At 67.4% G+C, this 57,228-nt stretch carries 57 protein-coding genes and 1 tRNA gene (2 of these 58 running past the window's edge); 29 read left to right on the forward strand and 29 right to left on the reverse strand.

Translation table 11 applies throughout. The features are described 5' to 3' along the window. On the forward strand, positions 1-381 hold the 3' end of the coding sequence (locus tag NV1_RS26520; RefSeq protein WP_067896943.1) for a LysR family transcriptional regulator. Its footprint begins 552 nt before the window's first position; the window shows 381 of its 933 coding nt (coding positions 553-933); its start codon lies beyond the left edge, outside the window; its stop codon occupies positions 379-381. Positions 382-394: 13 nt separating this feature from the next. Here the strand turns inward: NV1_RS26520 and NV1_RS26525 are convergent, their stop codons facing one another. The 10 genes from NV1_RS26525 to NV1_RS26565 form a co-directional block, all read right to left on the reverse strand. Continuing rightward, positions 395-985: a DUF4232 domain-containing protein gene (locus NV1_RS26525; RefSeq protein WP_169813401.1), complete on the reverse strand. Its 591-nt coding sequence runs from the start codon at positions 983-985 to the stop codon at positions 395-397. Between the two features lie 306 nt (positions 986-1,291). Next, complete coding sequence (locus NV1_RS26530; protein ID WP_067896945.1) at positions 1,292-1,534, reverse strand: WLR motif membrane protein; 243 nt, start codon at positions 1,532-1,534, stop codon at positions 1,292-1,294. 86 nt (positions 1,535-1,620) lie between these two features. Continuing rightward, positions 1,621-1,854, reverse strand: coding sequence for a WLR motif membrane protein (locus tag NV1_RS26535; protein ID WP_067896947.1), 234 nt, complete (start codon positions 1,852-1,854; stop codon positions 1,621-1,623). A 53-nt stretch (positions 1,855-1,907) separates the two neighbouring features. Then, positions 1,908-4,016 carry a DNA helicase RecQ gene (gene recQ / locus NV1_RS26540; RefSeq protein ID WP_067896949.1) on the reverse strand — a complete coding sequence of 703 codons (2,109 nt, stop codon included), beginning with the start codon at positions 4,014-4,016 and terminating at the stop codon, positions 1,908-1,910. 369 nt (positions 4,017-4,385) lie between these two features. After that, complete coding sequence (gene ftsX / locus NV1_RS26545; protein WP_067896951.1) at positions 4,386-5,291, reverse strand: permease-like cell division protein FtsX; 906 nt, start codon at positions 5,289-5,291, stop codon at positions 4,386-4,388. Beyond that, positions 5,291-5,980 (reverse strand): cell division ATP-binding protein FtsE, encoded by a 690-nt coding sequence (gene ftsE, locus NV1_RS26550; RefSeq protein WP_067897096.1) that lies wholly within the window; start codon positions 5,978-5,980, stop codon positions 5,291-5,293. The genes ftsX and ftsE overlap by 1 nt, the downstream gene beginning before the upstream one ends. 75 nt (positions 5,981-6,055) lie before the next feature. Then, positions 6,056-6,214, reverse strand: a complete 159-nt coding sequence (locus tag NV1_RS43835; RefSeq protein ID WP_157117378.1) for an Rv3103c transmembrane domain-containing protein — start codon at positions 6,212-6,214, stop codon at positions 6,056-6,058. Further along, the gene (locus tag NV1_RS26555) at positions 6,201-7,061 is read right to left on the reverse strand and encodes a mechanosensitive ion channel family protein (protein ID WP_067896961.1); all 861 of its coding nucleotides are present in this window, start codon (positions 7,059-7,061) and stop codon (positions 6,201-6,203) included. Before NV1_RS26555 ends, NV1_RS43835 begins: the two co-directional genes overlap by 14 nt. Before the next feature lie 143 nt (positions 7,062-7,204). Next, positions 7,205-8,323, reverse strand: coding sequence for a peptide chain release factor 2 (gene prfB / locus NV1_RS26560; protein WP_067896963.1), 1,119 nt, complete (start codon positions 8,321-8,323; stop codon positions 7,205-7,207). A 118-nt stretch (positions 8,324-8,441) separates the two neighbouring features. Continuing rightward, complete coding sequence (locus tag NV1_RS26565) at positions 8,442-9,299, reverse strand: helix-turn-helix domain-containing protein (protein WP_067896965.1); 858 nt, start codon at positions 9,297-9,299, stop codon at positions 8,442-8,444. Between the two features lie 132 nt (positions 9,300-9,431). On the opposite strand from NV1_RS26565, the gene NV1_RS26570 reads away from it, so the two are divergent. From NV1_RS26570 to NV1_RS26590, 5 genes are all read left to right on the forward strand, one after another. Then, on the forward strand, positions 9,432-10,019 hold the full coding sequence (locus tag NV1_RS26570; RefSeq protein ID WP_067896968.1) for an NADPH-dependent FMN reductase: 588 nt from the start codon (positions 9,432-9,434) through the stop codon (positions 10,017-10,019). A 112-nt stretch (positions 10,020-10,131) separates the two neighbouring features. After that, positions 10,132-10,935 carry an SDR family oxidoreductase gene (locus NV1_RS26575; protein WP_067896970.1) on the forward strand — a complete coding sequence of 268 codons (804 nt, stop codon included), beginning with the start codon at positions 10,132-10,134 and terminating at the stop codon, positions 10,933-10,935. A gap of 30 nt (positions 10,936-10,965) precedes the next feature. Beyond that, on the forward strand, positions 10,966-11,751 hold the full coding sequence (gene hisN, locus NV1_RS26580) for a histidinol-phosphatase (protein WP_067896972.1): 786 nt from the start codon (positions 10,966-10,968) through the stop codon (positions 11,749-11,751). A gap of 528 nt (positions 11,752-12,279) precedes the next feature. Then, positions 12,280-13,671, forward strand: coding sequence for an acyl-CoA dehydrogenase family protein (locus tag NV1_RS26585; RefSeq protein WP_373864656.1), 1,392 nt, complete (start codon positions 12,280-12,282; stop codon positions 13,669-13,671). A gap of 232 nt (positions 13,672-13,903) precedes the next feature. Next, positions 13,904-15,142 (forward strand): acyl-CoA dehydrogenase family protein, encoded by a 1,239-nt coding sequence (locus NV1_RS26590; RefSeq protein ID WP_067896978.1) that lies wholly within the window; start codon positions 13,904-13,906, stop codon positions 15,140-15,142. 200 nt (positions 15,143-15,342) lie between these two features. On the opposite strand, the gene NV1_RS26595 is transcribed toward NV1_RS26590, so the two are convergent. Beyond that, on the reverse strand, positions 15,343-15,879 hold the full coding sequence (locus NV1_RS26595; protein WP_067896981.1) for a TetR/AcrR family transcriptional regulator: 537 nt from the start codon (positions 15,877-15,879) through the stop codon (positions 15,343-15,345). Positions 15,880-16,015: 136 nt separating this feature from the next. On the opposite strand from NV1_RS26595, the gene NV1_RS26600 reads away from it, so the two are divergent. Further along, positions 16,016-16,984, forward strand: coding sequence for a quinone oxidoreductase family protein (locus tag NV1_RS26600; protein ID WP_067896984.1), 969 nt, complete (start codon positions 16,016-16,018; stop codon positions 16,982-16,984). Between the two features lie 35 nt (positions 16,985-17,019). Here the strand turns inward: NV1_RS26600 and NV1_RS26605 are convergent, their stop codons facing one another. Continuing rightward, positions 17,020-17,700, reverse strand: coding sequence for a hypothetical protein (locus tag NV1_RS26605; RefSeq protein WP_067896987.1), 681 nt, complete (start codon positions 17,698-17,700; stop codon positions 17,020-17,022). Between the two features lie 215 nt (positions 17,701-17,915). Between NV1_RS26605 and NV1_RS26610 the strand changes: the two genes are divergently transcribed. From NV1_RS26610 to NV1_RS26640, 7 genes are all read left to right on the forward strand, one after another. After that, positions 17,916-18,485 carry a dihydrofolate reductase family protein gene (locus tag NV1_RS26610; RefSeq protein ID WP_067896990.1) on the forward strand — a complete coding sequence of 190 codons (570 nt, stop codon included), beginning with the start codon at positions 17,916-17,918 and terminating at the stop codon, positions 18,483-18,485. Positions 18,486-18,513: 28 nt separating this feature from the next. Next, positions 18,514-18,867 carry a YciI family protein gene (locus NV1_RS26615; protein WP_067896992.1) on the forward strand — a complete coding sequence of 118 codons (354 nt, stop codon included), beginning with the start codon at positions 18,514-18,516 and terminating at the stop codon, positions 18,865-18,867. Positions 18,868-18,880: 13 nt separating this feature from the next. Next, the gene (locus tag NV1_RS26620; RefSeq protein ID WP_067896994.1) at positions 18,881-20,161 is read left to right on the forward strand and encodes an RNA polymerase sigma factor; all 1,281 of its coding nucleotides are present in this window, start codon (positions 18,881-18,883) and stop codon (positions 20,159-20,161) included. Positions 20,162-20,299: 138 nt separating this feature from the next. Further along, positions 20,300-21,952 (forward strand): acyl-CoA synthetase, encoded by a 1,653-nt coding sequence (locus NV1_RS26625; protein WP_067896997.1) that lies wholly within the window; start codon positions 20,300-20,302, stop codon positions 21,950-21,952. A 147-nt stretch (positions 21,953-22,099) separates the two neighbouring features. Beyond that, positions 22,100-23,758, forward strand: coding sequence for an acyl-CoA synthetase (locus tag NV1_RS26630; RefSeq protein ID WP_067896999.1), 1,659 nt, complete (start codon positions 22,100-22,102; stop codon positions 23,756-23,758). 57 nt (positions 23,759-23,815) lie between these two features. Next, a complete protein-coding gene (locus NV1_RS26635) occupies positions 23,816-24,391 on the forward strand; it encodes a hypothetical protein (protein ID WP_067897002.1) in 576 nt (191 codons plus the stop codon). Positions 24,392-25,272: 881 nt separating this feature from the next. Beyond that, complete coding sequence (locus NV1_RS26640) at positions 25,273-26,649, forward strand: PepSY-associated TM helix domain-containing protein (protein ID WP_067897099.1); 1,377 nt, start codon at positions 25,273-25,275, stop codon at positions 26,647-26,649. A 122-nt stretch (positions 26,650-26,771) separates the two neighbouring features. Here NV1_RS26640 and NV1_RS26645 read toward each other — a convergent pair whose 3' ends face one another. The 3 genes from NV1_RS26645 to NV1_RS26655 are packed head-to-tail and all read right to left on the reverse strand — an operon-like array spanning position 26,772 to position 28,218. Then, entirely contained in the window at positions 26,772-27,380 is a 609-nt protein-coding gene (locus NV1_RS26645; RefSeq protein ID WP_067897101.1) for a maleylpyruvate isomerase family mycothiol-dependent enzyme, read from the reverse strand. Positions 27,381-27,385: 5 nt separating this feature from the next. Continuing rightward, the gene (locus NV1_RS26650; RefSeq protein ID WP_067897005.1) at positions 27,386-27,886 is read right to left on the reverse strand and encodes an SRPBCC family protein; all 501 of its coding nucleotides are present in this window, start codon (positions 27,884-27,886) and stop codon (positions 27,386-27,388) included. Beyond that, a complete protein-coding gene (locus NV1_RS26655; protein WP_084525797.1) occupies positions 27,883-28,218 on the reverse strand; it encodes an ArsR/SmtB family transcription factor in 336 nt (111 codons plus the stop codon). The genes NV1_RS26650 and NV1_RS26655 overlap by 4 nt, the downstream gene beginning before the upstream one ends. 243 nt (positions 28,219-28,461) lie before the next feature. Here NV1_RS26655 and NV1_RS26660 point away from each other — a divergent pair, with 243 nt between their 5' ends. Next, positions 28,462-29,139, forward strand: a complete 678-nt coding sequence (locus NV1_RS26660) for a TIGR03086 family metal-binding protein (protein WP_067897008.1) — start codon at positions 28,462-28,464, stop codon at positions 29,137-29,139. Here NV1_RS26660 and NV1_RS26665 read toward each other — a convergent pair. Beyond that, on the reverse strand, positions 29,078-29,674 hold the full coding sequence (locus tag NV1_RS26665) for a TetR/AcrR family transcriptional regulator (RefSeq protein ID WP_067897010.1): 597 nt from the start codon (positions 29,672-29,674) through the stop codon (positions 29,078-29,080). The genes NV1_RS26660 and NV1_RS26665 overlap by 62 nt on opposite strands. Positions 29,675-29,719: 45 nt before the next feature. Between NV1_RS26665 and NV1_RS26670 the strand changes: the two genes are divergently transcribed. After that, complete coding sequence (locus NV1_RS26670) at positions 29,720-30,679, forward strand: NADP-dependent oxidoreductase (RefSeq protein WP_067897012.1); 960 nt, start codon at positions 29,720-29,722, stop codon at positions 30,677-30,679. Between the two features lie 86 nt (positions 30,680-30,765). Here the strand turns inward: NV1_RS26670 and NV1_RS26675 are convergent, their stop codons facing one another. The 4 genes from NV1_RS26675 to NV1_RS26690 all read right to left on the reverse strand — a co-directional run bounded on the left by NV1_RS26675 (position 30,766) and on the right by NV1_RS26690 (position 34,642). Then, positions 30,766-31,983, reverse strand: a complete 1,218-nt coding sequence (locus NV1_RS26675; protein ID WP_067897014.1) for a globin domain-containing protein — start codon at positions 31,981-31,983, stop codon at positions 30,766-30,768. A 14-nt stretch (positions 31,984-31,997) separates the two neighbouring features. Continuing rightward, a complete protein-coding gene (locus NV1_RS26680) occupies positions 31,998-32,459 on the reverse strand; it encodes an RrF2 family transcriptional regulator (RefSeq protein WP_067897017.1) in 462 nt (153 codons plus the stop codon). A gap of 188 nt (positions 32,460-32,647) precedes the next feature. After that, positions 32,648-32,884 (reverse strand): hypothetical protein, encoded by a 237-nt coding sequence (locus NV1_RS26685; RefSeq protein ID WP_067897019.1) that lies wholly within the window; start codon positions 32,882-32,884, stop codon positions 32,648-32,650. Between the two features lie 12 nt (positions 32,885-32,896). Beyond that, positions 32,897-34,642: a sodium:solute symporter family protein gene (locus NV1_RS26690; RefSeq protein ID WP_084525799.1), complete on the reverse strand. Its 1,746-nt coding sequence runs from the start codon at positions 34,640-34,642 to the stop codon at positions 32,897-32,899. 226 nt (positions 34,643-34,868) lie between these two features. Here NV1_RS26690 and NV1_RS26695 point away from each other — a divergent pair, with 226 nt between their 5' ends. From NV1_RS26695 to NV1_RS26710, 4 genes are all read left to right on the forward strand, one after another. Then, entirely contained in the window at positions 34,869-35,417 is a 549-nt protein-coding gene (locus NV1_RS26695; protein ID WP_157117381.1) for a pyruvoyl-dependent arginine decarboxylase, read from the forward strand. Next, complete coding sequence (locus NV1_RS26700) at positions 35,414-36,034, forward strand: hypothetical protein (protein WP_245713936.1); 621 nt, start codon at positions 35,414-35,416, stop codon at positions 36,032-36,034. Before NV1_RS26695 ends, NV1_RS26700 begins: the two co-directional genes overlap by 4 nt. Beyond that, a complete protein-coding gene (locus tag NV1_RS26705; RefSeq protein WP_067897021.1) occupies positions 36,034-37,728 on the forward strand; it encodes a GGDEF domain-containing protein in 1,695 nt (564 codons plus the stop codon). Before NV1_RS26700 ends, NV1_RS26705 begins: the two co-directional genes overlap by 1 nt. Before the next feature lie 324 nt (positions 37,729-38,052). Further along, positions 38,053-38,709 (forward strand): PRC and DUF2382 domain-containing protein, encoded by a 657-nt coding sequence (locus tag NV1_RS26710; RefSeq protein WP_067897026.1) that lies wholly within the window; start codon positions 38,053-38,055, stop codon positions 38,707-38,709. 99 nt (positions 38,710-38,808) lie between these two features. Here the strand turns inward: NV1_RS26710 and NV1_RS26715 are convergent, their stop codons facing one another. Next, positions 38,809-39,567, reverse strand: a complete 759-nt coding sequence (locus NV1_RS26715; protein WP_245713937.1) for a DUF6319 family protein — start codon at positions 39,565-39,567, stop codon at positions 38,809-38,811. A gap of 377 nt (positions 39,568-39,944) precedes the next feature. Between NV1_RS26715 and NV1_RS26720 the strand changes: the two genes are divergently transcribed. The 4 genes from NV1_RS26720 (at position 39,945) to NV1_RS26735 (ending at position 43,847) form a co-directional block, all read left to right on the forward strand. Continuing rightward, complete coding sequence (locus tag NV1_RS26720) at positions 39,945-40,730, forward strand: maleylpyruvate isomerase N-terminal domain-containing protein (RefSeq protein ID WP_067897035.1); 786 nt, start codon at positions 39,945-39,947, stop codon at positions 40,728-40,730. A 137-nt stretch (positions 40,731-40,867) separates the two neighbouring features. Further along, positions 40,868-41,677: an SAM-dependent methyltransferase gene (locus tag NV1_RS26725; protein ID WP_084525801.1), complete on the forward strand. Its 810-nt coding sequence runs from the start codon at positions 40,868-40,870 to the stop codon at positions 41,675-41,677. Between the two features lie 31 nt (positions 41,678-41,708). After that, positions 41,709-43,022, forward strand: coding sequence for a sensor domain-containing diguanylate cyclase (locus NV1_RS26730; protein ID WP_067897038.1), 1,314 nt, complete (start codon positions 41,709-41,711; stop codon positions 43,020-43,022). Between the two features lie 258 nt (positions 43,023-43,280). Continuing rightward, on the forward strand, positions 43,281-43,847 hold the full coding sequence (locus tag NV1_RS26735; protein ID WP_067897112.1) for a TetR/AcrR family transcriptional regulator: 567 nt from the start codon (positions 43,281-43,283) through the stop codon (positions 43,845-43,847). Between the two features lie 64 nt (positions 43,848-43,911). Here the strand turns inward: NV1_RS26735 and NV1_RS26740 are convergent, their stop codons facing one another. After that, a complete protein-coding gene (locus NV1_RS26740) occupies positions 43,912-44,760 on the reverse strand; it encodes a hypothetical protein (RefSeq protein WP_067897040.1) in 849 nt (282 codons plus the stop codon). A 212-nt stretch (positions 44,761-44,972) separates the two neighbouring features. On the opposite strand from NV1_RS26740, the gene NV1_RS26745 reads away from it, so the two are divergent. Together NV1_RS26745 and NV1_RS26750 are read left to right on the forward strand one after the other, a co-directional pair. After that, positions 44,973-45,509 carry a hypothetical protein gene (locus NV1_RS26745; RefSeq protein ID WP_067897043.1) on the forward strand — a complete coding sequence of 179 codons (537 nt, stop codon included), beginning with the start codon at positions 44,973-44,975 and terminating at the stop codon, positions 45,507-45,509. 99 nt (positions 45,510-45,608) lie between these two features. Continuing rightward, positions 45,609-46,964, forward strand: a complete 1,356-nt coding sequence (locus NV1_RS26750) for a hypothetical protein (protein WP_067897045.1) — start codon at positions 45,609-45,611, stop codon at positions 46,962-46,964. Here NV1_RS26750 and xdhC read toward each other — a convergent pair. From xdhC to NV1_RS26765, 3 genes are read right to left on the reverse strand one after another with little or no spacing between them, the layout of a single operon-like run. Then, positions 46,955-47,836: a xanthine dehydrogenase accessory protein XdhC gene (gene xdhC / locus NV1_RS26755; protein ID WP_084525802.1), complete on the reverse strand. Its 882-nt coding sequence runs from the start codon at positions 47,834-47,836 to the stop codon at positions 46,955-46,957. The two genes, NV1_RS26750 and xdhC, sit on opposite strands and share 10 nt — an antisense overlap. Then, a complete protein-coding gene (gene xdhB / locus NV1_RS26760) occupies positions 47,829-50,300 on the reverse strand; it encodes a xanthine dehydrogenase molybdopterin binding subunit (protein WP_245713938.1) in 2,472 nt (823 codons plus the stop codon). The genes xdhC and xdhB overlap by 8 nt, the downstream gene beginning before the upstream one ends. Continuing rightward, positions 50,297-51,733, reverse strand: coding sequence for a xanthine dehydrogenase small subunit (locus NV1_RS26765; RefSeq protein ID WP_067897047.1), 1,437 nt, complete (start codon positions 51,731-51,733; stop codon positions 50,297-50,299). The genes xdhB and NV1_RS26765 overlap by 4 nt, the downstream gene beginning before the upstream one ends. Positions 51,734-52,088: 355 nt before the next feature. On the opposite strand from NV1_RS26765, the gene NV1_RS26770 reads away from it, so the two are divergent. Together NV1_RS26770 and NV1_RS26775 are read left to right on the forward strand one after the other, a co-directional pair. Continuing rightward, complete coding sequence (locus NV1_RS26770) at positions 52,089-53,459, forward strand: nucleobase:cation symporter-2 family protein (protein WP_067897051.1); 1,371 nt, start codon at positions 52,089-52,091, stop codon at positions 53,457-53,459. Positions 53,460-53,594: 135 nt separating this feature from the next. Further along, a complete protein-coding gene (locus NV1_RS26775; RefSeq protein ID WP_067897054.1) occupies positions 53,595-54,479 on the forward strand; it encodes a sterol desaturase family protein in 885 nt (294 codons plus the stop codon). A gap of 15 nt (positions 54,480-54,494) precedes the next feature. Here NV1_RS26775 and NV1_RS43840 read toward each other — a convergent pair whose 3' ends face one another. The 3 genes from NV1_RS43840 to NV1_RS26785 form a co-directional block, all read right to left on the reverse strand. Then, positions 54,495-54,716, reverse strand: a complete 222-nt coding sequence (locus tag NV1_RS43840; protein ID WP_157117382.1) for a hypothetical protein — start codon at positions 54,714-54,716, stop codon at positions 54,495-54,497. Positions 54,717-54,736: 20 nt separating this feature from the next. After that, positions 54,737-55,201, reverse strand: a complete 465-nt coding sequence (locus tag NV1_RS26780; protein WP_067897056.1) for a CinA family protein — start codon at positions 55,199-55,201, stop codon at positions 54,737-54,739. A gap of 157 nt (positions 55,202-55,358) precedes the next feature. Beyond that, a tRNA-Met gene (locus NV1_RS26785) sits at positions 55,359-55,432 on the reverse strand. Positions 55,433-55,969: 537 nt separating this feature from the next. Between NV1_RS26785 and NV1_RS26790 the strand changes: the two genes are divergently transcribed. Then, positions 55,970-56,515, forward strand: a complete 546-nt coding sequence (locus NV1_RS26790) for a transglycosylase family protein (protein ID WP_067897058.1) — start codon at positions 55,970-55,972, stop codon at positions 56,513-56,515. Between the two features lie 91 nt (positions 56,516-56,606). Here NV1_RS26790 and NV1_RS26795 read toward each other — a convergent pair whose 3' ends face one another. Then, positions 56,607-57,228: the end of a UPF0182 family protein gene (locus tag NV1_RS26795; RefSeq protein ID WP_174557487.1), read on the reverse strand. 2,381 nt of this gene lie beyond the right edge of the window; 622 of the gene's 3,003 nt are visible here — the last part of the coding sequence; the start codon falls outside the window, past its right edge — the gene reads right to left on this strand; the stop codon is at positions 56,607-56,609.

Genomic DNA, 57,228 nt, shown 5'->3' on the forward strand with positions numbered 1-57,228 from the left:
AAGCCGATTCCGATTGCCGAATTGGCTGCGACGCCGCTGGTGGTTCGAGAACCCGGATCGGGTATGCGGAATACACTGGACATGGCGCTGCAAGAATACGACCGGGCGGAGCCGCTGCTGGAATTGGGCAGCGCCGCGGCTATCCGCACCAGCGTATTGGAGGGGGTCGGTCCCGCTGTGCTGAGCACCTTGGCGGTCGGCGATCATCTGAGTTCGGGCGCATTGCGAACCATCGAGGTCGAGGGCCTGGACCTGTCCAGGCTGCTTCGAGCGGTGTGGCGCTCCCCCCGCCGCCTCGCGGGCCCCGCGGGCGAACTCGTCGACCTGGCCTGTCGAGGTGCTCAGGACGGCGGCGGCCTGGAATGGAACTCCGACCGATAACCGATTCCGGATATCAGGCTCCAGCCTGAATCGGCTGGATATGGGCGGCAGTGGCGCCGGACGCTTTGTCCTCATTGTCGACCGGATTTCCGACGCTCCACGGCACCGAGAGTTGCGTGGTTTCGTTCGGCGGGGTGACCGACACCTTCGTCGGGGTCCACAGCGTCGAACTCTCGCCCGGCGGGACGCTGCCCGAGGGGTCGATGTAATAGATGACGCTGTGCGCGCTGGCCCCCGGGGCGAGGGTCACGGGCGACGAGTCGCCGACTCGCGGCAGGGAGTAGGTCGAACCCGGACCGACCAGATCGACCCCCGGGAAGCCGGACATGACGCAGGCATGTGACGAGTGATTGGTGAAGATGAGCGGCAGATTGTAGTGCGTACCAGCGGCTCCCAGCTGACCCTGGACGTTCGCCGCGACCTTCGCCTGCGAGCCGAGCCGGGCCGACAGGTCCGCGGTGTGGCAGGGCGGAGCCGTATCCGCGGGGGACGCGGCCTGCTGCGCGAACGATGCCTGCGCAGTCGTTCCCGGAGCGGCCGAGTTGCTCCCCTGGCAGCCCGAGACCGACAGCGCGAACCCTGCCACGGCGACAGCGATTCCCACCGAATTCCTGTATTTCACGCCCGCTCCCATCGATGTACGAAAGAGGTTTCGCCAACCCCACACAATGTCCTGAATCCGGAGCAGACTTTACCGCCTTGCCGCCGCACCCGCGGCACGACCAACTGTCCGGGACGAGCATTCTGATATGCGCGATCTTTCCCAGAGCCGATCTGTGCGCGCTTTGCCGCGGCAATGCGTTATTTATCGGACCGCTGTGAGGAATTGTCGATATCCGGGGCAATTTCGACGGTTCGCCCGTTGCCGAGATGTGCGCGGACGCGCTGTCCGCCGGCGGCGCCCGACCGGTCAGACGGGATGGACCTCGAGGTACAGGACGAACAGCGCGATCCACGCGAGCAGCAGGAGGATCGTCGAAACCCGCGGATGCCCCAGATGACGGTAGGTGTGCGGGCGCAACCAACCGGTGTCGACGGTTCCTTCGAGAACCCGAGCGCGAAGGCCGACCGGCTCCGGGGCGTCCGGCTGATCCCGATCGGAACCACCGGACTGCGAGTCGCCGCCATCGGAGTGATGGTTGTGGTGGACCATGCCGGAACGCTATCCGGGTACGCCCGCGCGTGGGGGAAACTTGCCCGAATCGAAATGGGTTCGTGCGGCGGTGGGCCCGTACGGACTCATGCCGGACGGATCTCCAGATACAGGGCCAGCACCGCGATCCAGACCGACATGAGCACGAGGGTGGATACCCGAGGCCGGCCCAGCTGTTGCCGACGAGGCCACAGCCGGTGTCGGCGGGTATGTCCCACGGCGTCCTGATGCGCTTGGGGATCGGGCCCTGTCACCGTGAGGGTCGGCACCTCGGTGGGGCCTGCGCCGCCACCGGTGACATCATCGTTACCGAGCGTCATATCGAAAAGTTACCCACGTTTCGGGTTGTGATAAACGGATCGTCCTGGCACGTTCAGTACATATCGTCCGGGGGCGGTTCGAAATCCCAGTCCGGCGGCGGTTCGTGATCCCAGGCCTGCGAAACCGGTTCCGGGCGGGCGGCGGCCCGAGTGCGCGAGGACGTCGGAGCCGTGCGGGCGGGCGAAGCGGAAGCGGCCGGGCGGGCGGGCGCATCACCCCGGGGCCGAGCCGGGGGCCGATTCGACGCCGCGGCGGATTCGCCCGACTCCGGCTCCCCCGCCACCGCCTCCAGCACGCCCGCACCGTATTTGGTGAGCTTGTTCTCCCCGATACCGCTGATCTCCCCGAGCTGAGCCAGGCTCGCGGGTCGGCGGCCGGCGATCTCCCGCAACGTCGCGTCGTGGAAGACCACATACGCCGGAACACCCTGCTCCTTGGCGGTGGCCGCACGCCAGGCCCGCAGCCGCTCGAACAGCCCGGCATCGGCCGGAGCCAGATCGGCCGCGGCGAGACGAGATGCCTTGGCGCGCGGCGCTTTCGCCGCCTTGGCGCGTTCGGGCTCACGCCGCAGCGCGACTTGACGCCCCTTGAACAGCACTTCCTCGCTGGCCTCGGTGAGCACGAGCACGCCGTAGTCCCCGTGCACGGCCAGCAGCCCCTGCGCCAGCAGTTGCCGAACCACACCGCGCCATTCGACATCGCGCAACTCCGCGCCGACCCCGAAGACCTTGAGCTCGTTGTGCTTGTGCTGCATCACTTTCGGATTGGACTTGCCGACCAGGACATCAACGATGTGCCCCGCCCCGAAACGCTGCCCGCGCTCGCGGTCGAGCCGCAGCACCGCCGAGAGCACCTTCTGCGCGGGCACCGTGCCGTCCCAGGATTCGGGCGGATTCAGGCACGTGTCGCAGTTGCCGCAGGGTTCACCGCGCTGGCCGAAATAGGCCAGCAGCTGGGTGCGGCGGCACTGTACGGTCTCGCAGAGCGCGAGCATCGCGTCCAGATGCAGTTGCAACTGACGTCGATGCGCGGCATCGCCTTCCGAGGAGTCGATCATCTTGCGCTGCTGGACGACGTCGTTGAGGCCGTACACCATCCAGGCGGTGGAAGGCAGGCCGTCGCGACCGGCGCGACCGGTCTCCTGGTAGTAGCCCTCCACCGATTTGGGCAGATCGAGGTGCGCGACGAACCGCACATCGGGTTTGTCGATGCCCATGCCGAACGCGATGGTCGCCACCACGACCAACCCGTCCTCACGCAGGAAACGCGACTGGTTGGCCGCACGGGTGCGGGCGTCCAGGCCCGCGTGATACGGCACCGCCTCGATACCGTTGCGGGTGAGGAATTCGGCGGTCTTCTCGACCGAATTGCGCGAGAGGCAGTAGACGATGCCCGCATCACCGGCGTGCTCGGAGCTGATGAAGCTCAGCAGTTGCTGATCGGCCCGGTTCTTCGGCTCGATCCGGTACTGGATATTGGGGCGGTCGAAGCCCGCGACGAAATGCTTCGCCCCGGTCAGATCCAGGCGCTCGGCGATCTCGCGGCGGGTGGCCTCGGTGGCGGTGGCGGTCAGCGCGATACGCGGCACATCGGGCCAGCGCTCGTGCAGCACCGACAACTCCAGATAGTCGGGCCGGAAATCGTGGCCCCACTGCGAGACACAGTGTGCCTCGTCGATGGCGAACACCGATACCTCGGCCTTGTCCAGCAGTTGCAGCGTGGACTCCAGCCGCAACCGCTCGGGGGCGAGATAGAGCACATCGAGTTCGCCGGCGAGAAACCGCTGCTCCATCGTGCGGCGCTCATCGGGGAACTGAGTGGAATTCAGGAAACCCGCGCGCACGCCGAGGGCATTGAGCGCGTCGACCTGATCCTGCATCAGGGCGATGAGCGGCGAGATCACCACGCCGACCCCCGGACGCACCAGCGCGGGAATCTGATAGCACAGCGATTTGCCACCACCGGTGGGCATCAGGACCAGCGCGTCGCCGCCCTCGATGACCTGCCGGACGATGTCGTGCTGTAATCCGCGGAAACTGTCGTACCCGAATACCCGCCGCAGAACCTGTTGCGCCGCATCGGGTTCGGCCCCCACGCCGGACTGATCGATCAGCGAATCGGCCACCGTCTCGAGCGTCTCCTGCGAACTCACCCCCGACATGCTAGCGCCAGCCCGGCTCCCCGGGGCTTCAGGCGGTCGTCAGTGCCACGAGATTCGGGCTTCGGGCCGGCCGTCGGGACGTCTCCAGTTCTGGACGTACCCGGGGAGTTACCCATGTACATGCGAAATCAGTTGTTGCGCAGGGAGAATCGGTTGATCCGTGCGTGCGCGGGATCGCCTGGGATGGGAGCCGGCCGTCAGTCGCCGCACACATTCCGCATGACAAACGCACCCATTGCACATGGCAAACGCATCTTCTCCGTGGAACAACTGCACCCTTTCGGAGACCGCAACCGCACTCTTACCGCATACAGCCGCACCCGCTCCCTCGACGGGAACGGGTGCGGCTGTTCGTCGGTGCCGCGAACTTCACTCCCGAACGTAGTAGCGCAACGTCCCATAGGCCGTCACGGCGGCGAATACGATGCCGACCGGAATGATCGTCATCGCGACCAACGTGACGTCGTCACCGGTGATGCGCGGGAACACCTTCGATTCGAACAGCGAACCCAGCGCCCGATCGATCACCAGTGGCCGGGCCGCGATCAACCCGAACACCGCCAGGACCGAGCCGACGATCGCCGCGGCCACCGCCTCGAGCAGGAACGGCAACTGCGTATACCAGCGGCTCGCACCGACCAGTCGCATGATGCCGACCTCCTCCCGCCGGGTGAACGCCGCGATCTGCACCATGTTCGCGATCAACAGCACCGCCGCGAACGCCTGGAGCACCGCCAGACCGAACGCCGCGTTACGCAGACCGTCGAAGAGACTGACCAGCCGGTCGACCACGTCCTTGTCGTTGCGCACGAACTTCACCCCGGGCCGGGCCTGGAATTTCTGCAGGATGCTCGGATACGTGCCGGCGTCGGTCATCTTGACCCGCAGCGAGGCCGGAAGCGGCGACTGCGCGACGTAGGCGGCCAGTTCCGGCTGATCCTTGAACGTCTTCTCCTTCGCCTCGCGGATCGCATCCGCGCGATTGAGGTACTGCACCGACACCACACCCGAGGTGTTCTTCAGATCCGACAGCAGCGTCTTGCACGGATCCTTCGAGCAGTCCACATCGGTGGCGGACACGGTGTCGTCCAGGTACAGCCGCACCTCGAGCCGGTCCAGGAAGTACTGCTCGGTCTTGTCGGCCATCGTCACCGCGAGCAGACCGCCGCCGAGCATGGTCAGCGAGACCGCGGTGGTCAGAATCATCGCGATCGTCATGGTGACGTTGCGGCGCAGGCCGTTGAGGACCTCGCTCAGCAGGAACGCTCCGCGCATTACCGGCCCACCCCGTACACGCCGGTCGCCTCGTCGCGGACCAGGCGGCCACGGTCGAGTTCCACCACGCGCCGGCGCATCGCGTCGACGATGTGGTTGTCGTGGGTCGCCATCAGCACCGTGGTGCCGACGCGGTTGATCCGTTCGAGCAGGGTCATGATGTCCTGACTGGTATCGGGGTCGAGGTTGCCGGTGGGCTCGTCGGCGAGCAGTACCAGCGGCCGGTTCACGAACGCCCGCGCGATCGCGACACGCTGCTGCTCACCACCGGACAGCTCACTGGGCAGCCGGTCGGCCTTACCGGACAGGCCCACCAGATCCAGCGCCTCCGGCACCGCGCGGTTGATGAACTTGCGGTTCTTGCCGATCACCTCGAGTGCGAAGGCGACGTTCTGCTCGACGGTCTTCTGCTGCAACAGCCGGAAGTCCTGGAATACGCAGCCGATCCGCTGCCGCAACTTGGGCACCTTGCGCCCGGCCAGGCGGTCCACCCGGAAATCCGCGACGTGGATCTCACCGGCGGTGGGACGCTCCTCCTTGAGCAGCAGGCGCATGAACGTCGACTTACCCGAACCGGACGGCCCGATGATGAACAGGAACTCGCCCTTTTCCACCTCGACCGAAACATTGTCCAACGCGGGACGCGTCGAGGTTTTGTATGACTTGGTGACGTTCCGCAGGGTGATCACGAGGTGCCAGTGTAGCCAGCAATGCAAGTGCACTCTCCGGCACACACCCGGTAATTGCCTCGTGTCACATTCGGGTCACTTGGTCTGCGTGGACGAAATCACTGATTTCGGAATCGTATTGGCAATCGGTGAGAAGCCACTGTGATCGGGGGTAGCCGGCTTGACGAATACGTACAAAACGAACGTCGCGACCCAGGCGGCGATCAGGGCCGCGGTGGATTTACGCAGTTTCACTCATGCCCTCCCGGCGTAATGCCGCGGCAACCCGCACCCGGAGCTCGCGGCCGACTTCGAACTGTTTGCCCGGCAGCGTCCGGGCAACCATGCGGATGTTCATCTGATCGACGGTGAGGTCCTCGAGTCCCATCACCGTGGGCTCGTCCAGCAGAAGCGATTTCAGTTTCCGATCGGCGAACGCCTTCGCGCCGACATCGTGCAGGATCTCGTTGACCTTGGTGATGTCGGCGGTCGCGGGAACCGGCACGTCGATCGCCGCGCGCGCCCAGTCCTTGGACAGATTCGTGACTTTCACGATCTGGCCGTTGGGCACGGTGATCACCTCGCCGTCCGGATTGCGCAAGGTGGTGATCCGCAAGGTGATGTCCTCGACGGTGCCGTCGGCCGGGTAGGTCTGGCCGGTGACCGCGATACTCACCACATCGCCGAATCCGTACTGCCGCTCGGTGATCAGGAAGAATCCGGCGAGCAGATCCTGCACGATGCGCTGCGCGCCGAAACCGAGCGCGGCACCGATCACCGCCGCCGGGGCCACCAGACCGCCGAGCGGAAAGCCCAAGCGCTGCAACACTTCCAGCGCCACCAGGAAATAGACGATGGACAGCAGCACCCAGGTGACCACCTGCGCCAGCGCGTGCCGGTGCTTGGCCGCCTCCGAGCGGACCAGCGAATCACTGCCCTGGAAGCCCGCATCGATCCGGCGGATGATCCGGTCCCGGACGAACTGGGCGAACCGGCTGAACAGCATCGCGCCGATCACGAACAGCACGATCTCCAGGCCGCCCGAACGCGCCCAGGCGCCGACCCCGGCCAGGGTCGAGCCGTCGGCCAGATTCGCGGTCATTCCCTCACCTCTGCCGACTTCGGCCCGTCAGAATCTGCCATGCTGCCACCCGAACACACGCCCAACAGGCTACTACGGTGCTCGGCGCGGATCGAAACGCCGTGATAGTGCCGTGATTGGCACGAGCACGAGCAAACCGCGGATTACTCCTCCGCGCCCTGGCGCATCCGCCAGCGGATTCCCTCTTCGATGAAGCCGTCGATCTCGCCGTCGAGTACTGCTGTCGGATTGTTCACCTCGTAATTGGTGCGCAGATCCTTGACCATCTGATAGGGGTGCAACACATAGGAACGCATCTGATTGCCCCAGGACGCACCTTCGGTGGTCTTGAGCGCATCCATCTGGGCGCGCTCCTCCTGCCGCTTGCGCTCGAGCAGTTTGGCCTGCAGCACGCGCATCGCGGAAATCTTGTTCTGCAACTGCGATTTCTCGTTCTGGCAGGTCACCACGATACCGGTCGGGAGGTGCGTGATGCGCACCGCCGAGTCGGTGGTGTTGACGCTCTGGCCGCCGGGTCCCGAGGAGCGGTACACGTCGACGCGGATATCGCCCTCGGGCACATCGATGTGGTCGGTGGTCTCGACCACGGGCAGCACCTCGACCTCGGCGAAAGAGGTCTGGCGGCGGCCCTGATTGTCGAACGGACTGATCCGCACCAGCCGGTGCGTGCCCATCTCCACCGACAGCGTGCCGTAGGCATAGGGCGTCTTGACCGCGAAGGTCGCGCTCTTGATCCCGGCCTCTTCCGCGTAAGAGGTGTCGTAGATCTCCACGCCGTACTTGTGCCGCTCCGCCCACCGGACGTACATGCGCATCAGCATCTGGGCCCAGTCCGCGGCGTCCACGCCACCGGCGCCCGAGCGGATGTTCACCAGCGCCTCACGCTTGTCGTACTCGCCCGACAGCAGCGTGCGCACCTCCATCGCCTCCACGTCGGCGTGCAGCGCGACGCGCTCGGCGTCGGCGTCGGCGAGGGCCTCGGTGGCCGCCTCGCCCTCCTCGGCCTCGGCGAGTTCGTACAGCACCGGCAGATCGTCCAGGCGCTGCCGCAGATCGCTGACGCGGCGCAACTCGCCCTGGGCATGGGAGAGTTCGCTGGTGACCTGCTGTGCGTGCTCCTGGTCGTTCCACAGGTCCGGATCGGCGGCCTGATGTTCGAGCTCATCGATGCGACGGCGCAGTTCGTCGATGTCGAGCACGGACTCGACCGTCTTGAGAGTCGTGTCGAGTTCGGCGAGATCAGCGGTGACGTCAGGGTGCACGGTTGTCCAATCTACCGGTCGCGCGTAAGGCGGTGAAATGCGGCGAGCCGCGCTCCGGCGCGAGCCGGTGTCGGCAACCGCCCATCGGCATCGCGAGTGTCGCGGCGGGCCGGTCGGTTCAGCTCGGTACCGCGCGCAACCCACCCGGCCGACGGCCCAGCAGCGCGTCGAGTGCCGCGGCGGTCGCCTCGTCGGCGGGCAGCTGGATCTGGATGTACTCATCGTCGTCGGCGGACAGCTCCAGCCTTTCGTAGGCCAGGCGCAATACCCCCGCCTCCGGATGATCCATCCGGCCGATCCCGTTCGTATCAGGCAGGCCGGCGATCTCGGCGACGCGGCGGGTGAATTGCTCGCCCACGAGTAATGCCAACTCGTCGGCGAGGGCGGCGATCGTCGGGTCGGATCGGAAGGGGCCTGCCTTGAGAGTGGCCACCGCGAGATCGGCTCGACGTTCCCAATCGGGGTGGACGATGCGGGCGCGCGGATCGGTGAACAGCCAGCGCGGGTAACCCGCGGGCAGGCCGTGGTCGAGCAGGCCCGTCCCGCCGACCAGTGCACGGTAGCCATCGGTGCAGCTCAGAACCTCGCCGAGGCGATTGAACACGGCGGCGGGCGTGGGCGCCAAGCGGTCGAGGATCGCTTGCACCGCGGGACGCACCAGCCGGTTGGGCAGCGCGCCGCCGGTACAGCTGAAGCCGGGATCGGCCGCCTTGACCAGACGATGCAGTTGGACGCGCTCGCTCGGGCTCAGCCGGAGAGCATCGGCCAGCGCCGACAGCACCACCGTCGACGGGTGTCGATCGCGACCCTGCTCCAGCCGGATCAGATATTCGACGCTGACGCCGGCGAGAGTCGCGAGTTCGGCCCGGCGCAGCCCGGGCGTGCGGCGACGTGGGCCGGCGGGCAACCCGACCTCGGCGGGGGTAACCGCCTCGCGCCGAGTGCGCAGGAACAACCCCAGCTCGTTATCGCTCACGAACCGAAGGTAACAGCGCCGACCGCCGCGAGGGTGTCCCTCTCGCTACCACTCTCGCAGCAGGCTCCCTCACCTCTCGGCCGGGCGGCAGAGTCGACAACAGCGACCGACGCGTTCCGAAGGAGATTCGAAATGTCCAGCAGCACAATGCAGCTCGCCGTTGTCATCGCCAGCGTCCGGGAGGGCCGCTTCGGGCCGGTGGTCGGTGAGTGGTTCGCCGAACAGGCACGGCGGCACGAGGGGTTCGAAGTCGACCTGATCGATCTGGCAGAGGCCGATCTGCCCGTCGCCCTTCCGGCGGTTCCGCCGCGCGTGGAGCCGAACCCGCCGCGACCCGCCGGAATGGCCGACCTGACGCGGCGTCTCGAGGCCGCGGACGCGATCGTCATCGTCACGCCCGATATCAACAGCAGCTATCCGGCCTCCATCAAGACCGCGATCGACTGGCACTACACCCAATGGGACCGCAAGGCGGTCGGTTTCGTGGGCTACAGCGGTGCGAGCGGCGGCCTCAATGCCATCGCGCATCTGCGACAGGTGTTCGCCGAGCTCAACGCGCACACGATCCGCGATTACGTGTCCTTCCCGCGCTATTACCAGCTGTTCGACGCCGAGGGACAGTGGACGGCTCCGGCCGAACAGGAAGCGGCGGCAGTGGTCGTGCTCGACCGATTGCACTGGTGGGCTTCGGCGTTGGCCGCAGCACGGCTCGCGTCCTGAGCACAGGCGCACGCACAGCCGTCCGCTCAGTGGAACGGGACCGCGAACCGGGCCGGTGGGCGGCTAACCTCGGTCCGATTCGTGGTTTCATCCAGCCGAAACAGGAGGGTCGATGGGGACCATCGCCGTGACCGGGAGCGCGTCGGGGATCGGGGCGGCCGTCGCCGCACACCTCGAGCGAGAAGGGCACCGGGTGATCGGTGTCGACCTGCGCAATGCCGAGGTGACCGCTGACCTGGGCATGCCGGACGGCCGGGCCCATGCCGTCGCCGAAATCACTCGGATCAGCGCGGGCCGGCTCGACGGTTTCCTGCCCTTCGCCGGTGTCGCCGCGGCCACCGGGCGGCCCGGCGACCTGGTCGTCTCGGTCAACTACTTCGGGGCGATCACCGTACTCGAGGGCGTGCTGCCGCTGCTGCGCGAGTCGGACTCCGCAGCGGTGGTGCTGGTGTCCTCGAATTCCACGACGACGCAACCGAATTGGCCGGTCGATCTGGCCGAGGCGTGTCTGGCCGGGGAGGAGGACCGCGCCCGGGAGATCGCGAACTCCTTCGGCGAATGGGGCGCCATCCAGGCGTATCCGGCCACCAAGGCCGCCCTGGCCTGGTACGCGCGCACTCGCTCGGCGGATCTGATCAAGGACGGCATCCGCATCAACGCCATCGCCCCCGGCATCATCGATACCCCGATGACTCAGGAGGGCACCACCGATCCGCTGGTCGGCGAGGGGATGAAGGGGTTCCTGGGGGCCACCCCGATCGGCCGGGCCGGGCGGCCGGAGGAGATCGCCGAACTGGCCGCATACCTCGTCTCGGATCGGGCCTCGTTCTTCGTCGGATCGGTGGTCTTCTGCGACGGTGGTATCGATGCGGCGTTCCGCGGTAAGGACTGGCCCGCCCGGTGGAGCTTCGAGTAGTCCCGAACAGGCCCGGTAACCTGTGAGGCCGTGACCGACCACACCGCCGATCTCGACCTCGCCCTGCGTCTCGCCGAGGAGGCCGACGCGATCACCCGCGCCCGCTTCGGGGCGCTGGATCTGAAGGTCGACAGCAAGCCCGATCTGACGCCGGTCTCCGACGCCGACCTGGCCGTGGAGAAGGCGTTGCGGGCGACGCTGGGCCGGCACTGTCCGACCGATGCGGTGCTGGGCGAGGAGTTCGGCGGCCATGCCGAGTTCTCCGGGCGCCAGTGGGTGATCGACCCGATCGACGGCACGAAGAATTTCGTGCGCGGCGTTCCGGTGTGGGCGACGCTGATCGCGCTGCTGTGGGACGGTGTTCCGGTGGTGGGTGTCATCAGCGCACCCGCGCTGTTCCGGCGCTGGTGGGCGGCCACCGGCTCCGGCGCCTGGTCGAGCGTGAACGCCGCTGAGCCACAAGCTATCTCGGTCTCCGCGGTCGCCGAACTGGGTTCTGCCAGCCTGGCCATCTCGAGCCTGTCCGGCTGGCGCGACCTGGGTCTGCGGGACCAGCTCGTCGGTCTCACCGACGAGGTTTGGCGCACCCGCGGCTACGGCGATTTCTACAGCTACTGCCTGCTCGCCGAGGGCGCGGTCGACATCGCCACCGAACCCGAGGTCTCCCTGTGGGATCTGGCCCCGCTGGACGTGCTGGTCCGCGAAGCCGGTGGAGCGTTCACGGCGTTGGACGGCGCCCCCGGCCCGCACGGCGGCAGCGCGGTGGCCACCAACGGACTGCTGCACGACCAGGTTCTCGCCCGCCTGGAGAGGTGATCGCCCGAGCCGACGGCCCACCGACCATCCGGCCATCCGCACGTTACGTCAGGATCCTTGCGCCGCAACGGATCCCGTGATCGTGCCGGGCTTGCGCTCGGGTCGACGAAAATGTGCGGCCGACCCGCGACGGCGTCCACCTGCATCGGCGAATCCGGCGCGGTCCGGTCGCCGCGGCGATACTGCCGACGCCCGGCCCGCGGCGACAGCGCTGAAGCCCGAGGGTCCGGACCCGGGCTGCGGATTGCGCCGAAGTGTCTGTGCCATCACCCCCCCTCGCCCGAGTGCGGTGGGCGGCCTGCCGCGATCACGGCGAGTTCCGGCCGGCCGGGACGTTCCGCGCAGCCGTTCGGTGGGTATCGACGGGCAGGGGAAGCACCGACGCGCAACGGCGACGAACAGGGTAGCTGTGGTCGAGATCGCGGTGAACGCGCTAGCGGTTGGCGGCGTTCTTACTCTGGAGTAAGATAGACTTACTCTCAAGTAAGAAGCTGGGAACACCCGATCACCCCCACCACGAGAAGACTGGTGATTATGAGCACTCGAGACACCGCAACCGAGCGACGCCCGGATTCCGCCGTCGGGCTGAACCCGGTCAAACGCGACTGGATGGGCGCGGCCATGCGAGTCATGACGACCATCACGGGTTCGGAGCTGGCCGAGAAGTACAACTTGCGCAAGCCCATCGAACGATGGACCTACGAGAGCACCAAGACCGGCTTCCGCACACTCGGCGCGGCAACTCGCGCATTCGGCAAGGTATCGGGCGGTGGTAAGCCGAAGCGGCTGCCCACCAACGAATCTCGCGGGAAGGACTACTTCGACCTCACCCCGTCCGATGAGCAGCAGATGATCGTCGAGACGGTGCGGGACTTCGCCGGAGAGATCCTGCGCCCGGCCGCCCACGACGCCGACGCCGCCACTCGGGCCCCGCGCGATCTGCTGGAGCGCGCCGCCGAGCTCGGCATCACCCTGATCAACGTGCCCGAGGAGCTCGACGGCGCGGCCACCGAACGCGGCGCGGTCACGAATTCCCTTGTCGCCGAGGCGCTCGCACACGGCGATATGGGTCTGGCGCTGCCGATCCTTGCGCCCTCGGGCGTCGCGGTCGCCCTGTCCCAGTGGGGCACCGACGCGCAGCAGAAGACCTATCTGGGCGCGTTCACCGGTGAGAACGTCCCGCAGTCCTCGGTCGTGATCAGCGAGCCGCGCCCGCTGTTCGATCCGTTCGCGTTGTCCACCAAGGCCACTCGCTCGCCCAGCGGCTACCGGCTCAACGGCGTCAAGAGCCTCGTACCGGCCGCGGCCGATGCGGAGCTGTTCATAGTCGGCGCCGAACTCGACGGCCGCCCAGCGCTTTTCGTCGTCGAATCGGATACTCCCGGGCTGGTGATCGAGGCCGATCCGAGCATGGGTCTACGCGCCGCGGGCCTTGGGCGATTGATCCTGGACAACGTCCCGGTCGCCACCGACGCGCTGCTGGGTGACGGCGATGCCGCACAGCACGCCGAGGACTACGCCGACGCGGTGCGGCTGGCCCGGCTGGGCTGGGCGTCGCTTGCGGCCGGTACCGGCGGGGCCGTACTGGACTACGTCAAGCCGTATGTGAAGGAGCGCGAGGCGTTCGGCGAGCCGATCGCGCATCGCCAGGCGGTGGCCTTCATGGTCGCCAACATCGCCATCGAACTGGACGGCATCCGCCTGGTCACCCTGCGTGGCGCGTCCCGCGCGGAGCAGGGCCTGCCCTTCGCCCGCGAGGCGGCCCTGGCCAAGAAGCTGGCCACCGACAAGGGCATGCAGATCGGCCTGGACGGCGTGCAGTTGCTCGGCGGCCACGGCTACACCAAGGAGCACCCGGTCGAGCGCTGGTACCGCGATCTGCGAGCCGTCGGCGTTGCCGAGGGCGTCGTGCTCTGCTGATGGCCTCCGCTTCGCTTCGGCAGGGCCGGGGCCCCCGAAGGGCCGATTCTTCCCTCCCTCCGCTCCCCCGCTTCGCTCCTCCGCTCCGGTCAGTCCAGAATCGACCCGGGCCCCGGCCTCGGAGTGGGCGTTGTCCGGAGTCGGCGGGCCGGGTGAGCCGAGAAGCCGCACCATTCAGAACTTGCCGCGCGGGTAGTCCCGCGACCCCCATCCAGTTGATGGAGCCGAATCCATGATCAATCTCGAACTACCCAAGAAATTGCGGGCCAGCGCCAATCAGGCCCATCAGGTCGCCGCGCAGATCTTCCGCCCGGTCTCGCGCAAATACGACCTGTCCGAACACGATTACCCGGTCGAGCTGGACACCATGGCCGCCATGGTGGAGGGCCTGGCCGATTCCGGCACCCAGGACATCTCCGGGGCCACCGGCGGCCGCAAATCCGAGAAGGGCGACGGCGAGGAGACCTCGCACGCCACCGAACTGCTCGGAAACTCCAACGGCGGCAACATGTCCGCGCTCCTGAACGCCTTGGAGACCTCCTGGGGCGATGTGGGCCTGATGCTCTCGATCCCCTATCAGGGCCTGGGCAACGCCGCCATCGCCGCGGTCGCCACCGACGAACAGCTCGAGCGCTTCGGCAAGGTGTGGGCCGCGATGGCCATCACCGAACCGTCGTTCGGCTCGGACTCGGCCGCGGTGACCACCACCGCCACCCTCGACGGTGACGAATGGGTTCTCAACGGCACCAAGATCTTCGTCACCGCCGGTTCGCGCGCCACCCACATCGTGGTGTGGGCCTCGGTCGACCGCAGCAAGGGCCGGGCGGCCATCAAATCCTTCGTGGTGCCGCGAGATGCCCCGGGCCTGTCCGTGGCCCGGCTCGAGCACAAGCTCGGCATCAAGGCCTCCGACACCGCCGAACTGCGGCTCGAGGACTGCCGGATCCCGAAGGACAACATCCTGGGCAGCCCGGAAGTCAACGTGGAGAAGGGTTTTGCCGGGGTCATGCAGACCTTCGACAACACCCGGCCACTGGTCGCCGCGATGGCCATCGGCGTCGGCCGCGCCGCGCTCGAGGAGCTGCGCCGCATCCTGACCGAGGCCGGGGTGGAGATCTCCTACGACATCCCCGCGATGAACCAGCACGCCGCCGCCGCGGAGTTCCTTCGCCTGGAAGCGGATTGGGAGGCCGCGTACCTGCTGGCCCTGCGCGCGGGCTGGATGGCCGACAACAAGAAGCCCAACTCGCTCGAGGCATCCATGTCCAAGGCCAAGGCGGGCCGGATGGGCACCGACGTCACCCTCAAGGCCGTCGAACTGGCAGGCGCCCTGGGCTATTCCCAGCGCACCCTCCTGGAGAAGTGGAGCCGCGACTCCAAGATCCTGGACATCTTCGAGGGCACCCAGCAGATCCAGCAACTCATCGTCGCCCGCCGGGTACTGGAGCTCACCAGCACCGAGCTGAAGTAGCCTGGCGCACAACGAGAACCGGTGCGGAACCCCGACATGGGCCCGCACCGGTTTTTTCGTCTTCGACCACGCGAGGCGGGCCCCAGCGCGCTGTTTCGGCAACATCGACTCGAGACAGGCTGTCGCCGGCCATCCCGTCGGTCATGCCCGCGCTCGCGATCGGGGCGGCCGGTCTCCAGGTATTCCGGGCCGGCACGGTTTCAGTGAGCGGCCTCGCCGAGCACTGCGCCGACGAGGCGGGCGGACTCGTCGGCGATCTGCTCGGGTGGGCAGGGGCGGTCGTGTTCGAGCCACCAGACGATCGATTGGACGAACATCGCGGAGATGACGCTGGGGACGAGCGCGTCCGGTTGCCGATCCGGGAGGTGCGCGGTGGACATGGCGGCCAGGGCCGAGCGCATGCGGTCGGCGAACCAGGGGCTGCCCCTGCGGCCGAGCAGCGCGCCGTAGAGCCGGTGATACGCATCGATGTGCCGGAAGAAGCCGATCCAACGTTCCCGCGACGTGCGGGTATCTTCGCCACCGGCGGTCATCTCGGCCATGGCCTCGTCGAAGATCTGCTCGACCAGCTCGTACTTGTCCCGGTAGTTCCGGTAGAACGCGGCGCGGCTGATCATGGCGCGGGAGGTCAGCTCCGCCACGGTCACGCGATCGAATCCGCGATCCTCGATCAGATCCACCAACGCCTCCCGCAGCAGCGCGCGAGTGCGGCGTACCCGCACATCGGGTCGAGACAATTTTCGCTCTCCGTCTCGTTCGCGACAGTGTCCGCGATGTGGTTCTTGTGGCCCCATCCCGCGCAATCGGACACTGCATTGGTCGTTTCGAACGAGACAACCTGTCTCGTTCCGTACCGAGTGTAGGAGTAACACCATGCGGGCTGTGCAGGTCACCCGATTCGGCGGACCGGAGGTGCTGGTCATCGATGACGTCGCGGATCCGGTGCCGGATGCCGGGCAGGTTCTGGTGGAGGTCGAGGTGGCGGGGGTCGCCTACGGTGATGTGATCGTGCGTTCGGGCCGGTACCCGCTGCCGCTGCCGTGGACGCCCGGACTGGAGGTCGGCGGCCGGGTGATCGCGGTCGGCTCCGAGGCGGATCGCGGCCTGATCGGCAGGACCGTCGTCGCGACCACGGTCGGTCAGCGCGGCGGATACGCCGAACGCGCGGTGGTCTCGGCCGGCTACACGTTTCCGCTACCGGAGGGTCTGGCGCTCGATACCGCGTTGACGGTGTTCCAGGCAGGCGCCGTGGCGGGTGGTCTGCTGACCGAGATGCGGGTCAGCGGTGCGGACACCGTGCTGATCACCGCCGCTGCGGGCCGGATCGGTTCACTGCTGGTCCAGTCGGCGAAGTCGGCCGGAGCCACCGTCATCGGGGTCGCGAGCGGCGAGAAGTGCGGTGCCGTACTGGATTTCGGTGCGGATCACGCGCTCGACCACGGTATCGACGAATGGCCCGAGCGAGTGCGGGAGCTGACCGGGGGCCGCGGTGCGGACGTGGCGCTCGACGCGGTCGGCGGCGAGACCGCCGAGCGGGCGCTCGCGGCCGTCGCGGACGGCGGCGGCCGAATCGGCTTGTACGGCTTCGCATCCGGCCGTTGGCCCGATCTGGACGCCCGTACGCTCGCGAGCCGGGGGGTGACCGTATCTGGGCCGCTGGGCGCGGTCATCCGCAAGTCCGATGCCGAGCAGCGGGACGATGCCGCTCGAGCGCTCGCGGCGGCGGCTCGCGGAGAGCTGATTCCACGGATCCACGCTCGATACCCGCTCGCCCGGGCCGCTGCCGCGCATCGCGAACTCGAACAGCGTCACTCCATCGGGGCGGTGCTTCTCACCAGATAGATGCCGTTGTCCCGCAGGGTATTCGGTGCCGGTACTCAGCAGCCGTAGAGTTCGCCGATGCCCTCGGTGGGGGTCTTCTCACTCAGACAGCCGTAGGGCAGGATGCCCGCATCGCTGATGCGGATGGCGGATTCGGCGGATTTGTCCTCGCAGATCAGTCCGCTGGAATCCATCCGGCAGGTGTAATCGCCTGCGGCGATGCGTGATCCGTAGGGGAGCTTGTTGCCGTAGCCGCGCACGAAGGGACCCGGGTCGCCGTGCATGGAGCCCACCGATGCCTTCGTTCCGGTGAAGTCGATCCAATTGGCCACGTACTCGCCCTCGCCGCTGTGGGCCGGTTGGGCGGGCGGATTCCGCAGGTCCACCAGACAGGAAAGACCCGGCATGCCCTCCTCGGCATCGCTGGTGCACTTGATCTTTCCGGTGGGGCTGGTGAACGCGACGTCACCGTGCTTCAGCGGGATGGTCGTACCGTCCTGGGTCGTCGCGGTGGCGTAATGCGCCGCCTCGACCTCGCTACCGGCCCGAACCCAGGTGTCGACCGTGGCGAACGACGCCCCGCGGCCCGGCGCGCCACCGGACGCGGCGGTGGTCGAGGCAGTCGTCGAGGCGGAAGTGGCCGGCCCGCTCGGCGGAACGGTGTGCGCGTGCTGATCGGTTGGGGTCGAACAGCCCGCCACCACGAGTACGAGCACTGCCAATGCCGCGATACGCATGCGACCCACCCTAGGGGCACGGCGCCGTACCCGCGAAACGCCGCGCGGCGAACCTGTCGTACCCACCTGCCATGCTGGGGCGATCGAGGGGCGGCGGATCGGAGAACATCCGACGCACACGGGTTCGAATGCCGTCGGTGTCGATTCCGGGGTCGTTCGTTCGACGGGTAGGTGAAGGGGCCGCAAGGCGGCCGCACAACCGGAAGGATCGAAGAATGCGCAAGATCGTAGCGTTCGAACACCTCACCCTCGACGGTTTCGCCTCCTCGGGGCAAGGTTCGGGATTCGAATGGACCCACCGCGCCTACAGCGAGGAGCTCGCGGAGTACACGACGCACATCCAGGCCGATTTCGACACCGCCGTGTACGGACGCGAAACCTATCTCGGGATGTACGGATACTGGAGCAACCAGCCCACCGAGGAAAGCTCGGCGCACGAACGCGCGCATGCGGAATGGGTGAACGCCGTCGACAAGATCGTCTGCTCGACCACACTGAAGTCGGCCGAATGGAACAACACGCGACTGATCACCGGCAAGCTGGCCGAGGAGTTCTCGAAACTCAAATCCGAACCGGGCGATACGATCGCGATCTACGCCAGCCCGAAGCTGGTGCACTCGTTCCTCGAGCTGGGTCTGATCGATGAGTTCCGGCTCGTCGTGCACCCGGTGGTCATCGGTTCGGGAACTCCGCTTTTCCCGGAGAAGACGGCGCTCGACCTGCAGCTGACCGAATCGAAGTCGTTCGACTCCGGCGCGGTGTACCTCCGCTACCGGACCGCCTGAGCACGGGCCGCCCGAGAAAGGACATCGGATGCGTCACCTACTCCTGATCCGCCTCGATCCGTCGGCCCAGCCGGTCGCCGGCCCGGATCCCGCGCTCGCCGAGGATATGGACAAGCTGATCGAGGAAATGACCAAGGCGGGGGTCTTGCTGGACACCGCCGGCCTGTGGCCGCTCGACGAGGCGGCCCGGATTCGGCTCTCGAACGGCGAACTCACCGTCCTGGACGGACCGTTCACCGAATCCAAGGAGATCATCGGCGGCTACTGCCTGCTGCAGACCCGCTCTCGGGACGAGGCAGTGGAGTGGGCGTCCCGATTCCTGCGGGTGCACGGACCCGAGTGGACGATGGAGATCGAGGTCAGACAGCTGGATCAGCCGTGAGCCCACACCGCCGATGAGCAAGGAGCCGGCGCAGCGGGCGGTCGAGGCTGCCTGGCGGATCGAATGGCCGCAACTGGTGGCCGGATTGACCCGCGTCGTCGGCGATATCGACACCGCCGAGGAACTCGCCCAGGACGCACACGTGGCGGCGCTGGAACAGTGGCCGCGCGAGGGCGTGCCCGCCAATCCGGGCGGCTGGCTGATGTCCGTGGCGAAACGTCGTGCGATCGACCGGTTCCGGCGCGATGCGACCTTCGCTCGCAAGCTGGCTCTGCTCGGCCGAGATCTCCTGGACGAGCAGAGGTCGGGGTTTCCCGGTGCCGATTCGAATATCGACATCGGGATCTCCGACGACATGCTGCGGATGATCTTCACGACCTGCCATCCCGCACTCCCCCGCCAGGCTCGCGTGGCGTTGACCCTGCGGATGGTCGGCGGCTTGACGACCGAGGAGATCGCCCGCGCCTACGTGGTCACCAAATCGACTGCGGCGCAGCGGATCGTGCGCGCGAAACGGATCATCAAGACACTCCGCATCCCGTATGCGGTCCCGGATGAGAGCGAGCTCGCGGCGCGGGTGGACGCCGTGCTCGAGGTGATCTACCTGATCTTCAACGAGGGATACGCCGCCACCTCCGGCGAGCAGTGGATGCGCGGCGAACTCTGCGACGACGCTCTGCGCCTGGCGCGCATCCTGACCGCATTGTTGCCGGCCGAACCGGAAGTGCACGGTCTCGCCGCGCTGCTCGAATTGCAGGCATCCCGGCTCGACGCGCGCAGTGATATCGCGCAGCGCCTGGTGCCGCTGTCCGATCAGGATCGCTCGCGCTGGGACCGACTGCTGATTCGCCGCGGTTTCGCCGCACTCGCCCGAGCACACGCGACCGCCCGGCAACGCGCGGCGCCACCCGGCCCGTACGCGCTGCAAGCCGCCATCGCCGCCGTGCACGCCTCGGCCCGCACACCCGCCGACACCGATTGGCAACGCGTAGCCGGACTGTATGCCATTCTGGCCCAACGTCTTCCGTCTCCCGTCGTGGAACTCAACCGCGCCGTGGCCATCACCATGGTGCACGGCCCCGCGGCCGGGCTCGAACTCGTCGATGCCGTCGAACAGACCGGCATGCTCGACAGTTACCACCTGCTGCACGCGGTCCGCGGCGATCTGCTCGCCCGGCTCGAACGCCACAGCGAGGCACGCGATGAATTCCTCCGGGCCATCGAACTCACCGCGAACACCGCCGAACAGTCGTACCTGCGGGCACGCGCCGCCGATTGCGCGGAGCCGGGTTAGTACCAAGTCCGTACGGTGCACCTTGGTCACAGTTGGCCGAATTTCTGTATCCCGCGTCACACCGGGCTGCTACCGTCCACAGCACTCGGTCGGTAGGCGTGCGAGTTGCGCACGGTAGTCGTGTGGAGGTGTTCGCAGGTGACGTCGGTTCTGAAACAGTTGCAGCGCAGGGTGCTTCACACGGTCGAGGCGATCCGGGGTGTCAACGTGCTGCGGGAGCGCGGCATCATCGATCCGCGCAATCTGCAGGAAACGCTGCGAACCGCGAAGGAGGGCGCGGTCCTCGGGTCGCAGGCGACCGCGGTGCGGCGTGCGACGCGGCTGTGGCCCGACCGCACGGCGGTCGTGGACGAGCGCGGCTCGCTGACCTACCGCCAGCTCGACGAGCAGTCCACCGCACTGGCTCGCGGCCTGCAGGATATCGGCATCACACCGGGCACGGTGATCGCCATCCTGGCCCGGGACCACCACGGCCTGCTGCTGGCGATGGCCGCGGCGGGCAAGGCCGGCGCGCGGGTGGCACTGATGAACACCGGCTTCGCCAAACCACAGTTCGCGCAGGTGTGCGAGCGGGAGAAGGTCAAGGCCGTACTACACGACAGTGAATTCGTCGACCTGCTCGACGCCCTGCCCCCGGACCTGCCGCGGGTACTCACCTGGGTGGATGACGGCCACGAAATCCCTTCCGGCGCAACCACGATCGAACAACTCATCGCGGGGAACCCGACCGCCGAACTGCCGTTCCCGCAGACGGTCGGCGGCTTCGTCATCCTCACCAGCGGCACCACCGGCCTGCCCAAGGGCGCGCCGCGCGGCAAGATCTCGCCGATGGCGACGGTCCAGGTGGTCGACCGGATCCCGTTCCCCCGCCAGGGCACCGTGATGATCGTCTCGCCGATCTTCCACAGCACCGGCCAGGCCACCTGGCTGGTCGCGGTGGCACTGGGCAACACCGTCGTGACCACGCGCCGATTCGACGCCGAGGACACGTTGCGCAAGATCGCCGAACATCGCGTGGAGATGCTCGTCGCGGTGCCGACGATGTTGCACCGCATGGTGGAACTGGGGCCGGAAGTCCGTGCGAAGTACGACCTGACCTCGCTGGAATCGATCGTGCTCGCGGGTTCGGCGCTCTCGCCCGAGCTGACCGTGCGGGCCACCGAGGCGTTCGGCCATGTCCTGCACAACCTCTACGGCTCCACCGAATGCGCCGTCGCGACCGTGGCCCAGCCGCAGGATCTGGCGATCGCACCCGGAACCGCGGGCCGCGCACCGGTCACCTGTGAGGTGGCGCTGTTCGACGACGACGGCCATCGCATCCACGACAAGCACGTCACCGGCCGCATCTTCATCCGCTCGGGCTCGCCCTTCGAGGGTTATACCGACGGGCGGCACAAGCAGATCATCGACGGCTACATGTCCTCCGGCGATGTCGGGCATTTCGACGAGCACGGCCTGCTGTTCGTGGACGGCCGCGACGACGACATGATCGTCTCCGGCGGCGAGAACGTCTTCCCGCAGGAGGTGGAGAACCTGCTGCTGGAACGTCCCGATGTCTTCGACGCCGCGGTGGTCGGGGTGGACGATGTGGAATTCGGTAAGCGACTGCGCGCCTTCGTGGTTGCCGAGCCGGGCGCCACACCCGACGCCGAAGAGATCAAGGCATATGTGAAGGGCACCCTCGCGCGCTACAAGGTGCCGCGCGAGGTGATCTTCCTCGAGGAACTCCCTCGTAACACAACCGGCAAACTTCTGCGTCGTGAACTGGTCGAGTATCGGATCACGGAGTAGGCCTGACCAGACCCTTTGAGGGTACCGTCGGTAACAGAGACGCTAACCACATACGAGCAGGTCTGCTTGCTAGTGTTAGCACGCACTGGATCTCGATGTTGCGGTCAGCCCGGCCCAGGTCAGGCGGGATCGCGGAAGGTTGTACCTATGTCAGCTGTCCTTCCGTCGGCAAGCAGCACCCTGCGCAAGGTCGGGGATTTGGCTCTGGGGGCCAATACGATGCGCAGACGCGGGTTGTTCAATCCGCTGCGACTCGATCATGCCGTGCGGTCGGTCGTCGCGATCGGCAAGTACGGCCCGTTCGCCGGCGTGGTCGTACATTCCGCGCAGACCCGGCCGGACTCCCCGGCCATCGTCGACGAACGCGGTGAGCTGACCTTCGGCGAACTGGATCGGCAGTCGAACGCGCTGGCCCGCGCGCTGGGCGCACAGGGTATCGGCGAGGGTGACGTGATCGCGGTGCTGGCCCGCGATCACCGCGGCCTGGTGCTGACGCTGCTGGCCACCGGCAAGCTCGGCGTGCGTGCGGTGCTGATGAACACCGGATTCGCCAAACCGCAGTTCGCCGATGTCGCCGCCCGCGAGAAGGTCAAGGCGATCCTGCACGACAGCGAATTCGTCGAGCTGATGAGCGCGATCCCGGACTCCGTTCCGCGCATCCTGACCTGGTCCGATGAGAAGGACGGCATCGATCCCTCGGTGCCGACGCTGGATTCGCTGATGGCCGGTCAGTCCACGGACCCGGTGAAGCTTCCGGCGAAGCCGGGCGGCATGGTGATCCTGACCAGCGGGACCACCGGCACCCCGAAGGGCGCGCCGCGAGACAAGGTGAGCCCGTTCATCTCCGCGCAGCTGGTCGATCGGATTCCGGTGCCGCGCGACGGCACGATTCTGATGGCCGCGCCGATCTTCCACGCCACCGGACTGTCGCAGTTCACCATCGGTCTGGCGCTGGGCAACCGAATCGTGTTCCAGCAGAGGCGATTCGACCCCGAGGCGACGCTGGCCAATATCGAGAAGTACCGGGCCGAGGAACTGGTCGTGGTGCCGACGATGTTGCAGCGCATGCTCGATCTGCCCGCCGACGTGCTGGGCAAGTACGACATGTCCTCGCTCAAAGTCATTTTCGCGGCCGGGTCGGCGATCCCGCCGGATGTGGTGACCCGGAGCCTGGACTACTTCGGCGATTCCCTCTACAACGTGTACGGCTCCACCGAATGCGCGGTGATCACCGTGGCCACCCCGCCGGAGCTGCGCCGCGCGCCCAATACCGCGGGCAAATCGCCGGTGGGCATCCGCGTCGCGCTGTACGACGAGCACCGCAAGCGGATCACCGAGCCGAACGTGACCGGCACGATCTTCATCGAGAACCCGCACTCGTTCAAGGCGTACACCGACGGCCGCACCAAGGAAACCGTGGACGGCATGATGTCCAGCGGTGACGTCGGCCACTTCGACGAGAGCGGCCTGCTGTTCATCGATGGCCGCGACGACGACATGATCGTCTCGGGCGGTGAGAATGTCTTCCCGCAGGAGGTCGAGCATCTGCTCGCCGACCGGGCCGACGTGCTCGAGGCGGCGGTGATCGGCGTGGACGACCGCGAATTCGGAAAACGCTTGCGCGCCTTCGTCGTTCCCGGCCCGGACTCCAAGCGCGATGTGCAGGAGATCAAGGATTACGTCAAGGCGAACCTGGCCCGGTACAAGGTGCCGCGCGAGGTGATATTCCTGGACGAACTCCCGCGCAACGCCACCGGAAAGCTGCTGCGCAAACCGCTGACGGAAATGGACGTCCCCGCCGAATAACCCGTGCGGCACTGCCTCACCGATGGTTCGGCAGTGCCGTCTCGGTATCATCCTCGGGTGTTCTTCGACCCCGGCCGGTCCCCGGCCCGCGATTCGGCTACGACGCAACGGCGTCGAAGCACGGTCGCGCGGCTGCGCGGGGGATCGGCCGGAGCCGTCTCCGGCGCACTGGCCATCGAGGCACACGGCTGGGCCGCCGGAGCCATGCCGCCGCAGTCCAGGACGCTGCCGCTGCTCGTCGCCGCCTGCGCGGTGGTCGGCGCCCTGGTGACAACTCTGCGCCCGCTGCGCACCACCCGAACCGGCCTGGTCACGGCCCTGATCGGCGGACAACTGCTGGGTCACGCGGCGATGTCCCTGGAGATGCCGGACATGGCGCATCCGGACTCGTTGTGGAGTCCGGCGATGGCGGCTGCGCACGTCGCGGCCGCAGGCGCCGCATCCGTGGTGATCCGCGGCGCGGAGGCCGCCTGCCGAATCCTGATCGCGGCGCTGTCCCGGGCACTGCCGATGCTGGTTCGCGCGACCGTCGCTCCGCCCTCGCCGCCGCGGATCACACACCGCGACCACGTCATTCATCGAATCCTCGCCGCGAACCCCTGCCGGACTCGCGGCCCGCCGCTCCCGGCCTGATTCCCCATTAATCCGTACACCCGTGCGCACGAACATCTTTCGCGCGCTCTGTAGCACAGCGTCGATCGTCCAGCCGCCTGTCGACGGCCGCGATCATCGTGCCGCCGGGTGAATCCTCGCATCACACACTCGGATCGAACGTACGTCACACCGGATTCGGTGGGAGACGGCGCTCACGCCTGCGCTCCCGTATGCCGACAGGAGAACCGAACTCGCCGGCGGTGCGATGAAGCCGGCCGAACGCCTTGGAGCGCAACGTCGGTAGCCGTGCCGGTCGGCGACGGAAAGCCCTGCCGAGGTGAGATCCGCCCGACGCGGCACAGCATGTTTCGGCGGGTTCGACACGACCGTGAGCCACCGGAACTTCCCGCACGGGATCGGCGCGATCCGACCGGGAGTCCTGCCGGATGCCACGTCGATCCGACCGGGCCACTGCCGGGCCCCGTCGATCCGGCGGCTCCTCCGGGTGGTGCGACCGTGAGCGTGCCTGCCGGAACGCCCACTACGCCGAAGACGTCCGCATATGAGGGGCGGACGTCCTCGCTGCCGAGGATTCACCCGGGCACAGCGCTCGCACGGGTGGCAACCAGCCAGGAGCAAACGCCGTGAACATCACCGATCTGCCGATCCCCGACAGCACCCCCGAACCACCCACCGGGCGCGCACCCGCCCCGCTGGGCGACGCGTACGCGGGAACGAACACCGAGGTCGATGTCGATTCGCCAGCTGATTCGGACGCCGATTCGGCTACCGCACAAAACCCGATATCAACTGCTTCACCGAACCGACCAACCGATGCCGGACCAACCGACCGAAGCCGTACTCGAGCAGAACCATCCACCGCGCGGGCGGATTCGCGTGGTGCGCTCGCCGCGCTGGCGATGCGATTGCACTTCTATGCCGGGGTGTTCGTCGGGCCGTTCATCCTGATCGCGGCGTTCACAGGTGCGTTGTATTCGATATCACCGACCATCGAGTCGGTCGTGAATCGCGATCTTTTGCACGTCGATTCGACCGGACCGGCACGGCCGCTGGCGGATCAGGTGGCCGCCGCCGTGGCGGTCGAGCCGAAACTCGTTCCGGCGGCGGTTGATCCGGCACCGCATCCCGGAGATACGACTCGGGTGTTGTTCACCGATCCGTTGTTGGGTGAATCCGAGCAGCGTGCCGTATTCGTGGATCCGGCGACCGCGAAATCGGTCGGCGTGAGTGTGGTGTACGGCAGCACGGGAGCGTTGCCGACGCGGACGTGGATCGATCAGCTGCACCGGAATCTGCATCTGGGACAACCGGGTCGGCTGTACAGCGAGACCGCCGCATCCTGGTTGTGGGTGGTCGCGCTCGCCGGGCTGGCGGTGTGGCTGCGACGGGCGGGCTCGCGATCCCGAAATCTGCGGCGGCTGGTGTGGCCGGACCGCGGTCCCAAAGGACGGCCGCGGACGGTGAACTGGCACGGGGCCGTGGGCCTGTGGGTGCTGGCACCGCTGCTGTTCCTGTCCGCGACCGGTATGACCTGGTCGACCTATGCGGGTGCGCACGTCGATGCGCTCAGGGCACAGTTGAATTGGACGACGCCGTCGGTGAGCAGCGCGCTCCCGGGAGCGGGCACCCGGCCGGACGGCTCGCCGACCATGCCCGGGATGGATATGCCCGGTATGGACATGCCCCCGGACATGCCGGGCGGACCGCGACCACTGTCCACCGACCGAATTGCCCAGGTGGACAAGGTCTTCGCCGTGGCGCGCGGACATCACGTCGACGGACCGGTCGAAATCACCTTGCCCACAACGGATCACACGGCATTCGTGGTGAAGGAGCGCCGCATCTCCGGTGTGCTCACCCAGGACGCGATCGCCGTCGACGGCGTCACCGGGGATGTCACCGACACGGTGCGCTACGCGGATTGGCCGCTGATGGCCGAACTCGCGAACTGGGGCATCGCTCTGCACATGGGCATGATGTTCGGCCTGGCCAATCAGCTGCTGCTCCTGCTGACGATGATCGCGCTGATCACCGTCATCGTGCGCGGCTACCTGATGTGGTGGCGCCGCCGCCCCCTACACGCGAGCCGCTTTGCCCTCGGCGCACCTCCCCGGCGCGGCGTCCTGCGCGGCATCCACCCGGCCCTGCTCGGCGGCCTGGCCGTGATCGCGGTCGCTGTCGGCTGGTTCGCCCCGATGCTCGGCCTCACCCTGCTGGGGTTCCTGCTGATCGATATCGCCATCGGTCTGGTGCAACGTCGCCGCGCCGCAACGTGAACCGCCGCACCCGGCACCGGCCGCCATACCCCGCACATCTCGTACCGTGTACCGGACTCTACGACTGCCCGAGCCGACTCACCCGTCTCGGGCAGGAGTGACGTCGACCAGGTGCCGGGCGTTCACGCGCCGACCCGCGCGGCCAGGAGCGGTTGTCCCGGACCGGAAAGTTCTCCTAGGACACTCGGCCGACCGGTGATGGCCAGCAGTAGCGCCTCACCGGTGCCGGTCACTTCCGGGCCGGTGCCGTGAGACCAGTCGATGTCGTTGGCGCGCAAGCGAAGTCCACGTATTCGGTGCCAGGCCCCCAGGCGCGGGTTGGGGAGCGTGGCGTCGAGAACACGGACCAGGCGATCCGTCGGGATCTGCCGCGCAATGCCCAGGGGGCGGCGGATGTCCTGGTGATGGATGGTGCCGTCGACCAGTGCGATCATGCCGCCGAATCCGGCGGTCAGTCCGCGGGGCACCAGATGCTCGTTCAGGAATTGCAGCAGACGGTCGGGACCGAGCGACCCGAACTCCTCGACACCGGCCTCGTTGGCGCGCACGATCCGCCCCTTGACGAACCGCCGGAACAGCCCCCAACGCCCGAGTTCCTCATAGCTGACCATGTGCGCCACCACATCTCGGACCCGCCAGCCCTCGCAGAGGGAGGGCTGCTCCCACTGCTCCGGCGTGAGCGTCGCGAGGAATTCGGCCAGATCTTCGCGTTCGCGCTGGGCCATCTCCATATCGTTCACGCGGGATCTCCTCCGGCGGACCGACTTTCGGCGGTCTTCGCGAAGAGTTCGAGCAGAGTGCTCCATCCGCCGCCCTGTTCGGTGATGGTTTTCGCGATGCCCTCGCCCGCGACGAGACAGTCCAGGCGGCGATGTTCCAGCGTCACCGTGGTTTGCCCGTAATCGTCTGCGGTGAAGCGGATCTCGACCTCGCTGGCGTGCCCGGGGTCCGGGTCGAACTGCCAGTATCCGTTGATCTGCCAGGTCACCACCAGACGGTGTGGCGGCTCCCATTCCAGTACCCGGCCCCAATCACATTCGGCGCCGTCCACACCCCGCTCGTACCAGCGGCCGCCGACGCGCGGCTCGAGGATCGTATCGGCCATCTCGGACTTCCCGATGTGGTACGCCGACGGCCACCAACTGCCGAACGATTCGGTGAAGAAGGCGAATGCCCGGTCGAGCGGCAACGCGACGGTCGCCGTGCCCTGCAGAACCGGAACGTCGGATGTGTTCATGAAGGACTCTCCTGTTCGGGATCGCCGGCCGCCGCGTCGGCGGCCTTCTGAAAAGCGGTGAGTGCGTCGTCCCAGATCCGTTGGAAATAGGCCTGAATCGCGGCGAGCCCCTCCGGGTTGATCCGGTAGATGCGCCGCGTGCCCTCGGGCGTGGCCACCACCAATCCGCCGTCCCGCAATACCCGCAGATGTTGCGAGACCGCCTGCCGGGTGATCGGCAGCGATTCCGCGAGCTCCCCCACCGAGGAGGGCCTCCGAGCCAGGCGCTCGAAGATCGCCTGCCGCATCGGATCACCCAGAATGGCCAGACCCACATCTCTGAAAGCGGACACGAACGTAAGTGTACACTTTCATATGCTGGCCGCAAGGGGTCGATGCATATTCATCCGCCCAGCCCGCGGCGCGGGGCTCCGGCGAGTTCGGCGAGCTGCTGTCGGGAGACCTCGGCAGGACACCTCACGGACCCCGCCGGGCGCATGCGCGCGGGGCCCGCCCTCACGCCGTGGAGGCCGGCCGGTGACGAACTGTCCGATACTCGCCAGCGGTCGAGGCGCCGCTCTGCCAGGCTGGATCGAGTGATCGACGAGTTCGTCCTGGCCAGTGCGGAGTTCGAGCGGGTGCTGCGGAATGTTCGGCAGAAGCAGTGGGAACGGCCGACGCCCTGTCCGGAATGGAATGTGCGCCAACTGGTGAATCACATGACGCGAGGGAATCTGAATTATGTCGCGCTGTCGGAAGGAGGGACGGCGGCGGATTTCCTTCGCATGCGGGATGTCGACGCACTCGGGACGGACCCCGTGGACGCGTTCGTCCGGTCAGCCGCGCAGTGTGCTCGGGCATTCGGCGAATCCGGTGCACTGCAACGAATTCTGGACTATCCACTGGGGAGGATCTCCGGCCGTCAAGCGCTCACCGTTCGCACCACGGACAGCACCATCCACACCTGGGATCTGGCCCAGGCGCTGGATGTGGACGCCGCGCTGCGCCCGGAACTCGTGAGCTGGATCAGCGACCACCTCGATGAGATCTACGCCGACCTGGCCGAAACACCAACCGATCCCGAGTCCACGCACAAATTTTTCGCCGCGCCCACGGGCCCTCCCGGCGTATCGGAGCAAGAACGACTGTTGCAACGGATGGGGCGTTCGGCCGATTGGCGTTCGGACCGCGCCGCGCAGGACAACCTGCGCGTCACAGCAGTCGACGGTGATCAGCGGGCCGCGGTTCGGCCGCCACCGCGTGCACTTCGGTGAGCGCTCGCCGCGCGAGTTCACCGAACTCCTCGTCGCCGGCCGGGTCGCACCAGCGTTCGTAGGCGATCTTCCAGGCGATCGCGCACAGTTCCGCGGCAACGCGCGCGGTCAGATCGGGGACGCCGCGGCGCTCCAGCGCTTCGATCATCGCCGCGGTGAGACCGAGCCCCTTCAGCGCCTCGCGTTCCCGCAGCTCCGGGTGGGCGGCGATCACGGCCTGCCTCCGGGCGCCGAACTCGCGACGATCCAGGGGGAACGCCTCCCTGCCGATCACGTCCAAGGCGTGGGCCACCGCCTCGAACGGACCGGCCTCGGCCGGGGCCGCGGCGATACCGTCGACGACGAGTCCGGTCATCGTGCCGCCGCCGAAGAGGACCTCCCGCTTGTCCGGGAAATGGCGGAAAAAGGTGCTCTTGGTGATTCCGGCGCGCTCCGCGATCTCGATCACCGTCGTGTTGTCGTAGCCGCGCTCCTCGAACAGTTCGAGAGCGGCGATCGCGAGTCGCTGCGATGTGTCGGGCTTCCAGCGGGCCATGAGCCCATGATACCGGGACTTGGTCCCGTCACTAGGTGTAGAGTGATGGCACCAAGTCCCGTTACCATTCCCGTGGAGGTCATCGTGAGCCGAGCCGTCATTTACGAGACGTTCGGAGGTCCCGAGGTACTGGAGCTTCGAGAGGTCCCGGAGCCGCACGCCGGCCCGGGAGAGATCCGCGTTCGCGTCACGGCCGCCGGCCTGAATCCCATGGACTGGCTCATCGCCGCGCGGCCCGAGGCAGCGGCCCAGTTCGGCATCACCGTACCGTCCGGTTTCGGTTACGACTTCGCCGGCGTGGTGGACGAGGTCGACAGCGGCGCAACGGGTTTCGCCGTGGGTGATCGCGTATACGGCGGCGCGCTGGGCCGGGCCGCCGCCGATTTCGTGGTGGTCGATCCGCGCGCCGGGGGGCTCTGGCATACCCCGCTGGGCATCAGCGACGAGGTGGCGTCCACACTGCCCGTTGCCGGCATGACCGCCGCCGCGGCGTTGGCGGCGATCGACCTGCGATCCGGCGACACCGTCCTGATCGGCGGCGCGGCGGGCGGTGTGGGCGTGTTCGCCGTGCAGCTCGCGAAGCTGGCCCGCGCCAGAGTGCTGGGGACGGCCTCGGAAGGCACGTTCGATTTCCTGCGCGGGTTCGGCGCCGAGCCCGTGACCTACGGCCCGGGACTGGCGGACCGGGTGCGCGCCCTGGCTCCCGAGGGCATCAGCGCCGCGACCGACCTGTTCGGCACCGAAACGGCGGAAACCGCACTCGCACTGGGTGTTCCACCCGAGCGGATCTCCACTGTGGCCGCGGGCCCCAATCCTCCCGGCGGCGTGCGCGCGACCGGCGGAATCGACGCGGGCCCGGACGACATGACCCGGATCGGCGACGCGATCCGCGCCGGAACGATCACCGTGCCGATCGCCGCGACCTTCCCGATCGAGAAGATTCGCGATGCCGTGACACAACAGGCCGACCGCCACGTACACGGCAAGATCGTGATCACTCTCTGACCGGCACGGAATGCGCCCTGGCCTGCGGCGGGAGGCATCGGAAACCGTTGCCCGCGTGACGGTCTCCCGGCACGCGGGCGTTGCGGCTACGTGGTTGCCCAGGTTTCCGGGCCGAAGACCTCGTAGTGGATGCGGTCGGCCGGGACGTCGCGTTCCAGCAGGGCCTCGCGCATGCCGAGCATGAACGGCAGTGGGCCGCAGAGGTATACGCGGGTGTCGGGGGCGATGACCATATCGGCGAGATCGGCTCGGCCGCGGCGGAGGGTCTGTTCGGGTGCGCGGACGCCGAGGTCTTCGTACCAGCGGTAAAGCACGCCGGCGGGGAGGCAGTCGACCAGGTCGGCGAGTTCGCTGCGGTGGGCGTGGTCGGTGGCCGACCGATCGGCGTGCAGGACCGAAACCGGGCGTGGGTCCGCGGTTTCGGCGAGATGGCTGAGCATGCCGATCATGGGCGTGCAGCCGATTCCGGCCGAGGCGAGCAGCAGCGGCGAATCGTCCTGGTGCAGAACCAGATCGCCGAACGGCGCGGACACGGTGAGGATATCTTCTTCGAAAACGTTGTCGTACAGATGATTCGAGACCTCACCGGCCGGCGCGACTGTTCCGTCGGGCAGCGGCTGTTCCCGGATGCGCTTGACCGAGATGCGCCACTGCTCCTGGCCCGGTGCGCCGGTCAGGCTGTACTGGCGGATCTGGCGTGCACCGTCGGACAGCGTCACAGCGACCGAAATATATTGTCCCGGCCGGAATGACGGCAATGCCGTGCCGTCGGTTGCGGCCAGCGCGAACGAGACGGTGTCGGGTGATTCGTAGCGCCGCCGGATGACCCGCACCTCGCGCCACACCTGTCCGGGCCGCACGCCCGCCGATTGGTACAGCCCGGATTCCATGGCGATCAGGGTTTCGGCCATCCGCCAGTACACCTCGTCCCAGGCGGAGGCGACCTCGGGAGTCACCGCGTCGCCGAGGATTTCGACGATCGCCGCGAACAGATGGGTGTGCACGACCTCGTACTGATCCGCTGTGATCCCCAGGGAGGCATGCTTGTTCGCGATCCGGGTCAGGATCGACTCGACCCGCGCGGCATCGGGTTCCAGTTGCAGGGCGGCGAATCCGGCGATCGCGCCCGCCAACGCCTTCTGCTGCTCGCCCCGGGCCTGATTGCCGCGATTGAACAGATCCCGTTCGAGTTCGGGGTGCGCGGCGAACAGGCGACGATAGAACGCCGGGGTGATCTCGTCCAGAGCGCCTGCCACGGCGGGCAGGGTCGCGCGGATCACCTCGGCTGAAGCCGCAGACAACATTGTGAATCTCCTCATCATCCGGACAGCCCTTGGCTGTCACCGATCCCGCCGGGCAACGTCAGCAACACGGTGCGGGTCGGGCTCTCGACCAGATCCGCGATGGTGAGCGAATCGAGCGCGTCGAAGAACGCCTCCTGCGCGCGACGAAGTGCCGTGCGCAACAGACATCCCGAGCGCAGCGGGCACGGCGGATCGCCTTCGCAGCCGACGACTTCCGCCTCACCCTCGAGTCTGCGCACCAGCCAGCCGACCGAGGCGGTACGCCCCAGTTCGGTGATGGCCAGGCCGCCGCCGCGACCGCGCCGGGCGTCCACGACGCCCAGCTCGCTCAGACGGCTGATCACCTTCGCCGCGTGGGCGTAGGAGACGGCCAGCTCCTGTGCCATCGTCCGGCTGCCGGGACGTTCCCCTTCCGGGGCCACGGCCAGCCACATCACGATGCGCAGGCCCAGATCGGTGAACTGCGTCAGCTGCACGAATCGAAAGTACGATATTTCTCATCCTGGATACCAATTTAGTGATGGACGTCATGTCCTGCGCAGGAGCGTTATACGAACTCCGGCGAAACGCCTGTGACCAGGCGAAAAGCCGCTGCACACGACTCGGCCGCGACGGCACACCTACCGTCGCGGCCGATCGCCTCACTGGCGCGTGAACGTCCCGATTACTCTGCGGGACCGCTGGATTCGGTGCTCCGCGGCACCTGCGTGGGCCGCAGGCGAACCCAGATCAGGAATCCGGCGGAGAAGACCGCCATGCCGATCCCCGACCACAGATTGGTGTTCCAGCCGCCACTGCGCTGCAGATCCGCGGCGCTGTGATTGACGGCCCCGACGACGATCAGAATGACGCCGTAGATGCCGAGCAACGCGCCGACGATGGTGCGGATGTCGAAAAGCATTACGTCACTTCCTTATCCGAAGAAGATGTTCAGCGCGATGACCAGGACCAGGGAAATCCCCGCGAGCAGTACCGGACGCTGATACCACGGCAGCGTGGCGGCGTCGGCATCGGTCAGGCTGGCCTTGGGGGTCTGCGAGTACACCAGCCCGACCAGTTCGGCTTCGGGCTTGGGCGCGGTCACCAGGCTCACCACGACGCTGAGCACGATATCCACGACGAATGCCACGCCGGCGGCCAGGAAGCTCGAGCCCTGCCCGGACAGGTTGATCACCCCGGTCTCGCTCAGGATGAAGATGAAGATCGCGGACAGGGTGCCGAACACGAGGCCGACCCAACCGGCCGTCGCGGTCATCCGCTTCCAGAACATACCGACGATGAACGTGGCGAACAGCGGCGCGTTGAAGAACGAGAACAGCGTCTGCAGGTAGTCCATGATGTTCGAGAAGTTCCCGGCGATGAACGCGGTGAAGACCGCGACCACCGTGGCGCCCACGGTCGCCCAGCGGCCCACATTCAGGTAGTAGCCGTCCGGCCTGTCCTTCTTCACGTACTGCTGCCACAGGTCGAAGCTGAACACCGTGTTGAACGCGGAGATGTTCGCCGCCATGCCCGCCATGAACGCGGCCAGCAGACCGGTCAGCGCCACACCCAGAAGTCCGTTGGGGAGAATGTTCTTCATCAGGTAAAGCAGCGCGTCGTTGTAGGTGACATCACCCTTGCCGGTCGCCTTGTACTCGGCGACCTGCGGCACGATCAGCGCGCTGACCATTCCGGGGATCACGACGATCAATGGGATGAACATCTTCGGGAACGACCCGATGATCGGGGTGCGCCGCGCCGCGGAGATCGAATGGGTGGCCAGCGCGCGCTGCACCTCGACGAAGTTGGTCGTCCAGTAACCGAACGAGAGCACGAAGCCCAGACCGAACACAATGCCGATCACGGACAGGATGCTGTTGGAGAATCCGCTGAGTTCGTTACCCGGCCAGGAGTGGATCTGCTGAGAGGCGTCGGGCAGCTTGGTGGCGATCTGGTGTTTCAAACCGCTCCAGCCGCCGACGCGATGCAGGCCGACCAGGGTCAGCGGCAGCAGCGCGGCCACGATGACGAAGAACTGCAGCACCTCGTTGTAGATCGCCGCCGACAGACCGCCGAGCGTGATGTAGGACAGCACGATCGCCGCCGCGACGATGATCGACACCCACAGCGGCCAGCCCAGCAGCACGTTCACGATCGAACCCAGCAGATACAGGTTCACGCCCGCGATGAGTACCTGGGCGATCGCGAAGCTGAGCGCGTTGACCAGATGCGCGCCGGTGCCGAACCGCCGCCGCATGAACTCCGGCACACTGCGCACCTTGGAGCCGTAGTAGAAGGGCATCATGACCACGCCCAGGAACAACATGGCCGGGATCGCGCCGATCCAGTAGTAGTGCATGGTCGGCATGCCGTACTGGGCGCCGTTGGCGGACATGCCCATGATCTCGACGGCGCCCAGGTTCGCCGAGATGAACGCCAGGCCCGTGACCCAGGCGGGCAGCGAACGCCCGGACAGGAAGAAATCGATGCTCGAGGACACGCGCTGACGGGCCAGCAAGCCGATGCCGAGCACGAACACGAAATAGATCGCGACGAGGACGTAGTCGACGGCCGAGGCGTCCAGGCGCAACCCGCCGCCGTCGGCCAAAATTTCCTGTGCCGGGCCTCCTGCCAGCACCGATTCGACAATTCCTGGTGGCGCTGCAGCGGGTGGCATGCTGCCCTCCTGTCCGGTAAATCACGCTTCGACCACTTGGCCGTGTCCGGATCTTAGCGGGCCGTTAGCGTTCACATCGAGGTATGCACCGACCGACCGGCCTGTGTCCGACGCGCCCGGAGCCCACCCGACCGATTTGAAACGATGTTTTTCAGTTCAAGGGATTTTTGCCGCAAGATCACCCTTCAAAATGCAACACTGAGATCCCCGGGGGAAGGATCACAGAATGCTCACCACCCACCGACACCACGGCACGCTCGGTACCGGAAGTACCGCCCCGCCCCGCCCCGCCGCGCTGACCATCGAGGTCGGCGCGGCGGTCGGAGTGGGGTCGACCAGAATCTCCGCATTCGACGCCGCGCTGCGTGAACTCGGTGTGGGAGAAGCGAATCTGATCCGGCTGTCGTCGGTGATCCCGCCGCACGCGACGATCGAACGGACCCGCAGGGTACGCAGGCCGATCACCTGGGGCGACCGGCTGTACTGCGTGTACGCGGTGGAATTCGCCGAAACCGAAGGCGCGACCGCGGCGGCCGGCATCGGCTGGACCGTGCGCGACGACAGCTCGGGCGCGGGTCTGTTCGTCGAACACGAGGCCGAAACCGCCAGGGCGGTGGACCAACTCATCCACATGAGCCTCACCGAGATGACCGCGGCGCGCGCTGGGGTCTTCGGGCCGGTGTGCACCAGCACGGTCGCGGCCACCTCCGACGGGCGCCCGACCTGCGCCCTGGCCCTCGCGGCCTACTACACAGCGGGATGGAACCAACCGTGACCGAACCCGAGGAACCGGAAAGATCAAGGGATACAGCGACTTCGGCTGCGGGCGGCATCCGGGTCAGCGTGGAGACCACGATTCCGGATCCGCAGATCGAACGCTTCCAACTGCTCTACGAGGAGGCGTTCGGTCCATTACGCACTCGGGCGATCGCACGGCAGGTTCTGCATCCGGGCGAATTCCATCAGGAGATGACAGATCCGCGAATCCAGAAGCACGTCGCCCGCGCACCCGATGGCGAACCGATCGGCCTGACCACGTTGACCCGTCATCTGGAGACCGTGCCGTGGATCAGTCCCGACTATTTCGCGGCGCGTTTTCCACAACACGCCGAGCGCGACGCGATCTTCTATGCGGGGTTCACATTGGTCGCCCCCGGCGCGCGACAAGGGGCCGCATTTCATGTCATGATCGAATCAGTCGTCCGAATATTGGCGGCGGAGCGTGCGGCCGTCGGCTGGGACATCTGCTCATACAACAACTCTCACTTCTCCTTCGCCGAGGCCCTGCGGACGGCGGTCGGGGAGCGGGCCACCGTCGACATCGCAGTGGAAGATGCACAGACCTACTACACGGCACGGTTCATCGGGGACGGAGCGGACAAGGGGGACTGATGATGCTCAGCGAACAGCACACGGTCGACCTCCGGCATCTGGCCGGGCCACTGTGGCGGGCATTCGTGCCGATGATCGCCGCGTTCATGATTGCCCTACCCCTGCTCACCGCCGTGGACGCGGTCGTCACCGCCGCGCTGGCGGTGGTCGTGGCGATGACCGTCACGATGATCGCCGTGGGCGTGCACCGACATCGCCCGCCCGCGCCGATGCCGTGGTATCTGCTGGCCGGATCGGCCGTGCTCTTCGGTTTCGGGATCGCGCTGCGTGAACTCATCCCGGCCGATCGGTACGTATTCGACGATATGTTCACCCTGTCCGGATATGCCGGGGTGCTGCTCGCGGCACTGCTGTGGCTCGCGCCGCGACGCGTCCACGGCGGCGGCAACGATCTACTGCTCGACTCCGGACTGATCGGCCTGGGCGCACTGCTGGCCTCGTGGACCTTCCTGATCTCGCCGATTCTGAGCGGCGGATACAGCGTGAGCGCGGTGATCGCGGCCTGTTACCCGGTCATCGACGCACTGTTACTGACGGTGGTCACCCATTCGGTGGTCACCGCGATGCGTTCGGAAACCTCGTTGCGCCTGCTGCATACGAGTCTGCTGGCGATGCTGATCGCCGATTTCGGCTACAACCTGGTAGCGGCCGGGTCGATCCATCCGCCGTTCCAGATTCTGCTGATTCCGCTGCTGGCCGCGTACCTGCTGGTGGGGTTGGCGGCGTTGCATCCGACCATGGTCACCCTGGGTCAGCAACAGCGCATCCGGCCCGATCAGTCGCGTCAGCGGGCCAGTTTGGTCGCGGTCGCGCTGGTGGTGGCCTCGCTGGTGCCGACCATGGGCCACCGGCCCGGTGTGGTCGACCGAGTGGTCATCTCCACACTGCTGGCCGGACTGTTGATCGGCGTGCTGGCCCGCAGCGAGCGGGCCATCGGGCGCAGCGCCCGCAGCGAGCGACGCGCCCAGTACCAGGCCGATCACGATATGCTCACCGGCCTGCTGAACCGCTCGGCGCTGCTGCGCGCCCCCGCCCGCAACCATGATCGCTGGGCCGGGCGCACACTGTGTCTGCTGTTCCTCGATCTGGACGGCTTCAAATCCGTCAACGACAGCTACGGCCACGCGATCGGCGACGAGCTGATCGCCAATGCCGCGGCCCGCATTCGCCGCGTCATCCGGCACGACGATGTGGCCGCCCGCTACGGCGGTGACGAGTTCGTCGTACTGACCTGCTCGAATCGCTCGGATACCGCCACCCTCGCCGAACGGCTGATCGCCGCATTCGACAGCCCCTTCGAACTCAGCGTCGGCGCGGTCTCGATCACGGCCAGCATCGGCATCGCCGTGGGCTCCCCCCGCCCGCCGGGTTCGGTCCACGACATCAGGGGCCACATCGCTCCCTGCCCGGACCCCGCGCCCGCTCTCGTCGAAGACATCCCGACCCTCGACCAAGGCGTCCCCGCACCGCTGCCGCCGGAGCTCACTCCTGCGGGAACCTCGGTCTACGACCTTCTGCGAGAAGCGGATTCAGCGATGTACCACGCCAAGGAATACACCCTCGGCTACGTCTTCCACGACGAGATGCGCCGCCAGGGGCACCCCGGATCCCGCCGAATCTGGCGCCGGGACGGCCGCGCACCCCGCGACGCTCGCTCGCCTCTTCGCGACCTCAGCGAGTCGTTGGGTACGTGACGTCCGGCCGAGACCGATGGCAATCGATGAATCCGAAAGAGCCGGCGGTTCACACATCCGAATCCGGGTATTGCCCGGATATAGCCGACGATCTTGGCCGACTCGCCGTAATCCCACGAACAACCCTCTCAAACGTCAGATTTCAGGTATCGCCAGGCATTTGCGGGAAGTTCACCCAGCCACAGTAGGGATACTGGTGTCGCGGTCGTACAAACCCGGGTGCGAGCGGCACGACGTCGAAAGATCGAAATCCGTTCCACGAACAATGCGGTGTCGGCTGCCCGCACCGGTGGTCGGCACGGCATGGCGACCCGAGGAGGAGCCATGGCACAGACGCTGGAATCCGCGATCGGCAATACCGTGTACGACTCGGCCGGCGACAAGATCGGCAAGGTGAAGCAGATCTACGTGGACAACGTGTCAGGGACCCCGACGTGGGCGGCGGTGAGCACGGGAATGTTCCGCAGCGATTCCATGGTGCCGCTGGCAGGCGCACAACATCAGCCGGACAAGGGCACCCTGCAGGTCGGGGTGGACAAGGCACATATCAAGTCCGCGCCGTACCTGGACGACGACGGACGCATCTCGCCCGCGGCCGAGCAGGAACTGCTCCGCCACTACGGCGTCAACCCGCGCCAGCAGGCGGTCTGGAACCGATACGGCCGTCAGCGGGTCCGTCCGGGACCCGACGAACCGATGACGCACGGCCGCAGCGACGCCGACATGATCCGCTCCGAGGAGCGGCTCGAGATCGGCGCCGAGCGGCAGGAGACCGGCACCGAGCACGTGGTGACCGAGAACCAGACGGTCGACTGCCCCACCACCCACGAACAGGTGCACGTCGAGCGCGACCCGATCACCGGCCCCTCGCAGGTCCGCTCTCGCGGCGACATGGGCGATCAGGAACGAGCCGACCACCAGACCGTGTCCGACACCGTCCGCAAGGAGCGCGTCGACACCGAGGGAATCGACGACGAGTAACCACGACCACGCGGGAGGCCGCACGGCCCGGTCTCCCGCGCCCGTACGCCCGGCTCGGCCGCTCGCTCCCGGCGGCCGCGCCGTCTCGTCGGCCTATCGCTATCCCGACAGCTCATCCAGCACGCGGCGGGCCTGTTCGAGTTCGGATTGCAGCTGTTCGACCTTGGCGCGCTGGGAGTTTCGCACCGACTCCAGAACGGAATCGACCACCTCGGAGACCTCGGGGTGCAGGAGTTTGGCGGCCTGGGCCACCGATGAACCCGCGACGGTCAGGCCGCGCACGGTGCGCTTCTTACCGTTCACCACGTCGACCGTCCACTCCCCGTCGGCGGTGCCGGACAGGGTGACGGTGACCTCCGGCGCCTTCGCCTTGCGGGCGGGGGCCGCCTTGGCGGGACGGGCGGGCTGTTTGGCCGCACCGGCCTTGCCGTTCTCGGCCGAGGCGTCGGAGTCGGCGGCGGGCTTCGATGCGGCGGGCTTGGCGGCGGCCGGGGCCGGCTGCGCGGAGGCCGGACGTGCCGAAGCGGCACTCTCCGGGGCCGGGCTCGGCGGGTGCGGCGACGGGGTCACGGACGACGACATGCTCACTGGGGTGTCCTTCCTGGGTTTCGCGGCGGTCGCGGGCGCGGTGCGCCGCGCCGGTTTGGTCAGCGTCACTTCGGTGGGCGAGAACGACAGCACATCCTTGGAACCGGTGGGCCGAACCTGCAGAAAATCGCCCTCGGCGGGATCACCGAGCGCGAGCACCTTGCCCGAGCGGCCCTCGGGCACTCCGACCGCTTCCGCGGTGAACCAGACCATCGGTGGGCGCCCCGCGGCGAGGTCCGCGGCGATCTGCCGAATTTCTGTGTCGGACAACGGCTGCGGCTTCGTTCGACGCGATGACATGGTGCACTCCGGGCGGGTTCGTTGACGTCTGCGTGCCAAGAGCATGCCCCATGGCACCGACAAGTCCACATCGCCGGACGCACCCGAGCATCGCCGCGAAAGTCAGCAATACTCCGGCAAAACCTCGCTGCCGCAACCGCACCGCCACCTCCGGCCAATTCGTTGAACTCGACCAACCAGGAGAATCGTAGGGGCTGCGGACAACTCGCGACAGCGGTTGCCACCTCGGAACGCACCGAGTCCATATCACCCAGCAATCTTCTGGTATTCCTCGTCGGCGCGCACAGCAGGGCCGTTACCGGGTAATGTCCGGACTCCATGAGGAGTCCGGTCGGCGGGGCGGCGCGATGAGTTCGCCCTATCTTCCCGCGTTACACGACGAGCGACTCGCCGTGCTCGACTTCTGCCGCGATCTGAGTCCCGCGGATCTCGGCGCGCCGAGCGCCGCGGCGGGCTGGTCGGTGGCCGATGCGCTCATCCACATGACCACCGTGTTGCGCGCGATCCTCACCCCGACCGCCGCCGCCTATATGACCACCCGCGACGTGGAACGCCTGAATGAACGACTCGTCGACGAAAAGCGTTCGTACACAACCGCACAGCTCCCCGCAGAATTCGACACGTGGAGCCGCCGCGGCTGTGCGGCACTCACCGTGCTCACCATTCCGGTACTCGGCGCGATTCGCATCCCACTCGGCGAATTGGGCTGGTACCCAATCGAACTCGCGCCCGCGATGATCCTGTTCGAATGGCACACCCACATCCGTCACGACATCGCTCCCGCGCTGGACCGCCCGACTCCGCCCACCGACGCGCGCCGGATGGCCGCGATCCTGCGCTGGCTGACCACGCTGCTGGAACGTTCGCACCGGGAGGCGCTGAGCTGGCTCGAGGTCCCGGTGGCGCTGACCCTCACCGGTCCGGGCGGGGGCACCTGGCGGCTCGAACCGCGCGGCGGGCGGCTGCGTGTGCGGCCGGGACGCGCCGCCGGGGCCGCGGCCCACATCGCGGCCATGTCGGTCGAGTTCCCGCAGTGGAGCACCCGGCGGGTGCCCTGGCGCGCCTGCGCCGTCGCGGTGACCGGCGATGCCGAGATCGGCACCCGCGTCCTGGACTCGATCAATCTGGTCTGAGCGCCGCTGTCCGAGATGCCGGTTCCGATTCGCTCGCGCGCGGTTAGCATGCACATGCACCCGTACCGGGGTGATCGGGTGCCGGACGATCCGTCCGCGTGTGGGCGGCTCGAATCACGGATACGAAGGGGTTGCGAGTGGACAGGCCGACATGGGCGCCCGACGGCGTCGACATGACGAAGGCGAGCCCGGCTCGTATGTACGACGCACTGCTGGGCGGCTCGCACAATTTCGAGATCGATCGCAAGGCCGCCGAAATGGGTAAACAGCTCGTGCCGGATCTACCGCGGCTGGCCCTGAGCAACCGCGCGTTCCTGCGGCGAGCGGTGCGGTACCTGTCCGACGCGGGTATCCACCAGTTCCTCGACATCGGCTCGGGCATTCCGACCGCGGGCAATGTGCACGAGGTGGCCCAGGCGATCGACCCACGCAATCGCGTGCTGTACGTCGATATCGATCCGGTCGCGGTCGCGCACTCGCGAACCATCCTGGTCGGCAACGACTGTGCCGACGCTCTGGAAGCCGACCTGCGCAAACCGGCGGATCTGCTGGCCCGGGCCGCGGACAGCGGCCTGATCGACTTCACCGAACCGGTCGGAGTGCTGCTGATCGCGGTGCTGCACCTGGTACAGGACCACGAGGGTCCGCGCGAACTGGTCGGTGAACTGCGCGCGGCGGTGCCCGCGGGCAGCTGTGTGGCGATCTCACATCTGAGTTCGGCCCAGCGTCCCGGCGCCGCGGCCCGGCTCGGAGATCTGTCGGCGAACCAGTCCCACACGGGTATCCGGTTCCGCGACCGCGCCGCCATCACGGCCATGTTCGACGGCTGGGAAATGGTCCAGCCAGGAGTGGTCGAACTGCCGCTGTGGCACCCGGAATCCGACCGGGACCTGCACGAGACACCGGGGCGCTCGCTCGGGCTGGCGGGCGTGGGCCGTAAGGTCTGACTCGAGGGGCGATTCGGACAGGGGTGCTCACGTGGACGCACACGACCTGGCGGTGCGGTGGGCGGACGCGCTCGACGGCGTCGTCGCCCCCACCCTGACCCGGACCCAGATCGAGGCCCTGCTCGCCGGGCTGTGCGAACGACTGCTGGCCGCCCTGCGCGGGGAAAGCGGCCTGGATTCCGCGCGGATCGCCGCCGCGGCGCTGGTCGCGGCCAATTATCGGGACGAGTCGGCGGTCAGCCGCACCGTATCGGTGATCTGCCGGGATATGGCCCGGGCGGTCGTCGAGACGACCGATCCGCGACGGCAGGGGGCGTGCCACGATCCGGAGCGGGTGCGTGACCGTGCGATCGATGTGGCCGCGGAATTCGCCGCCGGATTCACCGCGGCCCTGCGCGCGGCGGCACTGACCGAGCAGGAGGCGACCCTCGCCGCGGCGCTGTCGGCGGTGCGGGAGGCGCAGGCGCAGCGGCAGTTGTCACAGGCGCGTTTCTCGGCCATCTTCGCGGGCGCGTCGGTGGGTATCGGCACCATCGACGTGCGCAGCGGGCGGGTGGTGGACGTCAATGCCGCGATGGCCGAAATGTTCGGCGCCCCAGCCGAATCCATCACCGGAAGGCAGGTCTCCGAGGTACTCGGCCCGATCAATATCGGACCCGCCTACGCGCAGTTCCAGCAGTTGCTCGAGGGCGGGATCGATCGTTTCCGGATGGAGACCGGCTACACCCATCCGGACGGGCGTCGCACCGCGATCGACCTGTCCATGTCGGCGGTCCGCGACGAAGACGGCCGGATACGCTTCCTGATCGGCGTCGCGGTGGACATCACCGAGCGCAAGGCGCTGTCGGATCGGCTGTGGCACGACGCACATCACGACAATCTGACCGGCCTGGCCAATCGGGTGCTGTTCTTCGACCGGCTCGCCGAGGCCATTCCGCCGATCGGCCTGTGCTATCTGGACCTGGACGGTTTCAAGGAGATCAACGACGCGTACGGACACACGGTCGGCGACCGGGTGTTGCAGGCGGTGGCCGAACGGTTGCGCGACGCCGCGGAACCCGATGGACTCGCGGCTCGCCTCGGCGGCGACGAATTCATCGTGCTGATCGAGAAGTGCCGCGACGAGGGCGGACCGCACAGCCTGTCCCGGCGGCTGCTCGCCGCGTTGTCCGCGCCGATAGTCGTTGCGGGACAGACTGTCTCGGTGGGCGCCTCGATCGGCACGGCACTGGTCGACGAACCGCCCGCCGCCATCGACGATCTCATGCACACCGTCGATGCGGCCATGTACCGCAACAAGTCCGCGCGGTCACGCCCGGGACTGCGCACGCGGCGCAGGCGCTGACGCCGCGCGCCGTCCGAGAGCCGGGCGCCACCCAATATTCTGCGATAGCCCGGAGTCGACCGGACGCGAAGGGATTCGATGATCGCGCTGACCGCGACGGCCGAGAATGTGCAGCGGGCCGCGGACCTGCTCGGCGTATCGCCTTCGGGGTATCAGGCGCGCTGCTGCGCCCGGACCGGAACCCGGGCCCGAGGAATCAATCGGAGTATTTCTCCTCTTATCATGGGAGTCGGCAGTGTGCACCGTACGGGAGGACCCATGGACGCAGCGACGCGGCCGATGCGCGCCGATGCGCGCCGCAATTACGAGCGCATTCTCGAATGCGCTCGCCAGACGTTCGCCGAACTGGGCACCGAGGCCCCGCTGGACGAGATCGCCCGCCGCACCGGCGTCGGACCCGGCACCCTGTACCGGCACTTCCCGAATCGCGCGGCGCTCATCGAAGCCGTCTACCGCTCGAGTGTCGAGGCGCTCAGCCGGCGCGCGGAGGAATTGCTCGACTCGGAGCACACGCCGTTGGAGACCCTGGACCTGTGGGTCCGGGCCCAGGTCGACTTCGTGATGAACCGGCGCGGTCTGGCGGTCACGCTCAAGGCCGCCCTCGACCGCGACTCGGACATCTTCATGCTCTGCTCCACGCTCGCCACCCAGGCCGCCGCCTCGGTCCTGCGCCCGGCCCAGGAAGCGGGACTCGTCCGCCCAGAACTCGAACCGCAGGATCTGATCCGCCTCGGTCACGGGGTCGGCGTCGCCTGTGAGCACACTCCCGAGGCCGCCGAGCGCCTGCTCACGGTCGTCCTCGCGGGTCTGCGCACAGCGCCCTGACTCGGGTACCAGCCTCACCCGTCGTCCGCGTCGAGCGCCTGACCGGGCAATCAGCGCCGTGGACCTAGTTCGCGGCGCCCAGCCCGAGTTCGTAACCGCGGCAGCGGGCCGACAGGGCGAGCCCGGCCGTGGCCAACGCCGTGCGAATTCGCTGGTCGTCGTGCTCGAATACGCGCAGTACCAGGGCCTGTGGCACCTGGTCGTGCAGTTCGGTGATGACCGCGCCGATCAATGCGGCCAGGGCGCCTGGATCGACGTCCTGATAGATCACCCCCTCCCCCGCATCGATATACGCCGCACTGCCGAGAACCGAGGTGGCCACGCTGGCCACCGGATCCACCGACCCCGGTGTCAGTAGCGCGACAACGAGCGCCTGACCGGGCGGTTCGGTGGATTCGGCGAGAGCGTGCAGTACACAGTCGACCGGTTCGGCGAAGGTCAGCGCCATCGGCGGCCGCCAGGTGCGCGGTTCGGCGGTCCACACCCGGGCGTATTCGCCGATCGCGACCGCGCCGAGCGCCACGGCCGCACGCCCCTCGGGGCCGGTATCGGTGCCGCGCCACCGCAGCGCCCGGTAGCCCAGTGCCCGCGCATGCCCGGCCACTCCGGTCAGCAGGGCCTCCACGACGGCCTCCTCGGCATCGGTGGCAGGTTCGAAATCATAGTGCCCCAACTGAATTCGTCGAACATACCGCGAGACATACACCGGCTCGGTCAGTACCCGCGCATTTCCGTCGTCGGTCAGGGCGGCCCAGCCGAGCAGTTCGCCCTCGCGCCGGGCGGCCAGGATTCCCAGTCGGCCGGGCGCGGGTCCGAGATCCTCGGCGACGGCCAGTGCGCCCGCACCGGCCAGCTCGTTCGCCAGGCGCAGACCTGTCCCCGGATGCCGATCCCATTCGAGCACCAAGTCCATATCCGCACGATAGCCACGAAATTTGCTGTTCGATTACCAGACACGGTGCGGACCGCTGTTCAGCTCATTCCCGACGACCCCCACCGCGCCGACATGATCCGCGCTCATCCGTGTCTTCACCGGCCCGAAGTGGTGATACCGTAAGCAAACCCAAGATTGCCAACCGGTAACAGGGAATGTAGTTCAGTCGGGCTTCAGCAAGGAGAATTGCGATGACAAGCTCACTGCGATTCGGGCGCACCCGTACCGTCGCCGCATTCGCGGCGGCCGCATGCCTAGGCGGGACAGCCCTCGCGAACGCCGTACCCCTCCCCCTCGATCCGCATCCCAGCGCGGCCGACAATCTGGTGACCAACGCGAATTTCCACAGCGGACTCGACGGCTGGTCCACCCACGTCTACCACGCGAATATCGGCGGCAGCGGCGCGAGCGTGCACGACAACGGCTACATCGGCCAGGACGTCCCGGTGCAAAACGGCGCGAAGTACGCCTATTCGGTGCGCGCCGGCGCGAATCCGGGCGGATCGGTACTCGCCCTGGCCCTGGATTCGCGAACCGGCGTGGCGTACGTCAGCCAGTCGGTGACCTCCCCGACGACCGTCAGCCAGACCTTCGCCGCGGTCGGCCCGACGGTATACATCGCCTGCCAGGCCACCGCCGCCGGCGCGGGCGGATGGTGCGACGACTTCAGCCTCGTCGCCGCACCGGGTCCGTCCAGCGGGTCGGCGGGAACCGGATCGGCGAGCTGAGGCTTCGCCGGGCCGAGACTCATCGCCCGAGATACAGCTAATTATCGGCTAACAGCGTTTCTCCTGTCCCATTCGGGCGATGCGGGTAGTTTTGTCCGAGTGCGGTATGCGCACGGAACCGTGGAGGCGATCACTTCCTTCCTGGCAACCATCGTTGCCGGGCTGTCGTTGACGTTGCCGGTCGACTTTCGGTGGGTCAGCGACGCCGGGTCGGTGCAATTGTATTCACTCACCTACAGTCAACCTCGGGCAATTGCGGCGGGGGCGGTCGTCGCGGTGATCGTGTCGGCTTTCGCCGCGACCGCGTTGAACGAACTGGTGGCCTGGTGCACGGCGTTGTTCGGGATCGCGGTGCTGTTCGTCGACCACATCATCGGGCAGTCGGCCGGGCCCGGCTCCTCGTTGACCACATTGAACTTCCTGGACGCCCTCGCGGGTGGTGTCCTGCTGGGCGGTCTCGGGGCGGCGGTGCTACACCGGCGGATATCGGCGTTCGGGTGGACGGTCGGCGCGATCGGCAGCACCGTGATCTCCGAGGCGCTGCCGACCCCGTTGCGCACCGGAATGACCGGTCACCACGTCCGTGCGAACTGGGTGCCGGGTAACTCGCCGCCGACGTGGATCATCGGCCTGGCAATGGTGTTGATCGCGGTCAGCGCCTACCTGAACCGGCGCCAGCCCCCGGCGAACCGGCTGTCGGTGGAACTGCCGATGGCGCCGATCATCACCGGGGTCATTCTGATCGTCTCCCGGACGTTCCTCGCCGGATGGATCGCGCGTCATGTCGACAGCGCGTTGTCCATCGCGATCGTCGCGACGATCACGGTGCTCATCACGGGCGCCGCCGCACTGCTGCTGCCGGGCCGCGACGGGGTGTTCGTCCTGCTCGCCGCGGCCTTGACCGCGTCCGGCGATGCCATCGTGCCCGCCGACATCTCACAATGGTCGGTCCCGATCCTGATCGTGCTGTGCGCGGCCGGCTTGCTGATCGGGGTGCGGTGGTCGTTGCTACCGCTCGCCCTGGCCGCCGTGGCGGCCCTGGCTCTGGCCGCGGCACTGCTGACCCACGTGCACCACCCGGTCGTCGACGCGATCTGCGAGGTCGCGCTGGTGCTGATCGCGGGCTATTGCCTGGGTACCTCCCCGCCCCGACACAGCGCCAGCCGGGTGCTGGCGATCGTGATCCTGCTGGTTCCCTCGGTGATCCTCGCCATGCGCGCCAGTCTCAGCTTCGGGCCCTGCAATCTGATCGGTGCCGACCGCGCGATCGTATGCGAATTCGACGAACGTTCCTCCGCGGCGCCCGGCTGGACGGCCTTGGCGATGGTAGTCGGCTACGCGGTATTCGCCTACGTGATCAGGCGCAGACCCCTGGTCGAGGATGCCGCTCCGGCCACACCACGGGCGACCCCGCCCCCCGACCCGATGTGCGACAAACCCTTCGATCAGACCTGAGGCCCCGAATGCGGGAGCGGAATTCGAGGATCGCCGGGCGTCCGGGGTGCCGCCGCGGCGCGCTCGCGTTCGAAGGTGAGCAGCAGGTCCGCGGCGACGCTGACGGCGATGGCGGCCGGTTCCTTGCCGGTGATCTCGGGCAGGCCGATGGGAGTGCGGATGCGGGCGATGGATTCGGGTGTGTGACCACCCTCGGATTCGAGGCGGCGGCGGAAGCGGGCCCATTTGGCCGACGAGCCGATCAGGCCGATCGAGCCGAAATCACCGCCGCGCAGGGCCGCATCGCAGAGAGCGGCGTCCTCGGCGTGGTCGTGGGTCATGATCAGCAGATGGGTGCCGGTGGGCAGTTCGGCCAGCACCTGCTCGGGCAGCAGCGGCACCTCGTGGACGTGGATGCGGGCCGGCGCGTCGCGCAGGACGGACAGCCGCTCGTCACCGAGCATGCCGGGCCGGGTATCGATCAGGTGCAGGTCGAGGTCGTGGCGAGTCAGGATGCGCGCGAGTTCCAGTCCGACGTGTCCGACACCGAAGATCGCGACGGCCGGCACCACCGGCAGCGGTTCCAGAAGCAGCACGACGGTTCCCCCGCAACACTGCACACCGTGACAGTTCGTCACCTGGTCGTTGAGCGCGAAATCCATCAGCTCCGGCTGCGGGTCCGGAGCGCCGATCAGCTCGCGGGCCCGCTCGATCGCGACCGCCTCGATATTCCCCCCACCGATGGAACCCCAAGTCTCCTGCTGTCCCACAACCAGTTTCGCACCGGCAGGACGTGGCGCATGGCCGCGCACGGCGGCGACGGTCAGCAGCACACCGGGCTCCCGGCGGGCTCGCAACAGCGCAACCGCATCCACCCAGGTCAGCTCACTCATAGCCGAAAATCCCCGTGCCGTAATATCTTTCGGCCGCCGACCGGTCCCGCACGCGCGTTGCGCCGTTCCCGTCACCGGCCGCACCGATACCGGCCGTAACCGGATCGGTGAACGAAAGATTCTGCATAGCAGTCTCATCCGCGTTCAGTCCGTGACGCGCTCGCTCGATCGCCCAGTACACCGCCTCGGGTGTCGCGGGTGCGGCCAGATCTATGCTCAGCTCGAGCCGGCCGAACGCCCCGACCGCCGCACGCAACGCCTCGCGCACCGAGAACGCCAGCATCAGCGGCGGCTCACCCACCGCCTTGGATCCGTAGACCGCGCCCTCCTCGGTGGCGTCGGCCAGCAACTCGACGTTGAACACCTCGGGCATCTCCGAGAAGCTCGGCAGTTTGTAGGTGCTCGCGGCCTGCGTCAGGAATCGACCGCGACCGGGTCCGTCACCGGTGTCCCAGCGCGGATCCTCGAGGGTCAGCCAGCCCGCGCCCTGGACGAAACCACCCTCGATCTGACCGATATCGATCAGCGGGGACAGGCTGTCGCCGGCATCGTGCACGATGTCGACCCGCCGGATGCGGTAGGCCCCGGTGAATCCGTTGACCTCCACCTCGGTGGCCGCCGCGCCGTAGGCGAAGTATTTGAAGGGCGAACCGTGCATACTCGCCGCGTCCCAGTGCAACCCCTCGGTCCGGTGGAAACCGGTCGCGGACAGCTGCACCCGCTGCCGGTAGGCGGTCCGCACCAGATCGGTCCAGGCGATGCCGTCGCCGGATGCGCCCAGCGGCCGGGCCACGCCGTCCACGATCCGTACATCCGCCGCATCGCAGCCGAGCCGGGTCGCGGCCACCCGCGAAAGTCGTTCGCGCAGTTGCTCACACGCGTTCTTGATGGCCGCGCCGTTGAGATCCGCCCCGGAGCTGGCCGCGGTCGCCGAGGTGTTCGGCACCTTGTCGGTGCGGGTCGGGGCCAGTCGCACCGTGCCCATCGGAACGCCCAGGGTGGTCGCGGCGACCTGCAACATCTTCGTGTGCAAGCCCTGCCCCATCTCGGTACCGCCGTGATTGATCAGCACCGAGCCGTCCTTGTAGATCAGCACCAGTGCGCCGCCCTGATTGAACGCGGTCAGATTGAACGAGATGCCGAATTTGACGCCGGTAACCGCCAAACCCCGCTTGACATGCCGATGTGCGGCGTTGAACGCCTCGATCTCGCGGCGGCGGGAGCTCAGGTCGGCGTTCTCGTGCACCTGCCGCCACACCGTTTCGATCCGCTCCGGCGTGCGCACCGGTTGCCCGTACGGTGTGCACTGACCCGCGGAATAGAAGTTGCGACGGCGCAATTCGGCCGGGTCCAGACCCAGCAATGGTGCGCAGCGCCCGAGCAGGTCCTCCATCACGAGCATGCCCTGCGGTCCGCCGAACCCCCGGAACGCGGTGTTGGAAGTCTTGTGTGTCTTGGCGATCCGGCCGCTGATGCGGGCGTTCGGAATCCAGTAGAGGTTGTCGACGTGGCACAGCGCCCGAGCCAGCACCGGTTCGGACAGGTCCAGGCTCCAGCCGCCGTCCGCGGTCAGGGTCGTCTCCAGTGCGCGCAACCGGCCGTCGGCGTCGAATCCGGCCCGCCACGCGGCGTGGAATCCGTGCCGCTTACCGGTAATGGTCAGATCCTGAGTGCGGTTGAGCCGCAGGCGAACCGGACGTCCGGTAAGGGTCGCGCCGAGTGCCGCGACGGCCGCGAATCCGTGCGGCTGCATCTCCTTGCCGCCGAAACCGCCGCCCATCCGCAGGCACTGCACCGTCACCTCGTGGCTGCGCAATCCCAGCACCTGCGCGACGATCTCCTGCGTCTCCGAGGGATGCTGGGTGCTGCACTGCACGAAAATCTGCCCGGACTCGTCCACCACGGCCAGCGACGCGTGCGTCTCCAGATAGAAGTGCTCCTGCCCCGAGAACTCCAGCTCGCCGTCGAAGATCCGCGTCGATTCGGCGAATCCGGCCTCGAGGTCGCCGCAGCGTATCTGCGGCTGTGCCCCCTGAAAACTGTCCGCCCGGATCGCATCGGCGATGGTGATCAAGGCCGGCAGCGGTTCGATCTCGACCTCGACGGCCGCCGCGCCGAGCCGCGCGGCCTCGAGCGTCTCCCCGAGCACCCAGCAGACCGCGTGCCCGTAGAACATGACCTCGTTCGGAAACAGCGGTTCGTCCTGTTTCGTCCCGGCGTCGTTGACACCTGGCACATCGTCGGCGGTCAGTATCCGCACCACACCGGGCACCGCCAGCGCGGGCGCGGTGCGCAGCGCCAGGATTCGCGCGTGCGCGCACATGACCTGCACCGGGTAGGCGTGCAATACGTCCTTGGTGCGATACACCAGATCGTCGGTGTACAACGCGGTCCCGGTGACGTGCAGAGCAGCGCTTTCGTGCGGCATCGGCACGCCGACCGGCGGCTTCTCCGGTCGTGTCACACCGCCACCCCCTCGACGCAGCGCGCGAACATCTCACGCAGGCTCTGCCCGAGCATCGCGCGGCGATACCCCGCGCTGGCGCGATGGTCGTCCAGCGGGGTGCCCTCGCCTTCGAGTACTCGCGCGGCCGCCTCCACGGTCTCCGGTGACCAGGGGCGGCCCCGCAGCGCGGCTTCGGTGGCACGGGCACGGACGGGGGTCGCGGCCACTCCGCCGAGCCCGATCCGCGCCGAACGCACCGTACCGGCGTCGATGTCGAACGCGAAAGCCACTGCGACACTGGAGATATCGTCGAAACGACGCTTGGCGATCTTGTGAAATCCGCTCAGCGGGGCGAGCGGGCGGGGAATGCGCACGGCACGGATCACCTCGTCGGGACGACGGACGCTCTGCCGATACCCGGTGAAGTAGTCGTCCAACTCCACCTCGCGTTCCCCCGCCGGGCCGGTCAGCAGGACCGATGCGTCCAGGGCCAGCAGCGCGGGGGCGGCATCGCCGATCGGAGAACCGGTGCCGAGGTTGCCACCGAGGGTCGCGCTGTTGCGAATCAGCCGGGAGGCGAACTGCGGGAACAACTCCGCCAGCAGTGGCACGCCGCCTGCCAGTCGGCGTTCGAGTTCGGTGAGGGTCAGGGCCGCGCCCAGTTCGACGTGATCGGGTGCGACGTGCAGCCCGCGCAGTTCGGGCAATTGATCGATAGCGATCACGTAATCGGCGCGGCGGGCGCCGATGTTCACCTCCACACCCCAATCGGTGCACCCCGCGACGAGGACGGCGTCGGGGTGGGAGCGCAGCAGGGTCAGCGCCTCGGGCAGCGTCGCGGGCCGGACGAAGGCGCGACCGTCTCGCTCGAACACGGTCGGCACCGGTTCGGGCGGCGCGGCTGCCCCGCGCTGGACTAACGGGTCATCGCTATCCGGTGCGCCGATCGCGAAGGCGGCATCGCGGATGGGGCGGTATCCGGTGCAGCGGCAGAGATTTCCGCTCAGCGCGTGCAGGTCGAATCCGTTCGGGCCGTGCTCGGGCTCCGCCGGAGCATCGGTTGCCGCCCGATCGGGGCGATAGTATTCCGCGGCCATACTGCATACGAATCCCGGTGTGCAGTAACCACATTGGGATCCGCCGCGGATCGCCAGCTCGCGCTGCACCGGATGTAGCGCCTCGGGGGTGCCCAGCCCCTCGGCGGTGACGACCTCCTGCCCGTCCAGCGCGGCAACCGGAATCAGGCAGGAATTGACCGCGACCCATTCGGTTCGCCCGACGATCCCGGGACGGGCGAGCAGAACCGAACACGCCCCGCATTCCCCCTCGGCACAACCCTCCTTACTGCCGGTGTATCCGCACCGGCGCAGAAATTCCAGCAGAGTCGTCGTCGGCGCGGCCGGAGAAATCGGCAGGAGTTCTCCGTTGACCGTAATCCGCGCCGCAACCATGGCAAACCCTCTTTTCGCTGTCGATCGAACGAGCGTGTAGTCGGGTCGAGAACGACAATCACCATTTTAGGCAGCTTTCCGCGGCGAGTGCGCGAGGCGCACGATCACCACATACCTTCGGGATGATCCTCCAAACGACACAACACATTTCATCGCGTCGATCGGATTATCCGCCGAACCGGCGCGTCGGAAGTGTTACCCCCGGTAAACATATCGTTGCGGCACAACCGGGCATCGGCTCCTGGCATTTACGCTTGCGCCGCGGGAGGTTCGCGACACGAATTCCCGCGACACTTTCGTGCCGGGAGTTCCGGCCGGCATCGGCCGGTATTTCCGCTCGCCCAGGAGGCCTGCCATGCCATTGCGCTTCTCGCGTCCCTCGCGCAATCCCCACGCCGGGCCGCCGCACCCGGTCGACGAGGTGCCGCCTGCGGCCCGGCTCACCCTTCTGGGGCTCCAACACCTGGCGATCATGTACGCCGGGGCGGTCGCGGTGCCGCTGCTGGTCGGGGGTGCGCTGAAACTGTCGCAGCATACGATCGGCGTCCTGGTGAACGCCGATCTGCTGGTCTCCGGGATCATCACGATCGTCCAGTCGGTCGGCGTCGGCAGGATCCTGGGCGTTCGGCTGCCGCTCGTGGCGGGCGCGACGTTCACGGTCGTCTCGCCGATGATTCTCATCGCCGAACAATTCGGTGGCGGCGAGGCGGGCCTGCCCACGGTCTACGGCGCGATTCTGGTATCGGGTGTCTTCGGTCTGATCATCGCCCGCTTCTTCGCCACGGTGGTTCGTTTCTTCCCGCCGCTGGTGTCCGGTTGCGTGATCTGTGTGATCGGGCTGTCGCTGATCGGCGCGGACGCCGGGCTGATCGCCGGTAACGACCCGAAATCACCTGAGTACGGCCAGATTTCGCATATCGGCCTGGCCGGGCTGGTGATCCTGATCATCGTATTGATCCACCGATTCTCCCGCGGCCTGATCAGTCAGCTGGCGGTCCTGCTCAGCATCGTGATCGGAACGATCGTCGCGATACCGATGGGCCTGGTCGATCTGTCCGAGGTCGGCAGGGCGGGCTGGTTCGGCATCTCCCGGCCGTTCCTCTTCGGCGCGCCCCAATTCCACGTCGCCGCAATCATTTCCATGTGCGTGGTGATGCTGGTGACGTTCACCGAGTCGACCGCGGACATCGTCGCGGTGGCCGAGATGGTCGACAAGCCGCTACAACCCGGCGATCTGGCGCGCGGGCTGGCCGCCGACGGCCTGTCCGGGGTCCTGGCCGGATTGATGAACTCCTTCCCCGACACCGCGTTCGCCGAGAACGTCGGATTGGTCGGGCTCACCGGCGTGCGCAGCCGCTGGGTGGTGTCGGTGTGCGGTGTGCTGCTGGTGGCGCTGGGGCTGGTGCCCAAGGTCGGGAGTCTCGTTGCGGCACTTCCGAATCCGGTGATCGGCGGGGCGGCGACGGTGATGTTCGCGATGGTGACCGCGGTCGGCCTGCGCGTCCTGCACAAGGTGCGGTTCGACGGCACGCACAACATGCTCATCATCGCGGTGACCCTGTCGGTGGCGCTGCTGCCCTCGGTCGCCCCGAACTTCTACGCGAAGTTCCCCACCGACTTCCAGATGATCGCGAGCAGTCCGATCACCTCCGCGGTGATCGTGGTGTTCGTGCTGAATCTGTTGTTCAACCACTGGCGCAGCGGTGCGCGGGCCACGGTGGGCTGATCCGGGAGCAGTGCGAACATCCCCTGTCCGGGGGATCGTCGATCACCTGTCGAGGTGACGATTTCACCCCCGGATCTTCCTACCGTGATCGATACGGCAGCACCCCCGCGGCCGCCGATTCACCAGGAGGTAGGGATGTCCAGCGGTCTGTTCCTGTACGCGTTACCCGCGTTCATCGTGCTGATGCTCGTGGAATGGGCGGGGTACCGGTTCGATCCGGACCGCCGGGGCGGCACGGTCCACGACTCGGCCACGAGCATCTCGATCTACCTGCTGGGCCGGTTGGCCAAGGCGTTCGAGCATTTCCTGGTGCCCTTCTCCATCCTCGGAGTGGCGGTCGCGCTGACGCCGTGGCACTTGAATCCGCACGATTGGCGGGTGTGGGCGCTGGGCCTGGTGGTCACCGATTTCTGTTACTACTGGGCGCACCGGGCCGATCACCGGATCCGGCTGCTGTGGGCCGGGCACAGCGTGCATCACTCCAGTCAACAGTTCAATCTGACCACCGCGGTGCGCCTGCCCTGGCTGATCCCCGGGACGTTCATCCGTTCGGCCGCCTGGATACCCGCCGCCGTGATCGGCCTGCCGCTGTGGATGATCTTCCTGCTGCAGTCGATCGGCCTGCTGTACCAGTTCCCGATCCACACGCAGCGGATCGGCACACTCGCCGCCCCGATCGAATACATCTTCAACACCCCGTCACACCACCGCGTCCACCACGGCGCCAACAACCCGTACCTGGACAAGAACTACGCCGGCATCCTCATCATCTGGGACCGTATGTTCGGCAGTTACGCCGAGGAACTCGAACCCGTCCGCTACGGCCTCACCAAGAACATCGACACGCACAACCCGTTCGAGGTCAACTACCACGAATTCGCCCGCATGATCTCCGACGTCCGCCACGCCCACACCTGGCGAGCCCGGCTCGGCCACGTCTTCGCCCCTCCGGGCTGGACTCCCGAGCCCGCCGTGACCGGTCCGGCCCTCGAACGGGAGCCCATCCGGATCTCCGAGTAGCCGGGCCGGAGCGAGTCAGTCGGGCGCTTCGTCGCCGGTGTCGATCGGCTCCATCGCCTCTCGCTCGGCTCTGTTACCCGGCACGCCTCTCGAGACTCGCTCCGCGGCGAGATCCTCCTCGATATCGTCTACCAGTGCCGCCGTATCTTCGCGATCGTCCAAGTCCTCCGGTGTTTGCCGGAAAGCCTGCTCTCGGCTCTCGGACGTGGGATCGCCGTTTCCAGAGTGTGAACTCATCGCTGTGCTCCTTCGGGTGTTCAGTCCGTGAGGTTCCGGGCCGCTGACCACAACAGCTCGATCGCGTACCGCACCGTTCGGTCGAGCACGTCCGCCGGCTCGCCGTCGAACCGGCGATGGCGGGCCCGGGCATCCCGGCGCGAGGCGACGGCGAACCACACCGAACCGGGCGCTTCACCGTCCTGGGGGCCGGGGCCTCCCACACCGGTGGTGGCGACGGTGAGGTCCGCGGCCATCAGCGAACGCACGCCTTCGGCCATCGCGATCGCCGCGGCCGCGGACACGACGGGGATATCGGGTACATCGAGTACTCGCCGCTTGACCTCTGCGGAGTAGGCGACGACGCCCCCGCGAAACCATTGCGCGGAGTCCGCCGCGGCTCCCAGCGCGGCCGCGAGGTTGCCCGCGGTCAACGATTCCGCGACCGCCACCGTCAGCGCCCGGCGTTTGGCGAGCTCGGCAAGCTGCGTCACGATCTCGGCCATGATCTCCTCTCACCATCGGCGGCGCGTTCGGGATGCCCGAGAAGGCCGGGCCCAAACCCGGGACCAGCCCGAAGCTGGCCAGCGAACGAGTCGTCACACCGATGTGGCGGAAACAGAAGAACGGCCCGGAACATATGTTCCGGGCCGTTCTCCCTAGTAGCGGGGACAGGATTTGAACCTGCGACCTCTGGGTTATGAGCCCAGCGAGCTACCGAGCTGCTCCACCCCGCGTCGGTGAACACAACATTACACACGGGTGGTTGACGATCGCAAATCGCCTGGTCGGTAGGGGTTTTCGAAGTTCCGATCGGTCGAGTCGGATGATCTTGCGACCCGAAGACTTCTATGACTGCAATCACACAGCGGCAGGTGCGGCCGGGTGTGGTGGCCGTTATTTCGCGCACGCACGCGTGCGTCTCCAGCGCAAGCCAAAAATAACGTGACCCACAACACAAAATGGCGGTGATTCGAGTCACAGCGAAGGCGAATAACAGACCGACCAGAATTCCGTTTTACGGCATTGCCCACCTGCGCGGACAGCGATTTTCCAGTTATTCGCTTCATGCAATTCCGGATGTTATCAAGACGTGATCTGCCGAGATTTGTTCGTTATGGTCGTCCACGACCCGGATCGACACCGTGACGGGCACCCATCCGAACCGCTGCACACCGGCAACCCTGCCCCGCGGTCCGGGAAACCCCGACCACCTGGGGGCAGGGACTCGGCGGATATCGCCGCGCCGGCGGGCACGGGGAGGGACAAACCATATGAACAAGAACCGGAAGATCAGCAGTCGCGCCCTCGGCCTCGCCGCCGTGACCGGCGCCCTTGTTGCCGTCCCGTTCGGAATCGCCGGCTCCGCCTCGGCCGCGCCGACCCACGACTGGGACGGCGTCGCCCAGTGCGAGAGCGGCGGAAACTGGCACACCAACACCGGTAACGGCTACTACGGCGGCCTGCAGTTCACGCAGAGCACCTGGCGGGCCAACGGTGGCTCCGGCCTGGCCAGCCAGGCCAGCAAGGACGAGCAGGTCCGTGTCGCGGAGAATGTGCTCAATTCGCAGGGTGCGGGCGCCTGGCCCGTCTGCGGCAAGTACCTCCGCTGGGGCGCCACCACCTCCCCCGAGGCCGTAGCCCCCAAGCCCGCCCCGGCTCCGGCCGCGCCCGCCGCACCGGCCCCCGGGAGTCGCGAGGCCATGATCGCCCAGGCCGAGGACACCGCCTCCCAGGTCGCCAAGAAGCTCGGCTTCGATTCGCAGTACCAGCAGGTTCTGCAGCAGAACACCGGGCTGATCCAGTCGCTGGGCCGCTGACCCGGCGAAAGACTCCTCCATACCGGAGACGCGAACGGCGTCGCCATCGTGAGTGATGGCGACGCCGTTCGCGTACTCCGAGCCGGGCGGGCTACCCCCCGGACTTGTTGTAGTCGTCGATGGCCTTCTGCAGATCCTGGAAGGCCGAGCCCAGCTTCCCGAGATCGCCGGACTTCTGTGCGTCCTGCACACTCTTGAGCGCGGTGTTGAGCTCCTGCACCGCCGCGTCGCGCGCGGCCGAGGAACCGGTCGGCGGAATCACGGGCGGCGGCTGAGTGGCGCCCTGATTCGGCGTGGTGCTCTGACTGGGCGGCGGACTCGTCGCGGCCTGGCCGGGTTGCTGTGTCGCGGCTGCGCCCAGGCCCGGTTGCATGCTGTTGAGCGCGTCACCGAGCGTCGCCTCGTAGCCCACGTTGCCGCCGTAACTGGCCAGCACCTTCACCAACTGCGGGAACGATGCCGCACTGGCACTGTTGCGTTCGAGATACCAGGGCTCGACGTACAGGATGCCGCCGTTGCCGATGGGCAGGGTCAGCAGATTCCCGTATCTGATCTTGTTGGTATTACCGCCGGTGAGGGTGGTTCGCTCGTTGGATACGCGGGCATCGGTCGTCATGGACGTCTGCACCTGTTGCGGACCCTGGGTCTGCGAATCGGTCGGCAGTTGCAGCACCGTGAACTTGCCGTAATCGCCCGGGTCCGAACTCACCGAG

Source organism: Nocardia vaccinii NBRC 15922 (assembly GCF_001613305.1).
Taxonomy (GTDB): Bacteria; Actinomycetota; Actinomycetes; order Mycobacteriales; family Mycobacteriaceae; genus Nocardia; species Nocardia vaccinii.

Bases quoted from the DNA above. Each gene is read 5' to 3' on its own strand.
- NV1_RS26790 (WP_067897058.1), top strand. From the start codon at position 55,970: ATGAACAAGAACCGGAAGATCAGCAGTCGCGCCCTCGGCCTCGCCGCC.
- NV1_RS26570 (WP_067896968.1), top strand. From the start codon at position 9,432: ATGTCCAGCAGCACAATGCAGCTCGCCGTTGTCATCGCCAGCGTCCGG.
- NV1_RS26675 (WP_067897014.1), bottom strand. From the start codon at position 31,983: ATGTTGTCTGCGGCTTCAGCCGAGGTGATCCGCGCGACCCTGCCCGCC.
- NV1_RS26575 (WP_067896970.1), top strand. From the start codon at position 10,132: ATGGGGACCATCGCCGTGACCGGGAGCGCGTCGGGGATCGGGGCGGCC.
- NV1_RS26630 (WP_067896999.1), top strand. From the start codon at position 22,100: ATGTCAGCTGTCCTTCCGTCGGCAAGCAGCACCCTGCGCAAGGTCGGG.
- NV1_RS26705 (WP_067897021.1), top strand. From the start codon at position 36,034: ATGATGCTCAGCGAACAGCACACGGTCGACCTCCGGCATCTGGCCGGG.
- NV1_RS26690 (WP_084525799.1), bottom strand. From the start codon at position 34,642: ATGCCACCCGCTGCAGCGCCACCAGGAATTGTCGAATCGGTGCTGGCA.
- NV1_RS26765 (WP_067897047.1), bottom strand. From the start codon at position 51,733: ATGGTTGCGGCGCGGATTACGGTCAACGGAGAACTCCTGCCGATTTCT.
- NV1_RS26665 (WP_067897010.1), bottom strand. From the start codon at position 29,674: ATGGCCCGCTGGAAGCCCGACACATCGCAGCGACTCGCGATCGCCGCT.
- NV1_RS26620 (WP_067896994.1), top strand. From the start codon at position 18,881: ATGAGCAAGGAGCCGGCGCAGCGGGCGGTCGAGGCTGCCTGGCGGATC.
- NV1_RS26555 (WP_067896961.1), bottom strand. From the start codon at position 7,061: ATGACCGCGAATCTGGCCGACGGCTCGACCCTGGCCGGGGTCGGCGCC.
- NV1_RS26695 (WP_157117381.1), top strand. From the start codon at position 34,869: ATGCTCACCACCCACCGACACCACGGCACGCTCGGTACCGGAAGTACC.
- NV1_RS26600 (WP_067896984.1), top strand. From the start codon at position 16,016: ATGCGGGCTGTGCAGGTCACCCGATTCGGCGGACCGGAGGTGCTGGTC.
- NV1_RS26650 (WP_067897005.1), bottom strand. From the start codon at position 27,886: ATGAACACATCCGACGTTCCGGTTCTGCAGGGCACGGCGACCGTCGCG.
- NV1_RS26615 (WP_067896992.1), top strand. From the start codon at position 18,514: ATGCGTCACCTACTCCTGATCCGCCTCGATCCGTCGGCCCAGCCGGTC.
- NV1_RS26710 (WP_067897026.1), top strand. From the start codon at position 38,053: ATGGCACAGACGCTGGAATCCGCGATCGGCAATACCGTGTACGACTCG.
- NV1_RS26780 (WP_067897056.1), bottom strand. From the start codon at position 55,201: ATGGCCGAGATCGTGACGCAGCTTGCCGAGCTCGCCAAACGCCGGGCG.
- ftsX (WP_067896951.1), bottom strand. From the start codon at position 5,291: ATGCGCGGAGCGTTCCTGCTGAGCGAGGTCCTCAACGGCCTGCGCCGC.
- recQ (WP_067896949.1), bottom strand. From the start codon at position 4,016: ATGTCGGGGGTGAGTTCGCAGGAGACGCTCGAGACGGTGGCCGATTCG.
- NV1_RS26685 (WP_067897019.1), bottom strand. From the start codon at position 32,884: ATGCTTTTCGACATCCGCACCATCGTCGGCGCGTTGCTCGGCATCTAC.
- NV1_RS26610 (WP_067896990.1), top strand. From the start codon at position 17,916: ATGCGCAAGATCGTAGCGTTCGAACACCTCACCCTCGACGGTTTCGCC.
- xdhC (WP_084525802.1), bottom strand. From the start codon at position 47,836: ATGAGTGAGCTGACCTGGGTGGATGCGGTTGCGCTGTTGCGAGCCCGC.
- NV1_RS26720 (WP_067897035.1), top strand. From the start codon at position 39,945: ATGAGTTCGCCCTATCTTCCCGCGTTACACGACGAGCGACTCGCCGTG.
- NV1_RS26535 (WP_067896947.1), bottom strand. From the start codon at position 1,854: ATGACGCTCGGTAACGATGATGTCACCGGTGGCGGCGCAGGCCCCACC.
- NV1_RS43840 (WP_157117382.1), bottom strand. From the start codon at position 54,716: ATGAGTTCACACTCTGGAAACGGCGATCCCACGTCCGAGAGCCGAGAG.
- NV1_RS26605 (WP_067896987.1), bottom strand. From the start codon at position 17,700: ATGCGTATCGCGGCATTGGCAGTGCTCGTACTCGTGGTGGCGGGCTGT.
- NV1_RS26645 (WP_067897101.1), bottom strand. From the start codon at position 27,380: ATGGAGATGGCCCAGCGCGAACGCGAAGATCTGGCCGAATTCCTCGCG.
- NV1_RS26740 (WP_067897040.1), bottom strand. From the start codon at position 44,760: ATGGACTTGGTGCTCGAATGGGATCGGCATCCGGGGACAGGTCTGCGC.
- NV1_RS26670 (WP_067897012.1), top strand. From the start codon at position 29,720: ATGGCACCAAGTCCCGTTACCATTCCCGTGGAGGTCATCGTGAGCCGA.
- NV1_RS26770 (WP_067897051.1), top strand. From the start codon at position 52,089: ATGCCATTGCGCTTCTCGCGTCCCTCGCGCAATCCCCACGCCGGGCCG.
- NV1_RS26735 (WP_067897112.1), top strand. From the start codon at position 43,281: ATGGACGCAGCGACGCGGCCGATGCGCGCCGATGCGCGCCGCAATTAC.
- NV1_RS26530 (WP_067896945.1), bottom strand. From the start codon at position 1,534: ATGGTCCACCACAACCATCACTCCGATGGCGGCGACTCGCAGTCCGGT.
- NV1_RS26775 (WP_067897054.1), top strand. From the start codon at position 53,595: ATGTCCAGCGGTCTGTTCCTGTACGCGTTACCCGCGTTCATCGTGCTG.
- NV1_RS26590 (WP_067896978.1), top strand. From the start codon at position 13,904: ATGATCAATCTCGAACTACCCAAGAAATTGCGGGCCAGCGCCAATCAG.
- NV1_RS26745 (WP_067897043.1), top strand. From the start codon at position 44,973: ATGACAAGCTCACTGCGATTCGGGCGCACCCGTACCGTCGCCGCATTC.
- NV1_RS26640 (WP_067897099.1), top strand. From the start codon at position 25,273: ATGCGATTGCACTTCTATGCCGGGGTGTTCGTCGGGCCGTTCATCCTG.